The organism is Actinomycetota bacterium (assembly GCA_030019255.1).
Lineage (GTDB): Bacteria > Actinomycetota > Geothermincolia > Geothermincolales > RBG-13-55-18 > Solincola_A.
In genome coordinates this window covers 31237-84715 of the sequence record JASEFK010000011.1, presented here as the reverse complement: position 1 = coordinate 84715, position 53479 = coordinate 31237, and the positions used below count along the sequence as shown (strand labels likewise).

41 protein-coding genes and 1 tRNA gene are annotated in these 53479 nt (G+C 62.5%); 7 read left to right on the top strand and 35 right to left on the bottom strand.

The genetic code is table 11. The annotated features are described in order from the left end of the window. The 16 genes from QME84_10010 to QME84_09935 form a co-directional block, all read right to left on the bottom strand. Window positions 1–223 (bottom strand): hypothetical protein (locus QME84_10010; GenBank protein MDI6874598.1); only part of this gene is annotated, 223 nt, incomplete at its 3' end. Window positions 224–343: 120 nt separating this feature from the next. Beyond that, on the bottom strand, window positions 344–3157 hold the full coding sequence (locus QME84_10005) for a DUF499 domain-containing protein (protein MDI6874597.1): 2814 nt from the start codon (window positions 3155–3157) through the stop codon (window positions 344–346). 23 nt (window positions 3158–3180) lie between these two features. Then, window positions 3181–3771 carry a hypothetical protein gene (locus QME84_10000; protein MDI6874596.1) on the bottom strand — a complete coding sequence of 197 codons (591 nt, stop codon included), beginning with the start codon at window positions 3769–3771 and terminating at the stop codon, window positions 3181–3183. Continuing rightward, a complete protein-coding gene (locus QME84_09995) occupies window positions 3768–6695 on the bottom strand; it encodes a DUF1156 domain-containing protein (protein MDI6874595.1) in 2928 nt (975 codons plus the stop codon). The genes QME84_10000 and QME84_09995 overlap by 4 nt, the downstream gene beginning before the upstream one ends. Further along, the gene (locus tag QME84_09990) at window positions 6683–7528 is read right to left on the bottom strand and encodes a hypothetical protein (GenBank protein ID MDI6874594.1); all 846 of its coding nucleotides are present in this window, start codon (window positions 7526–7528) and stop codon (window positions 6683–6685) included. Before QME84_09990 ends, QME84_09995 begins: the two co-directional genes overlap by 13 nt. After that, entirely contained in the window at window positions 7525–7890 is a 366-nt protein-coding gene (locus QME84_09985) for a hypothetical protein (GenBank protein MDI6874593.1), read from the bottom strand. The genes QME84_09990 and QME84_09985 overlap by 4 nt, the downstream gene beginning before the upstream one ends. 11 nt (window positions 7891–7901) lie before the next feature. Next, a complete protein-coding gene (gene cmr4 / locus QME84_09980; protein ID MDI6874592.1) occupies window positions 7902–8930 on the bottom strand; it encodes a type III-B CRISPR module RAMP protein Cmr4 in 1029 nt (342 codons plus the stop codon). A 13-nt stretch (window positions 8931–8943) separates the two neighbouring features. Further along, window positions 8944–12021, bottom strand: coding sequence for a CRISPR-associated protein Csx11 (locus tag QME84_09975; GenBank protein MDI6874591.1), 3078 nt, complete (start codon window positions 12019–12021; stop codon window positions 8944–8946). Further along, window positions 12018–13028: an RAMP superfamily CRISPR-associated protein gene (locus tag QME84_09970; GenBank protein ID MDI6874590.1), complete on the bottom strand. Its 1011-nt coding sequence runs from the start codon at window positions 13026–13028 to the stop codon at window positions 12018–12020. Before QME84_09970 ends, QME84_09975 begins: the two co-directional genes overlap by 4 nt. Further along, complete coding sequence (gene cmr1 / locus QME84_09965) at window positions 13025–14014, bottom strand: type III-B CRISPR module RAMP protein Cmr1 (GenBank protein ID MDI6874589.1); 990 nt, start codon at window positions 14012–14014, stop codon at window positions 13025–13027. The genes QME84_09970 and cmr1 overlap by 4 nt, the downstream gene beginning before the upstream one ends. Window position 14015: 1 nt before the next feature. Beyond that, window positions 14016–17369: a DUF3883 domain-containing protein gene (locus QME84_09960; GenBank protein MDI6874588.1), complete on the bottom strand. Its 3354-nt coding sequence runs from the start codon at window positions 17367–17369 to the stop codon at window positions 14016–14018. A 159-nt stretch (window positions 17370–17528) separates the two neighbouring features. After that, window positions 17529–17687, bottom strand: a complete 159-nt coding sequence (locus QME84_09955) for a hypothetical protein (protein ID MDI6874587.1) — start codon at window positions 17685–17687, stop codon at window positions 17529–17531. Between the two features lie 1073 nt (window positions 17688–18760). Further along, window positions 18761–20455, bottom strand: a complete 1695-nt coding sequence (locus tag QME84_09950; protein ID MDI6874586.1) for an NERD domain-containing protein/DEAD/DEAH box helicase — start codon at window positions 20453–20455, stop codon at window positions 18761–18763. Between the two features lie 48 nt (window positions 20456–20503). Continuing rightward, window positions 20504–20767, bottom strand: a complete 264-nt coding sequence (locus tag QME84_09945) for a hypothetical protein (protein MDI6874585.1) — start codon at window positions 20765–20767, stop codon at window positions 20504–20506. Window positions 20768–21167: 400 nt separating this feature from the next. Continuing rightward, on the bottom strand, window positions 21168–21899 hold the full coding sequence (locus QME84_09940) for a phage Gp37/Gp68 family protein (GenBank protein MDI6874584.1): 732 nt from the start codon (window positions 21897–21899) through the stop codon (window positions 21168–21170). After that, on the bottom strand, window positions 21892–22770 hold the full coding sequence (locus tag QME84_09935) for a three-Cys-motif partner protein TcmP (GenBank protein ID MDI6874583.1): 879 nt from the start codon (window positions 22768–22770) through the stop codon (window positions 21892–21894). Before QME84_09935 ends, QME84_09940 begins: the two co-directional genes overlap by 8 nt. A gap of 461 nt (window positions 22771–23231) precedes the next feature. On the opposite strand from QME84_09935, the gene QME84_09930 reads away from it, so the two are divergent. Next, window positions 23232–24248 (top strand): alpha/beta hydrolase, encoded by a 1017-nt coding sequence (locus tag QME84_09930; GenBank protein MDI6874582.1) that lies wholly within the window; start codon window positions 23232–23234, stop codon window positions 24246–24248. Between the two features lie 43 nt (window positions 24249–24291). After that, complete coding sequence (locus QME84_09925) at window positions 24292–24540, top strand: hypothetical protein (protein MDI6874581.1); 249 nt, start codon at window positions 24292–24294, stop codon at window positions 24538–24540. A 354-nt stretch (window positions 24541–24894) separates the two neighbouring features. On the opposite strand, the gene QME84_09920 is transcribed toward QME84_09925, so the two are convergent. The 3 genes from QME84_09920 to QME84_09910 form a co-directional block, all read right to left on the bottom strand. Beyond that, a complete protein-coding gene (locus QME84_09920) occupies window positions 24895–26004 on the bottom strand; it encodes a hypothetical protein (GenBank protein ID MDI6874580.1) in 1110 nt (369 codons plus the stop codon). 1 nt (window position 26005) lies between these two features. Further along, window positions 26006–27304 carry an acyl-CoA dehydratase activase-related protein gene (locus tag QME84_09915; GenBank protein MDI6874579.1) on the bottom strand — a complete coding sequence of 433 codons (1299 nt, stop codon included), beginning with the start codon at window positions 27302–27304 and terminating at the stop codon, window positions 26006–26008. Between the two features lie 363 nt (window positions 27305–27667). Then, window positions 27668–28321, bottom strand: coding sequence for a hypothetical protein (locus QME84_09910; protein ID MDI6874578.1), 654 nt, complete (start codon window positions 28319–28321; stop codon window positions 27668–27670). 722 nt (window positions 28322–29043) lie between these two features. Between QME84_09910 and QME84_09905 the strand changes: the two genes are divergently transcribed. Continuing rightward, a complete protein-coding gene (locus QME84_09905; GenBank protein ID MDI6874577.1) occupies window positions 29044–29928 on the top strand; it encodes a GerMN domain-containing protein in 885 nt (294 codons plus the stop codon). Window positions 29929–30424: 496 nt separating this feature from the next. Next, a complete protein-coding gene (locus tag QME84_09900; protein MDI6874576.1) occupies window positions 30425–31495 on the top strand; it encodes a M20/M25/M40 family metallo-hydrolase in 1071 nt (356 codons plus the stop codon). 3 nt (window positions 31496–31498) lie between these two features. On the opposite strand, the gene QME84_09895 is transcribed toward QME84_09900, so the two are convergent. Beyond that, complete coding sequence (locus tag QME84_09895) at window positions 31499–32725, bottom strand: zinc-dependent metalloprotease (GenBank protein ID MDI6874575.1); 1227 nt, start codon at window positions 32723–32725, stop codon at window positions 31499–31501. 825 nt (window positions 32726–33550) lie between these two features. Here QME84_09895 and QME84_09890 point away from each other — a divergent pair. Further along, window positions 33551–34690 (top strand): hypothetical protein, encoded by a 1140-nt coding sequence (locus QME84_09890; protein ID MDI6874574.1) that lies wholly within the window; start codon window positions 33551–33553, stop codon window positions 34688–34690. A gap of 230 nt (window positions 34691–34920) precedes the next feature. Here the strand turns inward: QME84_09890 and QME84_09885 are convergent, their stop codons facing one another. From QME84_09885 to QME84_09870, 4 genes are all read right to left on the bottom strand, one after another. Then, a complete protein-coding gene (locus QME84_09885) occupies window positions 34921–35622 on the bottom strand; it encodes a response regulator transcription factor (protein MDI6874573.1) in 702 nt (233 codons plus the stop codon). Window position 35623: 1 nt separating this feature from the next. Then, window positions 35624–37258 (bottom strand): GAF domain-containing sensor histidine kinase, encoded by a 1635-nt coding sequence (locus QME84_09880; GenBank protein MDI6874572.1) that lies wholly within the window; start codon window positions 37256–37258, stop codon window positions 35624–35626. Beyond that, a complete protein-coding gene (locus QME84_09875; GenBank protein ID MDI6874571.1) occupies window positions 37255–38289 on the bottom strand; it encodes a hypothetical protein in 1035 nt (344 codons plus the stop codon). The genes QME84_09880 and QME84_09875 overlap by 4 nt, the downstream gene beginning before the upstream one ends. Before the next feature lie 185 nt (window positions 38290–38474). Beyond that, window positions 38475–38561 (bottom strand) — tRNA-Leu (locus QME84_09870). Window positions 38562–38854: 293 nt separating this feature from the next. Between QME84_09870 and QME84_09865 the strand changes: the two genes are divergently transcribed. After that, window positions 38855–39139: a MazG nucleotide pyrophosphohydrolase domain-containing protein gene (locus QME84_09865; protein MDI6874570.1), complete on the top strand. Its 285-nt coding sequence runs from the start codon at window positions 38855–38857 to the stop codon at window positions 39137–39139. A gap of 77 nt (window positions 39140–39216) precedes the next feature. Here the strand turns inward: QME84_09865 and QME84_09860 are convergent, their stop codons facing one another. From QME84_09860 to QME84_09810, 11 genes are all read right to left on the bottom strand, one after another. After that, a complete protein-coding gene (locus QME84_09860) occupies window positions 39217–40284 on the bottom strand; it encodes a hypothetical protein (GenBank protein MDI6874569.1) in 1068 nt (355 codons plus the stop codon). 253 nt (window positions 40285–40537) lie between these two features. Next, entirely contained in the window at window positions 40538–42007 is a 1470-nt protein-coding gene (locus QME84_09855; GenBank protein ID MDI6874568.1) for a radical SAM protein, read from the bottom strand. A gap of 370 nt (window positions 42008–42377) precedes the next feature. After that, window positions 42378–43559: a geranylgeranyl reductase family protein gene (locus QME84_09850; protein MDI6874567.1), complete on the bottom strand. Its 1182-nt coding sequence runs from the start codon at window positions 43557–43559 to the stop codon at window positions 42378–42380. Window positions 43560–43745: 186 nt separating this feature from the next. Beyond that, on the bottom strand, window positions 43746–45536 hold the full coding sequence (pknB, locus tag QME84_09845; protein MDI6874566.1) for a Stk1 family PASTA domain-containing Ser/Thr kinase: 1791 nt from the start codon (window positions 45534–45536) through the stop codon (window positions 43746–43748). A 248-nt stretch (window positions 45537–45784) separates the two neighbouring features. Continuing rightward, the gene (locus QME84_09840) at window positions 45785–47143 is read right to left on the bottom strand and encodes a PASTA domain-containing protein (GenBank protein MDI6874565.1); all 1359 of its coding nucleotides are present in this window, start codon (window positions 47141–47143) and stop codon (window positions 45785–45787) included. Between the two features lie 183 nt (window positions 47144–47326). Then, window positions 47327–48760, bottom strand: a complete 1434-nt coding sequence (locus QME84_09835; GenBank protein MDI6874564.1) for a penicillin-binding transpeptidase domain-containing protein — start codon at window positions 48758–48760, stop codon at window positions 47327–47329. Next, window positions 48744–50027 (bottom strand): FtsW/RodA/SpoVE family cell cycle protein, encoded by a 1284-nt coding sequence (locus QME84_09830; GenBank protein ID MDI6874563.1) that lies wholly within the window; start codon window positions 50025–50027, stop codon window positions 48744–48746. Before QME84_09830 ends, QME84_09835 begins: the two co-directional genes overlap by 17 nt. 80 nt (window positions 50028–50107) lie before the next feature. Next, complete coding sequence (locus QME84_09825) at window positions 50108–50908, bottom strand: Stp1/IreP family PP2C-type Ser/Thr phosphatase (protein MDI6874562.1); 801 nt, start codon at window positions 50906–50908, stop codon at window positions 50108–50110. A gap of 86 nt (window positions 50909–50994) precedes the next feature. After that, a complete protein-coding gene (locus QME84_09820; protein ID MDI6874561.1) occupies window positions 50995–51441 on the bottom strand; it encodes an FHA domain-containing protein in 447 nt (148 codons plus the stop codon). Window positions 51442–51566: 125 nt separating this feature from the next. Beyond that, a complete protein-coding gene (locus tag QME84_09815; GenBank protein MDI6874560.1) occupies window positions 51567–52286 on the bottom strand; it encodes a DUF3662 and FHA domain-containing protein in 720 nt (239 codons plus the stop codon). Further along, window positions 52286–52750: a hypothetical protein gene (locus QME84_09810; GenBank protein ID MDI6874559.1), complete on the bottom strand. Its 465-nt coding sequence runs from the start codon at window positions 52748–52750 to the stop codon at window positions 52286–52288. Before QME84_09810 ends, QME84_09815 begins: the two co-directional genes overlap by 1 nt. Before the next feature lie 239 nt (window positions 52751–52989). On the opposite strand from QME84_09810, the gene QME84_09805 reads away from it, so the two are divergent. Continuing rightward, the coding region (locus QME84_09805) for a B-box zinc finger protein (protein ID MDI6874558.1) at window positions 52990–53479 on the top strand (490 nt) is incomplete at its 3' end.

The window sequence follows — 53479 nt, the reverse complement described above, 5'->3', positions numbered from 1 at the left end:
TCTTTCCCCCGTGTCTCACCTCCTTGACCCGGAGGTTTTCGGCCACCTCCCGGAAGCGTCCCGCTCGGGAGAGGACCTCGGAGAGGGTCCTTTTCTCCAGGCGCATACACGCCCCCAGGATGTAGATAAAACCCAGCTTCTCGAGCTCCTTGGCGTTCTTTTTCCCCACCATGCCCCGGTCGGCGACGATGCAGACATCTCCCACCACGAAGCGCTCCCGCAAGCGAGTAGCCACGGGTATGATGGTGGCGGCGTCGGGTGGGTCCCACGCCTCCTGCGAGGCAGGGCGTTAAAGTCGAAGTGCGCGAGGGTATTAAGTTTGCGAGCAAAGTTGTGGACGCAGTCATTCCTGGCCCTCAACCTCCAGTCCCTCAACGCCGAGGCCGAGCTCCTGCAGAGCCGTTCTGATTTCTTCCAGCTGCGTCTGCGTAATCCCCGTCTCGGGGGCCACCTCAAAGCGTATGCGGAGACGAAGGCTGGGATCCGTGGCGAAGCGGGTCAGCACCTTCATGTAAAAGTTCGTCCATTTTTGAGGAGGGAGCTCCCCCTCCCATGACAGGCGCCGCTTGCTCGGCATCGGCGGTACGACCGATACTGGCTCCGGCGCGCCCGCCGGCTCTGCCTTAACCACAGGCTCCTCGGCCACCTGGGCACTGCGCTCCGGCTCCCCAGGCGGAGGGGGCGGCGCCCCCTTAAGCGCCGCAGCCTTGTCGCGCGGCAGGAGAACGACCTGGTCCGAAATCTCTACGTTTGCCGGCCCGAAGCTGGGGTCGTCAATAATCGGCGCGCCCTGGTAACCCCCAGATGCCTTGCCGGCGTAGCCGAACTTCCCCGCTTTCACGCCCTCCGCTATGGTGTCCCGCAGGATCTCGGGATCCAAGAGCCGGGGGAACTGGGGAGACGCGAAGAACGTGTCCCGCACGGCCTTCGTGGTCCATTCGGTCAGAGCAGGCGGCCAGTTCCGGACGAGGAAATCCGGGCTGACGCTCTCCTCCAGAAGCCCCTCTTGCTTGAGGCGCGCGACGATCAACCCTACCAAGGATTCGGCCGCACTGGAGTGGAGAAGGCCCAGGTCCACTTCCCGGATGCCACCGTCTTCTGCCAGAAGCAAAATTCGCCGGTAGACGCGCCAGACCAGTTCCTTCAGGCTCCGTTCAGCGCGCCGCTTCTTATCCCTGAGTTCTTGGACCTGCGAAGGTTCCAACTTGAGCCGCTCCTGCTCGGCGGGGTCTTCAAGGCTTTCCAGGGCGAGCAAGGTTTTGGCCTCGTCCGCAAGGGCCGCGCCGCCTTCGGCGACGGCAAAGAGGAGTCCGCTTTTGAACGTCCGTCCGCGTCCTCCGCACTCTTGGATCATGCCCGTGATGAGGCGCTGGGTGGCTTCGCGGTACGCGTTTTCCCAGCCGTGCTGCGGAGCGAGAACAACCAGGGTCAAGGAAGGCGTGTCAGGAATATCCCCTGATGTTTCGGGGAAGTACCGGCGATCCGGCACAGCAGGACCCGCTTTGAACACCTCGCGGATAGACTGCCTGACCTTCTCCCGGATGGCTTCGTCGGCCTCTGGTCCGGAAAGCGCCGCCCGGCGGTCAGCCAGGATCTTGTTGAGGGTCGGCCGGTGGCTGATCCAGTAGGCCGTCCCCTTGGCGTCCAGGTAGTAACAGCGGCGAACAAGATCCTCCAGCGCGGTTTCGACGTTCCCGATGTCCAGCCCGGGCTCGCCTGCGGCCAGGCGGATTTCCGGCAGACTGGCCTCATTGCGCACCTGGCCGCCGGAGGATTCAAAAAACACGGCCGTGGCTGTTTTTTGGTGAAGCCGAGCCCTCTTGATGGTTGCCGGCGCCTCGGCGTCCATCCGCACGGCATGGGCTTCCTCCCCGGCGATGTCGGAGAGGATGGCGGCCTCTAATCGCGGCTCGCCCAACTGCTCAAAGACTGCAGCCCGGAAAAGGCTGTCGGAAAGGGGCGCTGAGCCCAGCGTAATTAGTGCCTCTCGACTCCCTTCTCGAAAAGCTTGCTGGTAGACCTGGGAGACCCAAAGCGCCAGAAGGCGCAGTATCCCGCGGGTCCGCTGGAACTTCGGGAGCGACTGCCATTTGCGCTCGAACACCGAAATCACCGTGGGATGGAAGGGATACGTCGCCTCGAAGAGTTTTTCGGCCTGATCCGCTGGGAACCACTCGGGAAGCTGCTGCCGGTGGGATTTGACCCAATCGGCGTAGGCCTTCGCCGTGCGACGAACCTCCTTCGGATCCCCGATCTCCTCGAACAGGCGCCGCCGCACGATCTCGGCGATCTCTATCTTCTCGGACAAAAGCACCGCCTTGTTGAGCCGATCCAGCAGTTTGTCCAGCCGCTGGTAATCCGCCTCGTCCTCCTGGGTCATCTCGTACTCCGACATAGGAAGAGAAACCACAAGGACATCCTTAGAAGTGCCCGCCACCTCCCTGGTCAAAACATCCAGGAAGCTGTACATCTGTGACCCTAGCTTCGCATAGGGGCCGCCAGCCTCACGGGTGCGACGGATAAAATTCAGCACTTCGTCCATCAGAATAAGCGTGGGCTTCCCGGCAAACCACCGCTGGAGGATCTCGCCGCCCGGCACCACCCCTTCCCGGTCGTGCCGTTCAACCATCGAAAAAAGGGAGGGGTCGCCGCGGCTCTTTGCCAATTGCCATGCCAGGTCCCCCCAGGGGGTCTTCCGCTTGGGCTCGCCTTCGGCTCCGACGCCGACGACGAAGTCAAACCGGTTGCCGATGAACACCGCCACGTCGGCGCTGGGCACAGCGTCAAGGCCGGCCTGGTCGAGCAGTTCCTTGACGCCGGGCCAGTCCTTGGCCCTATCCCCTACGTTGAAGAGGTGGTAAAGAAGGGTGAGAAAGTGGGTCTTGCCGCCGCCGAACTGGGTGGTGAGGTTGACGCCGGGAGAGGTGCCCACCCTCTCGCCTGCCAGGCGCCGCATCACCTCTACCGTCATCTTTGAATAGGCGGCGGTAAGATAGGTCCGGGCGAAGAAGCGCTCCGGCTCCCGGTAATCCAGCGGGGCGCGCCCGTCGATAACTTGGTCAAGATGAATGGCAAACTCCGCCGCATCCAGAGGCACGCCCTTTCTCAAGTCTTCCCTGGGAACCGCAACCTGATGCCAAGGTTTCAATCCAGCCATGGCTTCCCCCTCCTGACGTTGGCTTACCACAAAGGTCGGAACTGCCCAAGCGCGCTGTCCCAAAGATAGGGTTTGAAAAACCCATCGGGGAAATCTTCGGCTTTGCTCCGGGTCCCGACAACCAGAAGGATCTTAGCCTCATGCCGTTCTGCAGGGGGATGCATCTCGGCCATCACCCCTTGCGTGAGGCCAACAAGCAGGTCCTTGATCCCTTCTGACTGCTGGCGGTAGCAGAACACCCCGCCAAAGAAGCACCGGACCACGCTCACTTTCCACACCGAATAAGAGATGGCTTCCGGGTCCAGTCGGTTCTCCAGTTCAAAAGCTGCAATGGGCCTTCTCCAGCCGGGACGGTCCGCACGGGGAAAAGCCATCACGTCAACGGCCAAGTACTCTTGCTTGGGCACGGGCAGCACTTCGGCCAGATACCCCCGGGCGACCGCCGCCCAGCCCAGGTTCTGGCAGGTTGCAACCACCACGCCCGTCAGGTGCTCCGTCCAGGCGCCTAAGCGGCCCTTCAGGGCGGAGTCCCGCAGAGGGTCTGCCCAACGGACATTCCGCATTTCGCGGCGGAACGCCTGGTACCATTCCGCAGGCCCGATAGCCCTGTTCATAATCCCAGCACCTTCTTCCGGGCCAGCACTCCATCCACCCAGCGCTTCTCCTGGGAGGCGGAAGGATATAGCTTTGACAGCGCGTCCGCCAGCCGCCAGAACCGCCCGTCGCGGCCGACACCCTCGTCCACCAGGAACCGGCGCAGGGCCTCGCTGCGCCCCTCGGCGAAGAGAAGCATCGCCTGATGGAGACGGTCCAACGTGGACTGGCCCGGCTCTACCGTCACGCCTTCTTCGGGCTCTGGTACCATCTCCTCAAAGAGGCGTCGCTGTCCCCTCCGCGAACGGCCGGAAGCGGGGAGGGCGGGACGGTCCCCGAGGAGGAAGCGCCGCCGCTCGGCCACCGGAAGGAGGCGAGCCGCGTCGCCCTTCACCTCCAGGATGCCGCCCGGGCGCTTGAGCCGATCCTCGTGGGCGCCCAACGCCTGGATGATGAGCCGGGCGTCGTCGTAGGGCAGGGCGTAGCCGGAGGGCTTCTTTTGAACCGCCTCCTCGGCTTCCTCTTCCTCCGGCATCTCTTCCTCCGCTTCTTCAGAGACGGCGCCGTTGGCCTTGGCGCGGAGGGTCCAGAGCCACACGGCGGTCAGGCGCGCATCCTCTTCAAATCCCGTGGGGTCGGCTTCGGCAAAGATGACCTTGAGCGCCTCCCGGGCCACCGCTTCCCACACATAGGAGAGATACCCCCGCTGGGCGACTTGGCCCTTGCCGTCGCGCACATCCCCCAGCGGGATCACCTGTCCGCCCGCCGTCTCCACCCGCTCGTAGCGGCTGTAGACCTCCAGGGCCGGCCCAATACAGGAGAAGATGGCGTCCGCCCCGTGAATCCCCTCTTGTTCCAGGCGGGGAAGCCACTCCGCGACGCGCCGGTTAAGTTCCATGAGCACCTGCCGCCATTCGCCTACGCCGGCGTTCTCGGGCCGGGGGCGGCAGACCAAAAAAACCGAGGAGGCCAGCACGGCGGAGTTCTTGGCCCGCATCCGGGCACCCCGCTCAGTTTCAATGGGCCAGGAGGCGGTGACCGTCCAGCCTGCCCGGACCAGGGCGTTCAGCAGGGCCTCCCAGCCGGCCGTGCCCTTGTGGGCAAAGAGCACCACCGCCACGCCGTCGGGCTGAAGCACCCGGCGGCATTCGGCCAGGGCCCGCTCCATGGTTGTTTCAAAGAACTCCTTGGTCTTCTCCGGCTCGCCCGGGGGTGGCGGGCCGGGATCCAGGATGCACTCTTCGGCTTTGGGCGTGAGCGGCAGGCGGAAGAGGTCTGGATGAAGGTCTCCTACCATCCGTTTGAGCCATACGTAGCAGAAATCCGAAAGAGACGCATAGGGCACCGCATCGTAGTAGGGCGGATCGGTAACCACGTAGGGCACCGACTGGTCAGGAAGGGGGATGGCGGTGGCCGATCCCTGCCGGACGGTGCCGGGCCGAAAGCCTTGAGAGACTTCCCGCTCCAGCACCTGGGCCACCTGCTCCATGGCATATTCAAATCCGCCCACCAGTTTGGGCGTCAGTAAATTACCTTCTGCAAAATCAGCTTTCATGGGGAATCCGTTCCCGCCGAACGATGAACGCATACCATAGAATGGATGGTAGTAAGAAAGACTAGCGCAATAGTGACTAACGTTACTCACCACCACCGCCAAACAGGTCGCCACGGCGCGGGCGAAGTCGGGGTCGCCGCTCTCCTGCAAGACCTTGCCGTGCGCCTCCCGCACCAGACGGACGAAGGTGGAAAGCGCCAGCGCCTGCCGCGGGGTGAAGAGGTCGCCCCAGGTCTTCATGCCGTAAAGGTTGACGCGAAAACCGAGCGCTCCCTCGGGGGGCAAAGGCTCATCCGGCACGAGGGGGAACGGTCCCGGGTGCTGGGCTTGGCGGCGGGCCAGTTCCTTGGCGGCTTTCTGGGCGACCTCCCGGTCGCGCTCGGTAGCCAACCGAAAGCCGCGGGAGCCGTCCGGGCGCAGGGTGATGACGGCAATGAGACGGGCATCGTATGTGCCGCCGCGCTGGGCGCGGATTTGCTCGCGCACCTGCTTATAAGGCGTAGTGTAGCCGCACACCGGGCAGGTGGCGGAAAAGCGCTTCACGATAGGCCTCTGCACTTCGCTTTCCGCCTTGGGCTCAAAGATTTCAAAGACGACCTGCTTTCGCTCTTTATCCCCCCGATAGCGCAGGGCCACCCGCTGCTTCTCCCTGCGGGAGAGCCACAGAAGCCCCACCAGGGGCACCTCGGCGCCGCAGCCCGGGCCTTCGCAGCGGATCGTCCGCGCCCAGAGATAGGCCAGAGGGATCGAGCCGTCGGGCTCCCTGGGGTAGAACTCGCCCAGTTCTTCGGTCGCCCGCTCCCGCACCCACTGGCCCCACTTGCGGACGGCTTCGGCCAGCCGCTGGCCGTAAGTAGGAAGATACTCCAGGGCCACTTTGTTGAGCAGCACCGCCACGGGGTTGAGATCGCCCGCAAAGGCGTCGGCCCCGATGCGCAGGGCCTCGAAGGGGATGGAGCCGATGCCGGCGAACGGGTCCACCACTAGGGGCGGGCCCTCCGGATGGGCCGCGCGGACCAACCGGCGGGTGGTCTCCACAAAGGTCCGGTTGGTGGAGTTCTCCCAGGCGGCGAAATGGCCGATGAAATCCAAGAGTGCTTGCCGCAGCGCCACTGGGTCGGAAAGATCCCGACCGGTGAACGGCCTCAAGGCTTCCCGGGCGTCCCGGCGGAACGCTTCCGGGCAGCGCTCGTCCGCGGGATCGGGCAGGAGCGTGGCCATTAGCACCGCCCTGCAGGCGGCCAGGGGCCGCGTGGCCCACCACACATGGAGGGTGTGCAAATGCCCCTTCTTCACGTTCTGGTCCTTGCGGGCGTGCTCGGAGATCACCCGGATGGGCATCTCATTAGTTTCTATAAGGCGGCGCACTACACGGGTTAGGTCTGCCATAGGCCATCCTCCCCAATGGTGCAGTTCCGTTCCTCGGGCCAGCGAGAACCCGGGGCCCAGGTCAATTTGGCCTCTTTGAGCCCACCCGTCACCATGTCCCAGCCGGCGATGCATTCCATGGCGCCGGTGACTTCAGAAAGACCATCCATCCTCGTGTGGGCCAGCGAAAACTCGATCTGAACCACCGGCTCCGACGCGCTGAGATCCACCGGTGCGCCCTTAAAAAAAGACGTGGTGCGAAAGCAATTTACTTGAATCACATGCCCCAACCCGTAGCGGGTATCGCCCCCGAGGAAGATTTCCTGAATAGCCTTGAGTTCCTCCTCCAGTGCGGCATCCTTGCAGAACAGGTAGCCCACCATGGCCACCGGTTTGTGCGGATCCCCTTTGTCGCGCCAGTAAGGGTGGATCACCTCAAACTCCCGCAGGGTGCCTTCTGCCGCCGTATCGGACTCGGGCGCGATGGCGGTGCCGGGCCGGGCGCTCAAGAGGCGCATCCGAAAAGGACAATCGTCTTCGGTTTTGCCATCTTCCCTTATCCAAACCAACCCCTTACCTTCCTGATAGCGGGGAAGCCATGCCTTCCACTCACCGGCCACCGGCTCGGCGAGGAAGAGGTAACTGAAGCGCGCATGCTCGAGGAGCCTCTGCCCTGTGGACTTGTAATCTGGGGAATCGGGGTTTTGGCGGCGGGCAAGTTCCGCCGTAAGCGCGCCCCACAGGGCGCGGGCGGGAACATACAGGCGGGTTCGGTTGAGGGCGCCGGCCGGTAGCCACCCGATGTGCAGGGGCGATTTCAGTTGCCAAACCCAGCGGTACATCGTCCAGCTCATGATGAACCACCCTCCTTAGCTTTGAGGTGGTAGCGGGCGTAGGACAGGGCGGTGCGGAGGAGGTCGCGGGCGAAGAGGAGGTCGTCGAGGTCCCGAAGGTCCTGAGCCAACTTTTTCACTACATCGAGCACATCCCCGGCATCGCCTGCTTTACTGCCGAATATCCTTTTTAAAAATCCGACACATTGTTCACTAAATTGCCTGGCTATCTTTTCGTGCTGTGCTTTCACGTAAAGGAACATCGCGTATGGCCCCTGCTCCTCAAGGACTGTAAGGGCTGCGTTAAGCACTTTCTCCTCCATGCCGTTGATTTGTGCCAACTGATGTCCCAATTCAGCGCATTGGATGTCCAGGTTGGTCATTTGGGTTCCATTCATGACTGCCCTCCCCCTTGGCTGATGGACGATGTCGTCTGTCCTGAACCGGGTTGGCGGTTACTTGGTGACTGCTCAGAGTAGACCACCCTCAAACGCCCCATCCCCCGCGTGCCCATTCCGCCAATACCCAGGTGTTCCAGGTAGAGATGGGCCTGGGCGGCGACCCCATGGACACTCTGAGGATCGGACACCGCCGTGATTTGCTGCCCGCTGATATTGAAGTGAGCAGGGTTTTTGGCGATGATTTCCCAAGCCAGCACCGTTGTGCGCGGCAGCGCTTCGTAGGAGAAAAGCGCCCTTTCCTCGGCTGCGCCGGTTGTCGGGTCGATGGAGACGGAGGTGCGCACCTCCAGGTTGCTGTTGACGATGTGGGCAAACAAGCGGTCCGGCACCAGGGCGAGGTGGTTGAGGATGTAATCGGGCACCTTCAAGCCCTGAAGGCGTTCCTTTATATTAGACATTTCAGCGCACTGACACACCGGCAGCAGCAGCCAGCCGAGGTTGAGCGGGTTGCCAGAGGCGTCTTGCCGGTAAACCGCGTCTTTTTCCACATCTTTGACCTCTAGCCCAACCCATTGGAGCACCATAGGACAGGTTACCCAATGGGGCCCCTGGCGGGTGGGCACGGGAAAGAGGAGCACGTGGGCATCCGTAAAGGCAGCCAGTCCGGCGAAGCCCCCGGCTTGATCTTTGCCCCGGGCGAAGCCGAAGACGGTGCAGACGGGGCAATCGGGTTGGCCACAGTGGCCGAGGTAATTATCTCGGGCCTGTCCCAGGCCAGCACAATGGGGATAATAGGGCCATGCTTTTCCATTCACCTGGCGGTTCGGGTTCGCCTCAGTTTCCGCCATCGCCACGTAGGTCCGGTACACCCCCGCCAAGCTGGAGCCTGGAATCTTGGGCAACTGGGTGACCGGGTCGCGGACGATGGTCAGGTCCACCCGGACGATGCGGGCGCCGCCGGTCCCCGCGTGGATGGGGTCCAGTGCCAAGCCAACCTGGAGAAACTTTTTGTAACTTGCCATCGCTCATCCCTCCTTACACGCTTTCTTTCAGTGCGGTGATATGCCAATCCAAAGCCCACTGAAGCAGGACATCAACGGCGGCTTCGGTTAGGGCATCCAACGCCGCTCCCTGCACTTCTAAATGATGGGCAAGCATAGCCCGGAGGGTATCCCGCCACACATCCGGTGGAGCAGCCAGACGGCCGTCTGTCGATTGCCAATCCCGCTCCAGCCGGGCCAGTTCGCCCCGCAAGCGCTGCACCGCCGTTTGGCTAGGCGCCACCCGTTGCAGAAGCACCCAAACCTCCCGCATCCACGTCCAGTCTTCCAAATAATGCACATCCAGCCTTTCAAACCGCTGGTCGGTGCTTTCCAGAAAGAGCGTGGCCACCCGCGCCGGCGTCACCCGAAGGCCATCCCCGAAGCGCAGGTCGGCCACGTGGCGGTAAACCTGGCCTTCGGGGTGGCGGAAATCGCGAGGAAAGCGCAGGGAGCGGTCCTCAACCGCAACATACGGATAGAACACATCCTCCCGGCCATCGGGCATCCTCACCGGAATGATCCGAAGGGTCTCCCGACCGTCCGGCCGGCGCAGGCGGAGGGCAACCACTCCGTCCCGCCGTTCCACTTCCTGCACCCACCAGGTCTTCTTTTCCTGCACCTGCCAGGTCTTCTCAGAGGCAGCCAGTTCGTCTTCCACGTTCCGCACGGCCTCTACCACGGCCTGATAGGGCACCAGGCGTGGAAAAGCAATCACCCCTACCCGCAAGGGCAGGCGGTCCCACACGCCGGCGAAGCGTTTCTGCCACCACTGGATGGCCAGGTCCACGCACTCGGATGCCACCTCCAAAGACACGATGACGCGGAAGCGCAGGGGTGAGAGCGCCAAGGGGATCACCGGCGCATAGATGCTCAAGTGAGCGTATGGCGCATCAAGCTCACGGACGTCTTTTACTTTCATCTCAACCCTGTGCCCAAAGCGGTCTTCCTCCTCGAGGAGAATGGCCTCCCCCTCTTCCTTCAACGTCTCTTTCGGTTGCTCCGGCCGAAGTAAGCGAGAGAGGTTCGAGGCCGTCACAACCCCGCCCAGACTTTCCACATAGACCAGGCTGATCTGCCTCCCCTGCCAGCGACCGTCGTAAAGGGTGAGGTCTTGCCATCCACTTTTGTCCTCAGGGATGAGCAGAAGACGGCGCACCCGCCATGGGTTGTCGCTGCGGGCCGCGATCTGGCGGAACTCCCGCAACAGGTCGGTGAAAAACTCCTCCGCCTCTCGCCAGAAACGGTAGACCCGGCCGGGAGAGGGGAGTTTGCGAAAGAGCTGATGGGCTAGCCAGGCAGCGCGCTGGTCGTCGTTCTGGATGTCCCACTCAGGGGCATCGGCGCGATCTTCAACGATCTTTTTGTAAAAATCCTCCCACTTGTTCTCATGCTGATAACCTTCGTGCAGGCTTTTGAGTACTGGGTCATTTTTATCGTAAGAATGTAGCTTATCGGTAATATAGCTTCGCAGCCATTCGAAGGGCCTTTGTAGATCGATCGGCTTGAGTTGACCGAATAAAACCGGGTTGAATCGTCGCCACTCTGGAATAGCCTGTGCCCTGAGGCTGTCCACCCGCTCGCCGTTCAGCCATGGTTCAACGTCCAGCTGGAAAGTGAGTAGTGCCAGGCGGCCGTTGGCGTCGGCTACCTCCTCAAACCAAATGGTGTCATTGCCCAGGTGACCTTGAAGCCAATCGTCGCGGCGGTGGTGGCGGCGTTCCCAACATACTTGGCAAGGTGTGCCCTTGTTGGTAGGGTCGCCGTTCAGGCGCACCCGACACACGGGGCAGACATGGCCCTTGGACTCAGCAGGGACCGTCCAGTTCACATTCCAGGCCTTATGCACGGGAACGGCAGTCCTGCGCAAGGCTTCCCTGCGTTCTTTCACCAGGGGCACCAGCGACCGGGTGGGTCCGCTCAAGCGCACAAAGGGCGGGGTTTCCAGGTTCAGATCGTGGGCGATCGCTTCGACCTGGTTTTGTAGCCAGTTTTTCCAGTCATCAAGCCATGAAGCGAAGTTTTTGTCATCAAATTTGAAGTTCTGTCTATTTGGTTTTTGACGTTCCTGCTCTTCCTCGTCAAACCGCTCGCCGGGGAACGAAAACACAGCTACGGAGTCGTCCCGGTAGAGCAGCGATCCCACGGCCAGATCCACCTCTACCAGCTGGGCCACGCGGCGGAAGAACCCCTCGATCGCGCCCTGCGCGCCCGTCCAGTCACCGATTTTCACCGCCCGCGCCTCGTAGTGCTCGGTGCCGATGGCCACGGTCAGCAGGCGCCAACGGGTTTTCTGCTTGATGCTTCCGTCTGTCCTCCATGGAAAACTACTATCCAGCAACGCCCCTGCCACTGCGCTCTTGAACAGCGCGGCAGCCACATAGGACTGGTCCCAGAGGGTCACATCGTTGTTGGGCAGGCGCGTCTCAGCGAGGGTGGCGAGAAAGGCACGGCGGATAAAGGAATCTGGACCGATGGCCTGCTCCCGCCAGCGGTGCCACAAGGCCACATCTTGCACGTGCTTCGTGCCAAGATCTTTCAGTTCCTCCAGTACGCGGCGAATCTCCGCCACAAGCTGACGCCACCCGTGAGGTGTCAGAATTTCCGGCGAATCGGCCAAAAGGTTTCGCTTGGGGTGGCCCCAGGGGGAGGAGAGCCACATGTGGGGGATGGTCTGGTTTAAGTAACGAATGGTGTGGTCAGGATAGGATTGCTTTTCTATCCCCGAGGCCATTGCGTGGCCAGCCTGCAGCAGGCCCAGTAGGCCGCGGTCCTGCGCCCCGCGGCCTCCGTGCTTTTCGGTAAACAAAACAAAGGACTCTGGCCAGGCGTCTTTGAGATTGCCGCCGCTAAAGCGCTGCTTTACCCACCCCAGCAGGTCATCCCAGGGAAAAGGTGGCGTTTCCAACGTGTGCCAGCAGCGCTCGTCGTAGCCGTTGTCTTCGCCGCCGTGGTGGCGTAGGAACTCAGCCCGCGCCTTGCCGGCCATGTGGAACCAGCCGATGGCTTCCATGGCCAGAAGCAGAGGACGATGCAGGCTCAGGGTTTCGGCTGGGGTGAATGTGCTGCTCATGGGGCACATCCCTCCTTAAGCAGAGGTAAAACCTTTCGCTCCCAGAAGAAGCGCCAAAATCCGCGTCCTTTTTCAGACGCTTCCCTTTCCCACTCTTCTCGAGTGGCCTCCTGAGGCTCCTTGCCTTTCCGATACACCCGCCACTTAAGAATCTTCGCCGTGCCCCAGCCCACGGTGCGCTTGGCCGAAATGCCGTAGGTGGTGAGCAGGGCCTCGATGGCCTCCAGCAATCTTGGCGGAACGTCTTTGGGATCGGCACCAGGTTTCATGCCGGGCCAGGGAGCATAGAGGAGATAAAGCGTGCCCTTTGCGCCGGGGGGCACCACCTCGTAGTAGACGGGCTGGGTGCCGGCGCGGCGCTCCCGGCTGTGGGGGTTGATAACCTCAAAGCCGATCTTGTCAAACCACGTAGGATAGAAAACCAGCGCGCCCTGGTGGAAATTCTCCTCTTCGTCCTTTTCGTTGCCGAAGAGGTGCAGGATCCAATCCGGGTCCCGCCAATCATCCAGTTTTCCGTTGTGTTGCTCCAGGTGCTCCCGCAAACCCGCTTGCACCCGACAGGCCCAGCGGAGCATGCCTTTCCAGGATGAACCCGCCATAAAGGGCACACCGAACACCCGATCTTTGCGCACCGGGTTGTCCATCACGTGAAACACGCGGTCGTCTTTGGAGTACCATGGGGTGAGGAGTTCGAAGTCTACCTGAAGGCCCAGCCATGCCCAAGAAGAGAGAGGCGCAAAGTCAATCTGGTGGAATTGTGGATACAATTTGATAGGAAATCTACACGACGCTTTCTGCATGTACATCTTGCGGAGAATGGTTTTCTTATCCTCGGCTTGTCTGCGTCTTTCTCTGTTATTTGCCTCTTCAGCTTCCAAACGTTCAATCTCTGCTTCCAGGAAACACTTGGAAAGATGGTCCACGAAGCCGCTGCTTAATGCCCACGCAGTTGGTGTTTCCTCGCCATGGCCACGACAGGTTAACCAAGCATAGTAATCCCAAGTCATACGTTTCCCCCCTGCGAAAAGAGTTCACTCAGGATTTGATCCTTTGTGATAAATTCCGCATCTGGATTAAAAGGCGACCACACCTGTCCGAGGCGGCGCTTCATCTCATCAAATTCCACTAAACCTGGTTTTACAAAACCGAACGTGCGCCGACCTTCTTCGGGATGTTTGAAACTGAAAACCTTCTTGCTTTCCTGCTGACGACCGGCAAGCCAGCGGTTTACAGGTGTCTCTTGCGCAAGTCGCTGAGATCGACCCTTTGCTTGTTCTCTGCCAATAATCTGGTTGAACGTGCTGTTATCAGGATCCTGTCTCGCCAGGTACCGTCCCTTCACGCACCAGAAGTTGTCAAGCGAAGCCCAAGCAAAGTCATCGTGATCTACACGGCGCCAATGTGAGTAGTCAACATACCGGCTGAGCTCATCCCCCGTATACGCACGAACCCCCGAAATAACTGGTTTAATCCGGATCAATCCAAAATCTCTATGATAGTCTTCACCCTGCCGATTGAGCTCATCGGTGGGCTTGAACACGGTGCGGCCTCCGAGGGCGCCGTAGTTGGCGATCAGGCGGAGGGTGGCGTCCAGGAGGCACCACTCCTCGTCGGAGATGGACCGCAAGGGGATGAAATGAAGGGTAAATGTACGGCCGGCTTTAATCTGTTTTTGGATGACCGGGCCTTCTTGGTCCAGAACCATCAGCCGAAATTTGCGCGCCCACCCGGTGCAGCCAAAAAGTTCGCACACCACGCAATGGTGACCGGGATCGTAAGGATTTTTAACATTCTTATCCGGACAGCGCACGCCATCCACCGTGGGATCGCATACCTTGCCGCCTAACCCCCGCACCAGCACTTCGAACCACCAGCGGATGGAACCTCTCAGCCCGGTTGGAATCAAGCGACCTGGCTTCCCTTGCGCATCGCCCGTCCATATGTCGGTCAATGCAGTAAGACGCCATTCTTTAGGTTCCATGTTGTTCCCCATCCTAGGCCCCTCCTTCCAACTGCTCGGGCAGAAGCTGATAATACTCAATCCGCACGATCGGTTCCCAGCCTAAGCGAACCGGGTCCTGAATCGGCAGAAGTCGCGGCGTGGTCGCACAATCAAAGACCACATAAAGCCAGTAGTCGCTTCGCAGCCGCTCGGCCGTTTTGTACTCATTGCGCGTCAACACCACAGGTCCTACTCCCGCCCGCCCCTTGACTTCAATGAAACGAACGCTGCCGCTTTCGGGGTGCCGCGATAAAATGTCAAAGCCGCGATCTTCGCCGGAAACGTCCTCTGGAATCCAACCCCTTTCCCGCTCGTAGCGCATGGCTTCCTCCATGGCGATGCGCTCAACTTCTTCGTTGCGGACCATCGGCGCGAAATTCTCCCGCTCCGGATGGGGGAGAACCAGAGCCGAGCCGATGTGGGTGAGATCGGCAATGGCCAATTGCCGCTCTCGTTGGATTTCCTGTCGCCGCCGTTCCAGCCGCGCGTTCAGCTCGTCCAGTCTCCGCTCGGCCTCGCCGAGCGCTAAAGCTACGTCCTCCCCTTGCTCTTTCCGCTGGAGGAGTTCCATTACTTGCCGTTGCTGGCGGTCAATGAGGGTGAGAAGGCTCACTTCCACATGCCGGGCGATGGTATCCAGCTCTTTCTGGCGTTCCTGCTGGACCTTCTGCAGGAAGGGCTGCAGCCCCCTCTCCTGCAAGAATCGCTCTACTTCTCCGCGGTCAGGGGTTATTGGCGGGTTTGCGGTGATTTTGGCCTCCGCGGGGATCAGGTCCAAAAAGACGGTAGGCTGGCGCAGCCGCATTTCGCCCGAATCGGCGACTTCTACCACGAAGAGCTGCCGGTGCAGCGTGTTTCCGTGCCCGTCGGCGATGGAGGCCGAGTAGACCTCAAGGCGGGAGGGCGCAGCGCGATTCAGGTCGTAGAATACTGCACCCCGACGAAGGTCTGCCTGGACTTTCTCCCAGACCTCCTCGCGGACGGCCTCAAATAGCGGATGGCCGGGGGTGACCCATTCCAGCGTGGGATCTTCGGCAAGACGCCGTTTGTCGAAGGTTATCCGCCGATACTCCCGCCCCAGCGGGCCGAAGCGGGGCTCCAGACGTTCCCCAACCCACTGAAGGTGCCTTGGGATGCGGCCTACCGCATAGACTCCGTTACGCCCCCTCGGGGTTGGGATTCCGGCTACCGGGGCTGCCTGGAGGAAGAACTCCTCTACCACTTCTGGGACCAGCCGCCGTTCCTTTGCCTCGGCCGTGCGGCCCAAGATAGCCGAAAGATTCAAATCCTTCTTGGCCAGCCCCTCCAAGGTCGACTGGCAGATCCTGGCAAAACGCTCCCGGTCGAAGTCTCGGATGACTCGATCCAGCACTGCCTGCTGGGTCATGCGTCCGGCGTAGAGTTCCCTGAACAGCCGCTCCAGGTAGTTGGCCGGAACGATCTCTCCGACCACGTCAAAGACCTGGTCGCTGCCGAGCTCGCGGCGGATCTCCCGCAGGCGTTCCAGGAGGCGTTCCAGGACCTGGCCTTCTCGCGTGTTGGCCGCGACGAAGTTGAAGATGAGACAGTCCCGCTCTTGCCCATAGCGGTGGATGCGGCCCATGCGTTGCTCCAGCCGCATGGGGTTCCACGGGATGTCAAAATTGACCATAAGCCAGCAGAACTGGAGGTTGATGCCTTCGCCCGCGGCCTCGGTGGCCACCAAGACCTGGGCCTCTTCGCGGAACTCCCGTTCGGCGTAGAGCCGGGTTCCCGGCGTGTCCCGGTCGCCGATCTTCATGCCGCCGTGGATCTGGGTGACCCGCAGCCCCCACCCCTGCAGCGTCGCCACCAGGTAATCCAGGGTCTCCTTGAACTCTGTGAAGATCAGCAGTTTCGTCTTGGGGTCGCCGAAGATGTTCTGGTCCGCGAGCACCTCGCGGAGCTTGGCGAGTTTGGAGGACATCTCCCGCTCTTCCAAGGCTCGGGCCTTCTGCACCAAAACCCTGAGTTCTTCGATTTCCCGCTGGATTGCTTGGCGCTCCGACGGCAGGGAGGCCTGCTCGACTTCCTCCTCCAGCCGGGCGACTTCGTCTTCCGGCAGCTCGTCTATCTCGTCCAGCCGAGACAGGTCGGCCACGGCTTCCGGTTGGGGGCGGCGCAGGCGGTCCTCCAGCTTCTGGAGGCGCCGCTCAAGGCTCCGGCGGACGGCGTGAATGCTGGAAGCAAACCGGCGCTGGTACATCGCCATGGTGAAGCCCAGGGCCCGACCGCGGGCCGAGGGGTCCGTGGCTGCGCGAATCGACTGATCCTGCACGTATCGGGTCAAGGCCTCATAAAACTCGAACTCTCGGCCATCTAATTCAAATCGGACCGTGCGTACCTCTCGGTTCGTGAACAACCTGCGGACCTTGCCCGTCTCGGGATCGGGAAAAGTCACAAGCGCCTCTTTGGTGCGCCGGAGATAGAAGGGGGCATGATTGCGTTTCATGGCTTCCTCAAGGCTGCGAACGTCGCCGTATACGTCTCGATCCAAGAGCTGTAAGAAGAGGCAGAAGTTTAGAGGGTCTCCCTTGTGGGGGGTGCCGGTGAGGAGTAAGAGATGATGCGTCTTCTGCGAAAGGAGTTCCCCAAGTCTGTAACGCTCCGTTTTGTGTTCCGGATCGCTCGCGCTCATCCGGTGAGCTTCGTCCACGATGACCAGATCCCAAGCCGTGCGGCCAAGGCTTTCCAGAACCTCTTCGCGCTTTGCCCAATCCATGGAAGTGATGACTTGAGGCTTATCCTGCCAAGGATTAACGCCGTAGGCATTTCTCAGATCCACACCGCGGATGATGTCGAACCGCTCGCGGAACCGGTCTCGCATCTCCCGTTGCCACTGGAAGGCGAGGTTGGCGGGCGCGACGATTAGGGTTCGGGCAACGAGTCCCCGGAGTTTCAGCTCTTTGAGGAGCAAACCCGCCATGATGGTCTTTCCGGCCCCGGCATCGTCGGCCAGCAGAAAGCGGATCCGGGGCAGGGGCAAGATGTAGTGGTACACTGCTTCAAGCTGATGGGGCAGCGGATCCACGCGGGCGATGGAAAGGGAAAAATATGGGTCATACTCGTAGGCCAAACCCAGGCGGGCCCCTTCGATCCCCAACCGGAACCGCAGCGCGTCGCCATCAAAGGGCGCCTCGGCAGGGATGATCTTCAGGGAATGGACCTGGTCCGGGCTCAGAAGTCGCTCGTGGTACCGCCTAGTGCGAAGCCCCTGTCCCCCGACCTTCAGGTTGGCTCCGATGGACTGCACCAGCACCACTCGGATCGGCTCCGGAAAAATCTCTCCCTCAAGGATTACACCGGGCTGAACTGGTAATTCCTCCAAAGATCTAACCCCCAAAAGTGAATCTTAGGTGACTGATTTATTTGTAATTAATTACCACTATTTTGACAAAGCCCACAACCCTATGTAAATCCTCGCCCTCCAAGACAAGGGGCTGCCTTGCGTCTCATGGAGATGGGAGATAAGCGACTGCTCTCCCTTTCAGTATACCAGCTCGAGAAAAGGAGGCAGGGCTTGGCACGGGGCGCGAGACCTCCTCCCCTCGAGGCGACTCCTTATTCCATTTTCAAGATTTTGCCAGGAGGCCATCCTGGCCACCCGCCTCCTCTCCTCAGGCTCTTCCTCCTCCAGCAGACTCATGTCGAGGTGAAGCCTCCCGGTCTCCCTTTCCTCCTGATGTTTCACGCAGAGAGCGGTGATGAGCCGCGGGGCGGATTTTCGAGTAGGAAGATTGCAACCGCCCGGGTCCCTTCCCTAATATTCCAGTTCAGTCTCTCCAAGCGGCCCGTGGCCCTAATCCCACTCCTATGGCGTGTGGGGAAGTGGAATTATAAGAGCACGTCGTCCTTGCCTTCTTGAGCCTTCCCAAAACCTCTGGGCGTATGTCCTCCCACTTGGCAAAGGTCTCGGAGAGGAAACGCCCGGATACCTGGAGATGGGGGCGCAAAGGATAGCTTAGAGCTCCTGGTGGAGGTCCCGCTTCCTGCCCTTGGGGGCCGTGGGGAGAAGGTTGCAGACGAGGTGGTATTGCCATTGCTTGAAGGAGGCGCCCTGGAGTGGAGAGAGCCCTCCACCCTGATGCCCCCATGGTCTCATAAGGCCACGGGCCTCACTCCTGGAAGTCCCCGCCTCTTCAGCGTGCGGATGGGGGAAGGCCAAATGGTCTGGGAGAAGGTATCCGCAATCTCAGAGCCACGATCTCCCATCTTCCGTCCCTCCGGATGCCCGCGCAGGGAAGGATCTCCAGGTGACGATCATGCCGCACACCTTCACCTTTCTTCGCACGGTAATACAGCCGCCTTCCTCTCTTCTCGGCCTCGATCAAACCAGCTCTCTCCAATCGTTTAGCTCTCTCTGGATGGAAAAAAGGGGCTTGCCGGTGAGGCTTTCTATCTGGCGCTGATAAAACTCCTGTTCGGGATGGAGAAAGAAGAGCTCGAGGAGGGCCACCATAGCGGGGGAGGAGAATATGACCCCTGCGGGATGAGCCGTGGTATCTTCCTTTTGACTAATTTTTTTAGTCATTTGACTAAATTTTTAGTCATCTTGATGGCCACCTTGGACCCGTATCAACTTATCCCAAGACCCAGCGGCGAAAAAACAGGCTTCAATCGAGCGGAAATCAAGCCGCATGACTCCTTTTATGCCCGCCATTGAATCCCATATGTTAATCCCACTTTTTCATATTACAATATCGCCCCTCCGCTTCCTATCTACCTCCGCTGGCCCGCAGGCGGGTTCCACCTACGGTCGTGGACCACGTATAAAAGGTGCTTGGCCCGGGTGACGGCCACGTACTGGTCCTTGCGGTCGTGGACGGGGAACCTCCCGTCCATGTCGCAGAAGATGACCACATCGGACTCCAGGCCCTTGAAGCGCTTCAGGGTGCAGAAGACCAGGTCGTTGGAGGAGAGGCCCGGGTCCTCGAAGTCCACCAGGCGGCACCCAGCGAGCTCCTCCACGCCGGAGAGGCAGCTCCTCTCCCGCACGTGAGGGGAGAGGATGGTTATCTGTCCCGGGCGGATGCCCTTCTTCAGCAGCCGGGAGACCACGTCCTCGATGATCCCCGGCTGTTCCTTGGGTTCCCGGTAGGGGAGGTAGCGCACCTCCTCCCCCTCCGGGTTGCGGTCGAAGCGGTAGTCCTCCTCGTCTATCTCCCCGATGCGGCAGGCCGCCTCGCATATCCTCCGCGTGTTGCGGCAGTTCTCGGTGAGCAGGAAGGGATCGCCCCGGACCGGGAACTGCGGCTCTTCCCCGTGGTAGAGGTTCTGCCTCTCGTCGAAGAAGATGTAGAGGTGGCTCTCCTCCCGGTCCCGCAGGAGCTTGAGGACGCTCTCCGACCACTCCCTCCGGAAGTCCTGGCCCTCGTCCACGACCACCGCGTCGTAGCGGAGGTCCAGGAGGTCCAGGGCCCTCCCCAGGAGGCGGGGGACCTCCTGGGCCCAGAAGCGCTGTCGCCTCTCCCGGTCCTCCTCCCCGGGCACCTGGCAGGGGAGCCCGGCCCTCTCGGCCAGGCGGATGCACAGGTCGTGGTAGTTGTAGACGTCGATCCTCCCCTCCTCGGGACGGATCTGCTTCCGGAGGTAGGCGGCCAGGGGGCGGTTGAAGCACAGGATGAGCACGGAGAGGCCCTCGGCGGCCAGGCGGCGGGCCTTCTCCACCGCCAGCTGGGTCTTGCCCGTCCCGGCGTAACCCTGGATGAGGGCCCGCCTCTGGTTCCTGAGGACGTCCAGGACGCGGCACTGCTCCTCGGTGAGGCGAAGTATCTCCGCCTCCTCGTCCTCCAGCCTCCGGGCGATGGAGGTGGTTAGGCGGAACTCGGGGAGGAGGAAGCGGTTGTAGAGGTCGTTGTACTCCCGCTCGGTCAGGGCCCTGCTCCCCGGGCGGCGCATGCGGTCCATGATCCCCTCCACCCTCTCCCCCACCTCGTCCAGGCCCTCGCGGTCGATGACCAGCTCCGGGAGGGCATGGGGAGGGAAATGCTTCGCCTGCACCGCGGCGTCGGGGAAGGCCACCGCGTACCCGTAGGCGCAGGGCAGGTCGTCCGCCCCGGGGAATACCCCTCGCTTGAGGATCTCCTCCTTCAGCCAGTGCATGTTGCTCCGCGCCTGGTCGAAGGGGTCCTTTATCTCGTGGCGCCGGTCGCCGGAGGCGGGGACGGAGAACCACTTCCTCTCCCGGGGGCGGTAGATCACCTCCTCCCCGCCCTTGACCTCGATGGTCAGGAGGCCCTTCTTGCGGTGGACGACGAGGAAGTCTATCTCGTGCTCGAAGATGCCCCTCTCCCCCGCGGAGAGATAGGGCAGGGAGTGGAAGACCGTGTATTCGTCGGGCAGCCCGTCCCGCAGGTATTGGTAGAACCGGAGCTCCCCGCGGGGGACGCCCTCCACCCTGGTCTGGGGAATCATCCTGGCCAACGCGTACCTCCCTGCCTACCTTTTCCGCCGCGGCCATCCTCATCCGTGCGCTGGCCGGTACGCCTTGTGCCCCGTATCCACTAACCAGCCGCCGTGGTCGTAGTTGTCCTCGTCGTTCTCGTCTTCCGGGTCGCCGGGGTACCCCTCCTCGAAACAGCGCGAGCAGAGGTGATCCTCGAAGCCCTCCTCGTCGAAGGCCACCTCCTCCCCGCAATGGCGGCACCTCCGAGTGTTGTCGGCGATGAACCCGATGACCTCCCCGGCCCAGAAGGCATCGTCCAGGGAATCGAAGGGTCTCGGCACGGCGACCACCCCTTGGACATAAAACCCGGAGTCGAACTCCGGGCCAACGACCTTGCCCGATCAAGTTTACGGAAGCACCCTTTTTGTTTTTTTATACCAGGTGGAGGTGACATTTTGACTAAGAGACCTTGCCGGGAAACATGTGCGTTGTGCCCTGGCCAGGGTCAGTGGGCCGTCCAAGTTGATTCCGCCCTTGGCAGCTCTAATCATTAGCAGGCAACTTCACAGTAGATTCAACAAGTTATTTTAGTTTATGGCAGTTTGCATCACGCAAATAGCTAAACATTATTGCAAACAATGAAAAAGCGTGAGCCATCTGCGTAGCAGACGCCCACACAACTCCTTTGGTGAAAAGATACTTCAAGAAAGCGTTGTTTGTCATTGATAATTAGCCCGAGCTTCATTTATTTATCTCGTTGGGAAGGATATAACTCGGCATCTGATTCCACAACATGCCATCCAGAAGGCGACCGTTTTTCTTCCTGCGGACTCCACCCCACTGCTTGAAGAAAAAAGGCACTTCCGCCTTTATACACTTGTCGCGGATCTCCCTCGCCCATTCCGGATCCATGGGCCGTGCTCGGGGTCCCGATTCGCCTCCCACAATCACCCAATCTATCCCTTCCAGATTAAGGTCACCAATTGGACCTAACAGGGGCTCGAAGGAAATGAATTTTACGCACGCACCTGTTTCTTTTAAATGATCGATGCGATACTTATGTACGGAGTCTTCCACGCTTACTCCCATCCACACGTTGGGTGGCCACGGTAGCATCGGGGCAATTTCCCTCAATCTTTCCGAGCGTTTTGTAAGGACTTGAAAGCAGTGCTGCGGGGCTTTAGTCATAACATTGAACATCCTGAAAATGAATTCCAGGGGAACTTCCTCATGAAAGAGGTCGCTCATGGAATTGACAAAGATGATCTGTGGATGCTTCCAGCGCAGCGGTATTTCAAGCATATTCTCATGTATGGTTGGTTTGAATCCATTCGCATAGTTAGGATGGCCCATGGCCTTCAAGCGCCTTGACATGCGCTCGGCGTAGCAATGACTACACCCCGGGCTTATTTTCGTGCATCCCGTAACTGGATTCCAGGTTGATTCCGTCCACTCTATGGCTGACCTACCCATGTTGCGCACTCCTGCTCTCATATTTCCGGAATATATCCTTTATTATTCTCTCTGCCACCTGCTTTTGACTTGCAAAATATAGATAATACACAATGGAGCCTTTTGAATTACGCATGGGCATTGGTTTCGGTACATGCTTGAATCCCGCTTTTTCACATAACCTTTTTCGAAAAGCTTCTGCAACTTCCTCGTTACTCCTCTTAATTTCCTTGTCATAACCGAAGAGTGTAGCTCTTTTTTCATAGGCTATATCACGCCAGGACTCGTCGCCCCAGAAAGCATTCATGCGTTCAATGGCATACTCCTGCACTCCCTCTGGGTTTCGCCATAAAGCGTTTCGGTTTATGTCCATTACCGGGAAATTCAAGAACAAGTCTATCGTGCCCATTTTTCCAGCGCACTCTATCACTTTCCATTGGAGATGTAATCCATAGGGATCAAGCAAACACAGGGCGCGCTTACAACTTTCGTAACTGATTTTCGGAAAAACATCTCTTAACAGTATCTCGTTGCAATCACCATGAAATATATGTACGTCGGATCGATTTCCAACCATTGCCTTCAGGGCACTTACCTTATCGCCATCTAAATCTATAAGATAATACTCATCAAATTTGGGTTCTATATTTAAAGCATTTAGTGGGCTTCCGGGTATCCATTCACCCGTACTCCTGGATATATTGACGCCTGAACCTGCAAATCCGTCTATATAGGCGTGGGAAAACCTGCTGTTTTCCGATTTTTTCCTTGTGAGGATAACAGAATAAGCTCGTGCGTATTTTCTCACGATGTCGAGCTTGATTTCCGACCAATAACCTATTTCATCAAACCTTACTTCTCCAGAGGCCAACCTGCTCCACCCCCTTTCCAACCCAATCCCCCGAGTACATTCACAATTTAAATGATAGGAGTGACAATACTCCGCTCGCTTCAGAGACCAGCCAATAAATCTTCCTCAAATACAATGGGCAGTCTCCTTTCCGGAAAAGGAACCTGGTAGAAAAAGGTATCTCCAGGCAAGGTCCCAGAACACGGAAGGAGAAAAAGCCTTTGAAACCATGGGGAATTCATTAAAAAGACTCAAACTGGGACTGACGAAATGTCGATTTGTAATCCAAAACGCTCAAGAAACTGCCGGAATAGGGACTCACCAATTTATTTGCAGCCTGTTGGTAAAAATGGAAGAGTCGTCTTTTTCAAGCGTTTCAACTATGGATGAGCTGTTTTCCAGGCAGGGCAATCTTGTCTCCCCGCTTTCGGATAATATATAGGGTGGATCGCGCGGGGGTTTCGGAAGGCTCGACAACGGACTACTCACGGGGGTGACTTCGCATGGGAAAGGCAGCCGGTAAACTGCTCAAGTGGTCGCTTGTGGGCGGGGCGGGGATGTACGCCGCCGCGGCGGCGGTGAGGTTTGCCGACCACCGGCGCTCCGAGGGGCTGGCGCGGCCGACGGCCCTGCCGGACGGGGAGCCCGTGGAGGGCATCCGCTCCGCCGACGGGACCCCTCTCTACGTGGAAGCCATCGGGGAGGGCCCCACCGTCTTCCTGATCCACGGGCTGGCCTGCAACCACACCATCTGGCGCTACCAGCGGGCCTATCTCAAGGACCGGTACCGGGTGGTCTCCCTGGACCTGCGGGGGCACGGGAGATCGGGCACCCCGGCGAGCCGGGACCAGAGCACGGAGCGGTTGGCCGAGGATCTCCAGGCGGTGATCGAGCATTTCGACCCTCCGGAGTTCGTGGTCTGCGGCCACAGCATGGGCGGCTTCACCACCCTGAAGTGGCACGAGCGCTTCGCGGACGGCTACCGCGGCCGCCTGAAGGGCCTGGTCCTGGTGGATTCCTCCGGGGTGGACGTGGTGGAGGGGATAATCCTGGGCGGGCTGGTGAAGAGCCTCTACCCCGTTCCCCTTTCCACCCTCCTGGACCTCATGGCCGTTGATCTACCCCCGGCGCAGAGGGCATGGGAGCTTTACGGCAGGACGGCCCCGGCCTACCTCTTCGCGCGCTTCACGGCCTTCGGGAAGAGGCCTCCTGCGCCGGAGGTGGAATTCCAGCGGGAGCTCATCTTCTCCACCCCCCTGCCCAACTTCGTCCGGGCCATGAAGGCCTGCCTGGACTACCACGTGGAGCCGGAGAGCCTTTCCAGGATCGAGGTACCCGTGCTCATCCTGGTGGGAAGCCTGGACCGGCTCACGTCTCGCAGGGTCAACGAGCGGACCAGCATGATGATTCCCGGCTCCAGGCTCCGAGTCTACGAGGACCGGGGCCACGACACCATGCTGGAGTGCCCAGAGGAGGTCAACCGCGAGCTGGGTTCCTTCCTCGAGGAATGCTTCCGCTGAGGCAGGCAGGAGCGGCCATGAAAAGGACCGGGATGGAGTCTACGTGGACCTCTCCAGCCCCTACCTCAGCCCGGGACTGGTGCGCTGGGCGGTGGACTTCCTGGGCCCCGGAAAGTGCCTCTACGGGACGGACGGACCCTACGGGGAGCAGGCCCCGGGGGAGGACTACGACTACGGGTGGATAAAGGGCTGGGTGGAGGCCCTCCCCCTCTCCGCGGGCGAGAAGGAGATGATCTTCTCCGGAAATTTTCTGAGCATCATCCAGGGCGGGGCGGCCGTCCCTGCAAAATAACCCGTTGATGTGAGCCGGTGCCTTGCTTGACACGGACCGAGGCTCGTGGGGGCAGCTGTGTCCATGTGCGCAACGGCAGCTCCCGGACATGGGTTTTTCCAGGACCATGGACAGGGCACAGGGCAGTGGCGGCGACAAGGGTTGAATGCTTACCAAGATTCAATGGCTCTGGATGAGACCATGGCCCGATCACGGGGTAATGGCGGCGGTGAAAGGACTTTCTCAGGATGAAGGGAGGGAGCCATGTATCCGGAGCTTACCGAGGCCTCGCAGAAAGCGCTGCAGGGACTGCGCGACCTGCACACCCTGAAGTGGTACGCCGCGCCCCTCCTGGCCCTGGTGGAATGAACCCGTTCAGGCTGCGCTTCGGCCGGCGTCGCCGGACACCGCCCTCCGGGAACGGACCAGGTCCAGGAAGGCCTCCAGCCGGATCTCCATTCCCGCCGCCGAGGTGTGCTCGTCCAGGCACAGTCCCAGGTAGGGCAGGCGCTTCTCCGCCGGGAGGCCGGGGATTATGGTCCGGCAGATGTTTTCCGGCATGCAGGTGAGGGGATAGGCGTGGATCACCCCGTGGAAACCGTCCCGAGCAGCGGTAAGAATTCCGCTCAAGGTCATATGTTCCTCCCCGCCCAGCACGTAGGGGAGGTAGGGGCGTACGCGCCGCCGCGCCAGGTACCCCGTGAGCTGGATGCGCGGGTCCAGCCACAGGGGGCCCAGGAGCCAGCGGTAGGTGGAGAGCACGGGCTGGACCTCCACCCGGTGCACGCTGCCCAGCCTTCTCACCAGGTCGTAGTTCAGGGCCGGCTCGAGGAGGACGTAGAGCTCACCCACCAGTCTGATGCGATCCGGTTCCCTCTCCAGGTCAAGCGGGAGGCAGCGGGTTTCTTCCCGGAAGAGGTGGCGCAGTTCCCGGACTCCTCGCAGGGAGTCGACGCCATCCAGCTCCTGAAGGGTCCGGGAACATAAAGCGTCGACACTTCCTTCCTCTTCCTCCCGGGGGCGCGCCCAGCGGGCCCACCTCTCCACCTCCTCCACCGCCGCCGCCTTGGCCCGGAACATGGCCAGCGCGGCGGGGACCTTGCGGAAGGCGCCGGGGCCCAGGAAACGCCGGAGGGCTTCCATCACCTCGCCCACGTTTTCCCGGCTGATGATCAGGGAATGGAAATGATAACCAAGGTCCCTCAGGATCATGTGCTGCACCCGGCCGTAATGCCCGAAGCGGCAGGCCCACATGCCGCTAACCATGGCCAGGACCTCCGCCCCCTTGTCCAGGGCATCCAGGCAGTCCCCCAGGGTAACCTTGAAGGGAAGGCAGGCGAACTCCGGTGCGTGGCGCACGCCCCTGGAGACGGTCCGCGCGCTGGGCCTCGCAGGCACCACCGCTTCGGCGCCTAAAGTCTCCAATAGGGCCCGTAGGGGTATGTACGCGTTACCCATGTGGGGAAAGGCCACCTTGACGCTCACTTCAAACCCTGCCTCCCTTCACGGGCATCCGCCTGTCGAGCATGTCCACGAAGGCCTCCGCCCGCGTGCGCACGGCGACATCTGCGCTGTGTTCATCGAGAACCACCTCCAGGAACGGCTTCCCAAAGCGGGAGATTATCTCCCTCCTGGCCATCTCCATAACCATGGAGTCGGGACCGCACCCGAAGCTGGTGAGGTAAACGATGCCTTGCACTTCCGGACAGCGGGCGAAAAAAGACGTAGCGGCCAGCAGCTCCCTCTCATAACTCCAGGACATGTCCGGGAGGCGGGAAAATTCCTCCTTGAGTTCCTGCGGGGAAAGCATGGTGCATGGCACCACGAAGGCCCCCGACTTCTCCAGCCAGCGGATGAGGTCCTTGTTCACCAGGCGATCTCCCAGGAGGTAGGGGTGTCCCACCACTCCCACAACCGTTCGGCCGCTGTTCCCACCGACCGTCCGATCTCTCACAGAGGTAAGATGATAATCTACGCCATTATAGGAAATGTGCGCCATGTCCTTTCGCTTCCCGCGGGGAAGAGGTACGTGCGCCAGCTTCTCAGAGAAACGAGGCAGGCACATCGCCTTTTCAAGGCGAAGCCGGGTGCGTCCCATCCCTTCATCCACTGGCGGACGGCCCGCGGCCGGGAAACGCGAGATTAACGGAATAGGACCACCATCCTCACCTCCGGGCCGAATCCTCATGGACGGCTCCCCGGCATCAATACCCCGTCCCATCCTCCTTACAGGCGGAACCTTAGCCTCCCGGCGTTCATATACCAGATCTTCCCATATCTCCACCGCCTCGTCAGGAAGCCATCCCCGGGAAAGAAGGGACTCGAAACGGCGCTGCGCGCGGCAGGCGGCGCGGTAGGCCTTCCGTGCCTTCCCCGGCGGGACCCTTAGCCGAGCTGCCAAGCGCAGGCAACCCCACCACCAGGGGACCTTCCTGGCGTCCAGCACCCATTCCAGGAGGACGGGCGGCCGTTTGCGGTAGAAGCGGGCCATGTCCGGGGCGGCGATGAGCTTGGGGCAGGTGAAGGTGTCATGAGGTCCCTTTTCCACGCTCACCGGGCGCGGCACCAGCAGCGCATCCGCGACGCCCTCCAGGTAGCGCACGTGGCCGTAGAAGACCTTCACCGCCACGCAGACGTCGTCCACGCAGCTCTCCACGCCCCCCTCCAGAATGCGCAGGTCAGTGGGAGGAGAGGAAACCACCTCGTGCCCACAGCCCTCCAGGAAAATCTTAAGAAAAGGGTAGTAACGGTAGAACATCAGGGCGCGCGGGATACCGATTCTCATCCGGTCCGCACCTCCCCCGCTCGGCCCGGAAACCTTCACCCGATAGGGTATCCGGTAATTCCAGCATGGTTTGATTTTCTACGCCGTCGATCATATTTGAAGTCTACGCGGTCGATCACACTTGAAGATCGACCCACATGGTGACTGGTGACTGGGGACCCGCGGTCATTTCTTCATGACGACCTGCTTGTTCCTTCGCCATGTCCTCCTTCGTCCCGACGATGGTGGGAGCCCGCAGTCGTTTGTTCATGACGACCTGCAGGGTCATACCCGCCGGTGCCCTCACCTCCCTTCGGGCTGAAAAAGTTACCGCGTCTGGAAACTTTCGGGTTTCATGCGCCTCACTTCCTGATCTCATGCGCCTCACTTCCAGATATCCAGAATGATGCGCAATGGAGCGGTGGCATAGGTGAGGCGGAAGGGCCTCTTCGTCCTGGTACTGACGAATAGATTAACCGGATCCACGCCATCCAGCGAACCGTAGGTGGACATCATTACCTGGTAGCATTCGGGGTCCCCGGTCAGCAGTCCCTCGCCGACCCTTAAGGTGCTGAGGTGGATATCCTCGGGCCTTATCCCCCGGATATACAGGCAGATCTCCGTCCCGTATTCTATGGTGGGGTCGTCAGAATAAGCGGCGAAGCACCAGGGCACGTTCGTGGCGTCGGTGCCGTCCAGGCGCTTGAGCTCGGCCACCACGCGAAAGTAATCCCCGTGGCTGCTCCAGCGCACGTCCACCAGCTGCAGGTACTCGAGGGGCGTCTTGTTTCCAATCTTCTGCCTCTTGTAAAGGAAGTCCGCGGGAGGTCCGGTCTCGGCGTCTTCCCCGCCTCCCGGAACCGTCCCGGCGCTTTCCCCCTCTTCCTCGGCGGGAGCCTCATCCACCACCGCTTCCTCTTCCGCCGCCGTCTCCTTTTCCTTCTCTGCCTCCTTGCCCCCGCACCCGGCAAACGGTGTCACGGAGAAGATTAAGAGGATCAGGAGGAGAACGACGTACACGGTCACCGTCTTCTTCATGCTTCTTCCTTTTTACCATGCCCCGCTCGGGAGCCGGCTGCCTTCCGGCCTGTCAAAAGGAAAGGTCTCCCACAACGAATGAACGTCTTTAATTCTATCCATCTCCGGCCTTTTTATTCCTGGTTCCCGGAAAACGGGGATGCCGGTTCCCGATCCGGGATGAAGAGGAGCAGATTGATAATTATCCGTCACGCCACGTCGATGCGCGGGCTTGCGAGTTCCGTACTCAGATGGTGCGGAGTCCCAGGTATTCGCCGTACCGCCTTGACGATCCGAGGAATTTTCTAACCCCGGGTCAGTATGATGCGCAGCTACTGACGCTTTTACGACGGCGGTGATCTTTTGATAAGCGAGGTTTCATGAACGGATGGAGAGAGTCAATAAGAGTTCGTTAGGCATCCATGGAGATCCGTGACCACGCTGGACCCGGGTCCGCATGAAGTGGGTTTCCTACGGGCTATTGACGGCGGGGGAATCCCTCCACGCACGCTTGCCCCGGAAACCGCGTTCTCAATACAATTGGTCAAGAACCTTTCGCCTGTGACCGGACGTGGACAAGAAATGCCGGCAAGGCTGAAGTGCGTCCAGCCACGCATGCGTGGGACGATTGCCGGTAGCTGGATCATTTGAATGAGCTGGTCCTACGAAGCCGACCGGTCATCGATCCTGGAATGGGAGTGGCTGCCGGTCGTAAGATCACCTGGATGAACCGGAGGTCAAGGATGACGAAGATTAAAAAAGTATCCCTCGGGCCCGTGAGAGGGAGATCGTTCCTGAACGGCGGGGTTGCCGTGCTGATAATCACCGCAACGGCCTGCCTGTGCCTTCTCCTCGCCCTGCCCCTGGGGGTGAGGGGAGCTCGCGCCCAGGGGGAGACCCCTCCCATCCCCGAAACCCCCGGGGAGGGGGTCTCCCAGACCGGGCAAGTCTATTTCTACCTGAATGGAGAGCTAGCCCCCGTGTCGAGGGATGTGGCCGGAGGACCGCAGGCCGTGGAGTTCACCGTCATGGAGCTGCTCAACGGCCCCAAGGAGGAGGAGAAGGCGCAGGGCTACGTCACCTACATCCCCGAGGGGGTCAAGCTCCAGTACACCACGGTCAAGCAGGACCGCAGCGAGTACAGCGTCAATCTCTCCCGGGAGCTGCTGGAGCTGGCCCGCGACCGGGAGCGTGCCCTGAAGGCCCTGGCCCAGCTGGTGAAGACCATAAGGGATGCCTCGCAGATAGAGAAGATAGGGGTCACCGTGGCCCCGGAGGAGGGGGTGGAGCCCGAGGACGCCTTCCAGGCCCTGGGAGTGAGCCCGCGGGAGGTGGACGCTGAGATCTCGGGACAACCGCTTTCCGGGGGCAGCCGGTGGTGGCTCATCCTCCTGCTGGCCCTGGGCATCCCGGCCCTTGTCCTGCTCGTGGTGCTGGCGCTTATCTTCCGGAGCAGAGCGTCCAACCCCAAGAAGGTCAAGCCGGTGGTGGGGACCGCGTCCCGGCCCACCCTGCGGGTGAAGAGGCGCCGCGGAGCCTCCCCGCCCCCGCCCGCCCCCTGGAAAGAGCCCCGCGCGGCGAGGAAAAAGAGGAAGAAGAAAGGGAAGCAGGAGGAGAAGGAAGGGTGAATACGGCCCCTCCTGGAAAACCCGACCAGTTTCCAGGTGCCCGGCCGAAGACCCACAGTACATCACCGGAAGGTCGGAGAAGGAGAAGGGGCCACTATCGTGAATCGCAAGCCTCCATTGTGAATCGCAAAAAGGGTGGGGTCAGCAGGATCGAACGCTCACCATCCGGGATGGTTTCGGAAGGTTAAGGACCTTCCGGGAAAGCGGATGCACGGAAGATTTGGGGTCGACACCGATACCGGCCGGCGAGCCTGGGAGCGTGGCGGATGGTGATTACGGTAAAGGGTTCAAGGGCGCGAAGAGGAGGAAGATCCGACTGCCGAACACGGAGAGGGATAGGGGACGGCGGGAAATGACCCAAGGGCGTGAAGATGGGGAGGGTGGCACCGGCGAACATGGAGCGGAGAAGGGGTTCAGGGAAGTGAATAGGAAGGGGTCTCCCCTGGCCACGGGGCGGGAAGGGGACGGCGGAAAGGGTTCAAGAAGGGTTCAAGATATGATCCTTGAAGGTTCTGGACTCGGAAGGACGCGCAGCGAATCCCCCTGCGGGAGGTCACGCCGTCGCCTTCTCCGGCTGAGGGCGGTGGTCTCTTTCCTGCTCCTTGCCTCCCTTGTCCTCGGTGCGGGATGCGGGGACGTTCCCTCTCCCCAGAATGGGGAGATAAGCGACGGGCTCGCGGAGCAGATCGCGGGCGGGGTGAACCTGGAGCGCATGATGGAGACCATCCGGTTCCTGGCCGGGGAGGAGCTGGCCGGGCGGGCCACGGGTTCCTCCCAGAGCGCCGTCCTCGAGGAATACCTCCGCGACCGCCTCCAGGACCTGGGCCTGGAACCCGTGGACCTGCTGGGTCTCTCGGATTTCCGCCAGCCCTTCCAGGTACCCGCCGACCGCTGCTACCTGGACCGGGAAGCGCGGCCCGATGAGCTGGTGGAGGCGGCCAACCTCCTGGGCATGATGCGGGGGGAGACGGAGGACATGGTCATCCTCACCGCCAACTACGACGGACTGGGTCGCGACCCACAGAGCGGGGAAGTCTATCCAGGGGCCGACTACAACGCCTCCGGGGTGAGCGCCGTGCTGGAGGCCGCTGCCGTCCTCTCTTCCCTGGAAGAAACTCCCAGAAAGACTCTGGTCTTCGCCCTGCTGGGAGGAGAGGAGTGCGGCGGCTTCGGGGCCTCCGCCCTGGCCGAGACGCTGGAGGAGAAGGGCTTCCGGGGACGCGTGAGGATAATAAACCTGGAGGGCCTGGGGGCTGGGGACGGCAACTACATGGACGTATGGGACCTTAACTACCGTCCCAACCGGGAGACGGTGCGGGCGCTGGAGGAAGCGGCGGAGGCCCTCGGGGTGACCCTGGAGCTGGGCGGGGCGGACCCCGGGACCTCGGCGGGCACCTTCTTCATGTACCACTTCCCCGCCGTAACCTGCGACTGGTCGTGGTTCGAGCGTACCGAGCACCCGGATTTCCACCGCGTGACCGACACCCCGGAGAGGATAAACCGCGAGGGCCTGCTCCAGGTGACCCGCGTGGCGGCCCTGGCCGCCTGGCTCCTGGCCACGGAATGAAGATCAGATGCTGCGGTAGATGACCCTGCGGCCCTCTTGGCCCTCGATGCGCTCTATCCACAGGTAGGGATGCCGAATCTCCTCCGCCCCCGGGAGGTTGTCCTCCCGCTTCCAGGCCAGGTTGAGGAAATCCAGGCCCTTCTTCTCCACCACCTCCCGGCAGAAGAGCTCCCCTACCTGGTACTGCTGGAGCTTGAGGTCGAACCCCAGCATCCTCTCCACCAGGCGCTCCGCCCCGGACTTGGAATCGCGACGGTGACGGAAGGCGATGCTCATCTGCTTGTAGGTGGGGATGATCTCCCGGCCCACCATGTCCATGACCAGGTTGCTGTACCCCTCCACCAGGGACATGAAGGCCTGGATGCGGTCGAGGATCTCCCGCTGCTCCGGGGTGTGGATTATGGACATCAAGCCTCCCCGGCTGATGATCTCGTTGAGGCGCCGCACGTCCCGCAGCTCCTCGGGTCTCAGGCGCAGGCTCATGTCCTCCAGGCGCAGGGAGACGCTGCGGAAATAGCGCTCCATGAGTGACCTCAGGTAGTCCCTCAGCCAGGGATGGGCGGCGAACTCGAAGCCGTGGGTCACCTCATGGAGGGTGATCCACAAGCGGAAATCGGCGGGGTTGAGGCGCATCTTGTTCTCCGCCTTGAGGAGGTTGGGATACACGATGTACAGTTTCCCGCTGTCCTCCAGCCTTGGAAGACCGAGGTCGAACTGGCCCAGAACGCTGCGCGCCAGGTAGCCCATGACCATCCCCAGCTGGGCGGTGAGCAGCCCCCTGGTGAGCTTGCGCCCCAGGCGGTATTCCCTGTCCCGCTGCTCCTCCAGGTTCCGGAGGGTCTTGGCGTAGCTCTCCGCCAGGGGCTCGAAGATGAGCTTGAAGCTGGAGAGGTTGGCCTCGATCCACTGGGGACGGTCGAAGACGAAGAGCGGTCCCACCTCCTCGCGCGGCCGGAGCCTGGTGTACTCCCTGACCAGCTCCTCGCTACGCCCGCGCATGGCCTCGAACTGCTCCCGGACCTCGGGGCCGGGGACCGGGGAGGCGCCTTCCGATTGCGCCACCAGGGCCGCTATCTCCCTGGCCTGCTCCCAGTTGATGAAGCCGTCCCCCTCCCCGGTGAAGGCCTCCCGCAGGGAACGGATGATGGGTATATTCCGGGCCACCGCCTCCATGAAGCGGTTGACCTCGCGAAGGCTGCGGTCCCAAGGGTTATCCGTCTCGTAGAACAACTCGTTCACCTCGCTCGGCGGCGCTTCCCGGGGCGCCGCCCCCCGTCATGGTCATCTCGAGAACGCGGTCCGCTTGTCCGGCGGGCTCCCGGCCGGAACCCTCCGAGGTCCTTTCCCGGGAGGATCCGCATCAACCTCCCTTCCCTGGCTTGTTCGTACCCTCTATGGTACCAGAATGGCCGCCGCGTTCTACCGCCTGCATGCGGGTTCCTGCGGTCCCCACGGGACCACATTTTCACCTTTACGACCTCTTCCGTTCCCACCATTAACTAATACTGGGGTATTATTTTCGGCCCTTTTAAATTAATACCTTCGTGGAATGGTCTTTCTTCCGGGTCTTTCGTATGTTGTTAATCGATAAAAGAACCTTGAAAAAGGCCCCAAGCGGACCCCGGGGATATAGTGCCAGAGTAGAAGCTTGAACGTCATGGGCGAGCGGATCATGCTACAGTCGCAGCCCCCTTAAAAACGCAGTAGCATTCCCCTAGCACCATCCGAAGCCGACTAGCCGAGACAGCCATCTACCCCATTACATCGAATGCAGCCCAGACGGACTACTTGAAACCCTCGCCCATGACGCAAAGATCGGAGCACCGAAGCAGCCCAGTCGCAGCAAGGTACGCAGCAACGATCGCAGCACAATCGCAGCTCAGCCGATCATCCCTGAGGTATCCCCTGAATCCCCAATGGAGTCCGCATCAGCGGAAGGCCCCGTTCCCCCTGCGGGGCCTTTTCCGTTTTTCAAGCTTACCCCGGCCCTGACCGCCGTCTCCACGGTTGCGCCCCACATCCTCCTCGAGTAACCTTTTGGCAAGGAGGTGGGAGATGGGCGATACCGATCGCTGTCCCTCTTGCGGGCTTCCCCTGTCACTCGGCCGGAAACTGGTCTGGACCGAGGACGGCGGGATATATTTCCGGGACAAGCGTTCGGACCGGCTCATCTTCCTGGAACACGAGGATGTATCCCTCATCGTCGCGGAGGGGGTGAAGCTCCGCGGCGAGGAGCTGCTCAAGACCCTCCGCGAGAAGCGCCGCGCATTCACCCGCGGGGAGGTGGTCCTTCAGTTGGGCGGGGTGCGCCGCCGGCTGCTGGGACGCCGCCCGCTGGCCGGGAGGGTGATCCGCGAGGCCTTCCGGGAGGCGGCCTTCTACGGGAGCGGCAACCTCTCCCTCTCCGAGCTGAAGCCGGGGCGGGAGATGAAGGTAAAAGTGCGGCACCCCTATCACCCCCATCTCATGGCCGGGGACCTTTGGGGGTTCTGGGAGGGCCTCTTCGGGGTGGAGGCCCTGGCCTCATTGGCCACCGTCTCGGAGGTGGAATACGAGGTCACGGTGAAAACCGTGGGCAGGCGTCGCTGGCCGCCCGGGGGAGAACCCCATCCCAGGCGTCCCAAGCGCGACTACGAACTGGAGGTCTGCGAGCGTTGCCGGCTGCCCGCCTTCCCCGTGGAGATGAGGTGGGATCCCGACCTGGGCACCATATACCTCCCGGCCGACCACCGGCGCCTGGTGATAACCTCGGTGCGGGGATGGCGGGAGATCCTGCAGGAGATAAACGGGTCCCGCCGGGAGGAGCTCCCTTCCTCCCTGGCGGACGCCGTGACCGCCAGGACCGCCGCGGTCCACGCCTCGCCCTCCGGGGGCAACTACAAGACCGCCTACCGCAACTTCTTCATGGGCCTTCCCGTCCTGGGATGGGGAAAGCCCAGGAGGGTGACCCGCAAGCCGTTCCTCATCGACGCCCTCATCGAGGGGGTGCCCTTCCCGCAGCTCCTGTCCTGGAAGCTGGGGGGCGTCTTCCAAGCCCTGGAAAGGGAGGTCCCGGAGGTGGAATACCGGAACCGGGGGGATTCCACCTGGAACTACCTGGTAGGACCCCGGCTCGAGGGGACCTTCCTGCCCGTCTCCAGCCTGGCCGTCCCGGCGGACCTCCCCGCCTCCCTGCGGGTCATCCTGCCCTTCTGACGGCCGCCTCGTGCCTTGGCCGCCTTGTGCCCGGCAACTTCGAGGTTTGCTTACCCACGCGTGACAGCACGGAGCCGCGGCAGGTTTTTAAATAGACCCTCAATGGGCTGCACGGTTCGTTCCGCGGGATGGACGCGCCCCATGAATCGAGGAGGGGAAGGGGCCGGCGACGCCGAGCGGATCGTCCGGATTCCACTACCTTGACAAGGTGGTGCCCGGGGTCAGGTTCCTCAAACGGGAGGTTTGTCCGGCCTGACGGTCTCCCTGGCCTTGAGGACCAGCCCCCTCTCGATGGCCCAGAGCACAGCGTTGGTGCGGTCCGTCACCCCGATCTTGCGGAATATGTTGCGGATGTGCACCTTGACCGTATGCTCGCTGATGAAGAGGATGTCGGCTATCTGCCGGTTGTTGTAACCGCGGGCCATGAGCTTGATGACGTCCAGCTCACGCTGGGAGAGCCCCTCGTACTCCTCCTCCTTTTTCTTCTTCCCGGCGGGCTCGCTGATTTCCTCGATGAGCTTGCGGGCCACGGAGGTGGAGATCAGCGACTCCCCCTTGGCCGCCGCCCGTACCGCCTTGACCAGCTCCTCCTTGGCGGCGTCCTTTATAACGTAGCCGATGGCCCCCGCCTTGATGGCCTGCTTGGCGAACTGCTCGTCGTCGAAGACGGTGAGGGTGATGGCCTCGATGTCGGGGTACTGGGACTTGATGCGCCTGATGAGCTCTATGCCGTTCATGCCCGGGAGCTGGATGTCCACGATGACCACGTCGGGTGGGAACCTGCCTATTTTTTCCAGGGCCTCCTCCGCGCTGCGGGCCACGCTGACTATCTTTATCCCGCCCTGCTTCTCCAGGATGCGGATGAGGCCTTCCAGGACCACCTCGTGGTCGTCCACCAGCATGACGTTCACCGATTCGCCCCTGCCGGCCATCTCACTCTCCCGCCACCATCATGGGTATGCGCACGACAATGCGCGTGCCCCGGCCTGGTTCCGAATCGATGGTCATCTCCCCGCCCAGGAGTTCCGCCCGCTCCCGGATGGCCACCAGGCCCAGGTGCTTGCCGCTTTCCTGTTCCGCCGCCAGGGCCTGGGGGTCGAAGCCGATGCCGTCGTCCTCCACCACCAGGTAGAGGTCGTCGCCCCTTCTCTCCGTCTTTATCCTCACCGAGTCGGCGTTGGAGTGCTTGCGGACGTTGGTCAGCTCCTCCTGGAGGATGCGGAAGACGGCCAGCTCCACGGAGGGGGAGAGGGATTCCAGCCCCTGCAGGTCCACGGTGGTGGTGATGGCGTACTCCTCCTCGAACTGCTCGGCGTAGCGCTGGATGGTCTCCCGGAGCCCCAGGATGTCCAGGGAGGTGGGCCTCAGGTTGGACATTATGGCCCGCAGTTCCCGCAGGCAGTCCTTGGCTCTCTGCTGGACCTCCTCGATCTCCTCCACCGCCAGTCGCGGGTCTTCCTTGAGGAAATCCAGGGCAAAACCCGCGGTGTAGATTATCTTCAGCAAGGACTGGGCCACCGAATCGTGCAGCTCCCTGGCGATGCGGGCCCTCTCCTCCTCGTGGGCGGTGTTCACCCTCGAGAGGAGGTGGTCCATCATCTTGCGGCGGGCGAGGAGCTCCTGGTAGAGGCGGGCGTTCTCCAGGGACAGGCCCACCGTGTCCGCGAAGGAGTTCAGCATCTCCAGGTCCCTGTCGGTTATCGGAAACCCGGCCTCCGCTTCCACGTAAAGGAGCCCCTTCGACGAGCCGTGCGGGTTCACGGGGACCAGGAAATAGCGCGAACCCGGCAGGGGATCCAGGAAAGCCGTCCTCGCCTGGTCGCCCTCGCGGCCCTCCCTCACCGTCCCGGCGAAGAAGGCCTGCGCCTCGGGGCTGTCTGAGAGGGGATTGATGGGGTAGGCCTTCTTCTCCCGCAACATCCCTTCTCCCCAGGAGGGGTCACGCCGGTCCCGGGCGGCCACGGGAACGAGCATCTCGTGCTCGTAGCGGAAGAACACGGCGCGGCGGAAGCCGAGCACCTCGCAGGCCCCCTCCACGATCTGCTCCACGAGGTAATCGACGTCCTGCCCCGCCCGGAGGCGGTTGAGGAAACGGTTGAACTCCCTCACCAGGGCCTGGCGGTGGCGCAGATACTCGTCGGCCACGGAGTTGGCAGCCCGGAAATAGGCGTTCCAGATAGTCTCCGCCACCCCCACCAGCTCGCGGTCCGGGAACCCCTCCGCCTCCCATAGTCGCTTGGCCCAGCTCCAGACCACCTCGCTGCCCACCTGGAAGGCACGCAGCACGTCCACCAGCTCGAAACCGCGAAGCTCCCCCACCTCCATGCTCCAGTCCGGGGGAAGGGAACCGTCCATACCCCTGAAGAGGGTGATGCAGGCCTTGCGCCCCACTTCCCGGAGCATGGGGAGGAAAGATTCCGGGAGGTCCGCGAAGGCGGGGACCTCCTTCCTGACCCTGCCCACGATCTCTTCGCTTATGGAATCCAGGTGCTCGCGGAGGAGGTCCACAGCCGGAGAGTGGCGGGGGGCCGCAAGGTCTTCGCCGCGCAGGATTCTCCATTCTTTCATCCTAAGGTGAAGTATATCAACTTCTGGTTGTTGTCGAGAAAGGTCTCCTTGGGGACCGGATCGACCTTGATCTCCAAGATGTTGCGCACACCCCTCTTGGTGGGCCGCAGCCCGCTGAACACCAGTTGCGCCTTCTCCCCGGGCCCGAGCTCCTCGATGGTCTTCTTCTGGCGGACGGGAGTAGTGTTCACCTTGGAGTAGAGGCTCAGGGTCACGGTAACTCCGCTCTCGGGGCGGTTGCCCTGATTCTCCACCACCACGGTCACACTGATCTCGTCCACAGCCGGAAGCCGGTGCACGTCGTCCTTGCCCTCCCGCACCACCATTCCCGCGGGGTCAAAGGTTATTTTTCCCAGCGCCACTCCGTGCACCTCGGTCCCCTTCAAGGCTTGCAGGAAAGAACGCACCCTGTTAACGGAGGCACTTTCCCAGTCCTCAAGCCACATGGAATCGGGAAGGCTCAGGTTCTGGAGGTTGTTGGCCGCCAGGAAGTCCTCCAGGGCGCGGCGGAAGAAAAGGTAGTTCCCGTCGGAATAGACGAGCTCCCGCAGATCCTGGCTTATGCTCTCCGCGTAGACGTCTACCTCCATGGCGGATACGGCGTTGATGATGTCGGGGCGGTAATTCTTGAGGGCCCGGTAACGCTGTTCGAAGCAGATGACCAGGGCCTGGTGGGCGCTCTCCAGGCTCCGGGGAGGAACCACCGCCTTCACCTGGCCGAGGAGGTCCAGGGCCTGGCCCTCCAGCTCCTCCAGCCTTGCCCCCAGGTTCTCGGTGTCGGCTATGAGGTCCGCCAGGGAGGCCCGCAGGGAGGCGAAGGATCCGCCGATGCCGTTGGAGGCCTCCACTAGGGCCTTCACCCGGTTGGCGTACTCGCTCAGGGAGGAGGCGTCTTCCTTCTTCCCCCTTCCGCAGGTGAGGTTGAAAAGCCAGCAACCTAAAATGAGCAGGGCAACGGCGATGACGATGGCCGGCGCCGGGCTCTTCCTGCGCCGCCTGCTGAACCTCGGTGTCCTGGTCTGCGCGTACAAGGACCTGCTTCCCGCTCCATGAAATTCCAGTGGTCACTGCCACTATACAAAGGGCAACTGACGGTATCAAGCTCAGGTCGAAGGTTGGAACACCCGCCCTTCTCCCCGTGCGAAGAGACATGCCTGCCCTGCCCGTCGCCAGGGCATAACTATTCGAGGGCGGCTCGCGGCCGCCCTCTTTTGCCTGGTGGGCGAGGCGGGACTCGAACCCGCATGCCCCTACGAGCACTGGACCCTGAACCCAGCGCGTCTACCAATTCCGCCACTCGCCCGCATGCCCGTTTTTCCCGGGCACAGAAGATTACAGAAGATATTATAGCAGATGGAAGTAGGATTGGGGGTTGGAGGGAGACAGGAGCGACGTTGTGGATCCCTTAATCCGAGAGCGGAAGGTGGGAGGTGGAAGAGATCGATCATTGGCCGTTAAAGGCCGTTCCCGCAGTGGGAGCGGGCCTATGGAAGGGGAGCCGGTGGATCCCCGCAAAAGGAAGAGGCAGGAACGTGCCGATCCTCGGGATGTGGAGCGGAGCGCATTTCCGGGACCTTCGAGCGGAAGGGAGCAGGGATGGAGATAAGGGATTTCCAGGAGATCATCGGGAGGACGTTCCTCGAGAAAGACCGGCGGCGGGGCCTCCCGGGCACCTTCGCCTGGCTGGTGGAGGAGGTGGGCGAGCTTTCCCGGGCCCTGCGCAGCGGTGACCGCGAGGACCTGGACGAGGAGTTCGCGGACGTACTGGCCTGGCTGGCCAGCCTGGCCAACCTCTGCGGCGTGGACCTGGAGGACGCCGCGGGCAAGTACGTCTCCGGCTGCCCGCGCTGCGGCTCCATCCCCTGCGCCTGCCGGGAGTGAGTGCCGCGGGTATCGCGCCCTGGAGGAAAGCAATAATCCCCCCTAAATGATCGGGAAACCCGTGGCACCGGGAAGGATCAGGAAACGGAGTTAACCTCCACCACCAGGTCGCCGTCGGGGCGGAGCTCCCATTCCGCGCGGCCTTCCTTGCCGGTGGCCAGCTCGAAGACCCCCAGCACCAGTCCCACCATGGGGAGGAAGAGGCAGGGGTTTTCCAAGCGGAAGCGAAGCCGGTCGGCGCCCCAGTCCATCTCCCTCAGGTTTCCCAGCCCGCGCAGGGCCAGGGCGCGGCGGAGATCCTCGAAGGTGCGGGCCTCGTCCAGGGAATAGAACTCGTTCCTAACGAAGCGCCTCTGGGCCTCGATGACCACCTCGGGGATGCTCTCCCCCAGTTCGTTCTGGAGCTCCTCGATGATGGTGTCCACGGTGGAGGGCCCCAGGATGACCATGCGCCTCCCGGTCTCCCGGTGGAGGATCATGCCCCGCTCCGTGTCCCACCGGTAGTTGGCCAGCGCCTTCGGGCCCCCGCACTTCGGGCATCTCTCCAGCTCGATGTCCCCCGGCTTGTGGGTGTAGGGAATGGGCTTCAGGCGGTCCATGAGCTCCATGGGATGCACGGAGATGAAACCGGTAATCTCGTGCTCCTCGGGACCCAGCTCCCGGTGGCTTACCGCCACCTCCCGGCGGTCGATGGCGTTGAAGGAACCCGCAAGGTCACCGCAGAAGAGGGGGAGGGAATAGATGCCCTGCGTGTGGATGGTAACGTAATCCCCCTCGTCGTGTACCCGCCTCAGGTTGGCCAGCTCGATGTTCCCGTAGCCCATCACCTTTCCCAGGGCGGTGATGTTGCGTATCACCGGCCTCATGCCCACCCTCTGCACCACCGCCTTGACCACCCCGGGGAGGATGTGGTCCACGAAGTCGAAGGTAGCCCTGCGCTTGGCCTCTACGATGATGCGGTCGATGGGCATGGAAAGGATTTCCTCGATGTTGCGGAAGATGCCGTTGATGTTCTCATTCTCGATAAAGACCATGCGATGGTCCGGGTTCTTGGTCTGCACGATGGTGCCGTCGCTCAGCCACCTGTGCTCCCGGACTATGCGCCGGGAAGCCCCGCACTCCGGGCACAATCTCACCTTAGGCATCGGAACCCCCCTTCTCCGCTGGCCGGAATCACCGTCCCACGAAGCGGCTCGCAAACCGGATTATGGCCATAGATTGATTATCAATTATATCGTTTTTCCGGCCGGGGGGCTTGAAACCCGCGGAAAATGGGAACCTGTTCATACTTACCAGTATCTTACTGTTGCCAGCCGGGTAACGATTAACGACATATGCATGGGAACAAAACCCTGGCCCGGGCTCCACCGGCGATGCCGAACCCGACGCCCTGGGCGGTCAATAATATATCCACTCGAAGCGGGAGTGACGGTCCGCCCAGTCCACCAGGCGGGAGATGAGGCGGTGCCGCCACTTCCAGGGAATCCTTCCCGAGGTGAACAGCAGGTCCAGCCAGCGCGCGGCCACCTCCCCGGGCAGCCCGGCCTCGAAGAGGCGGGAATAGAGCTCCGCCAGGGGGTAGAATTTCTCCTTGGCGTAGGCGTAGGCCGGGTCGCGGAAGGCGGGGACGTCCAGGGCGCTGCGCCCGTCGAAGATGGTGTCCACGTGCCTGCCGGTGAGGTAGCCCCGCTCCCGGCAGTACTCGTAGAGGCGGGTGTTGGGATAGGGATGGTAGGTGGACACCTGCAGGCAGTTGGGGCGGGCCCGGGCGTTCAGCTTCACCGTGTCCAGGAGGGCCGGTAGGTCCTCGTCGGGCAGGCCGGTCATGTTGGTGGACACGGTCTTGATGCCGTATTCCCGGCACAGGCGGAAGGCCCTAACGATGTCCCGGTCGGACATGTGCCTCCCCAGCACCCTGCGCCGCAGCTCCTCGTTCCCGCTCTCGATGCCCATGCAGATCACCGAGCATCCGGCCTCGGCGAAGGACTTCACCGTCTCCTCGTCCAGCACGTTGACCCGGGAATTGCAGATAAAGGGGAGGTTCACCTCCCGCCGGTAGCGGGAGGTGAGCTCCCGGAACCACTCGCGGTCCAGGGTGAGGATGTCGTCGTCGAAGCGTATGTATCGCAGGCGCCCCTCCACGTCCGCTTCCAGGATCTGTCTGATCTCCCGCATCACGTTGTCCACGCTCCGGAAGCGGACGTACCTGCGCTTGTTGGGGTAGATGCTCCGCTGGGCGTGGTTGGAACAGTAGGTGCAGGAATAGGGACAGCCCCGGGAGGCCATGAGGGTCCCCCGCTCGTGCTGCTGGGGACAGAAGTCGGCGGGGTCGAAGATATCCCGGTCCGGGAAGGGCAGGGTGTCCAGGTCCTCCACCAGCGGCCGCACCGGGTTCCGGCGCACCTCCCCGTCAACGCGGATCCACAGGGACCGGATACCTGTGGGATCCCTCCCCTCCTCCAGGGCCGCGCACAGCTCGGCCAGCGCCTCCTCGCCCTCCCCCAGGCACACGGCGTCCAGGGGAGCCTCCCGCAGGGCCCCCTCCGGGTCCAGGGTGGGGTGGGCCCCCCCACATATGGCAAAAATATCCATGTCCTCCTTTATCCATCCCACCCACCGGCGCACGTGGGGGAACATGTGGGTGGTGCTGGAGAAGGCCAGGACGTCCGGGGCTTCCGCGCGCACCCGCTCCAGGAGCTCCTCCCTTCCCACCGGGCGTACCAGGTGGATGAGGGAGGTGCGGTGCCCCTCCCGCTTCAGGTAGGCGGAAAGGTAGCCTATGCCCAGGTAGATACGCCCCTCCGGGAGGTAACGCTCCTCGTCGTACTGGAAGAAATCGGGATACACGAAGGTTACCTTCAATCCCATGGCCTACCCCGCCTCCGGGTCTTCATCCTCCTCCGCCTTTCCGCAAGCCCAAGCCCGACTCCCACCGCCATCTCCTCTTCCCGGCCGCGGACCCTGCGGCCCGGCCGGCATCCAGGTTCACGTTCGGCGACTTCCTTCCCTGCCCGCGGGCCGCCGGGGGGGCGGTTTCCTTTCCCGATTCGCTCCAGGGCCGCCGCCCTCATGATATCACCATGAAAGCCATTCTCCCCATTATCGGTGTCCACGGCGCAACGCGACACAAAGCGGCGGTCATGCCGCACGCACTGTTTCCGATTCCGGGAAGGCGTACCGAGGAAGGCACGGACCCGGAACGCATCGGACTCCGCGAACCGCCTCCGCTTCGCGGTCCTCACAGGGGGTGGTCGGAGCGCCGGCAGTTCATGAGGAAGCGCCCCATCTTGTCCCCCAGGCGTGGGATGCGGGAAGTAACCGCCAGCAGGGGGTTGACGCAAGCCGGCCGGTTCCCGTAGCGGATGGCCATGGTCCCGTAATGGAAATATCTTCCATAATACCATCGCAGTATCCCAGGGTACAGGGCAAGGATCTCCGGGTCGCCCCGGTGCAGGGCCGCGGCCAGGGTCTCCGCCGCCCAGCGGCCGCTTTCCAAGGCGTAGGTGATCCCCTCCCCGCTGATGGGATTGGTCATGGAGGCCGCGTCGCCTGCCAAAAGGACGTTGGCCAGGCGGGGAAAGGCGCCCCCCAGGCCCACCCGCAGGAGCGCCCCGCGCGGCTTTCCCAGAGGCTCGGCGGAAGCCAGCTTCCGCGCCGCGTGCCTGGTATTCCGCAGAAAGGCCTTCCAGAGCCGGTTCAGGTTCAGGTCCCTGGTCTCACGAGCATAGAGCATGAAGCCCACCCCCACATTGGCCCTATCCCCGGAGACCGGGAAAATCCAGCCGCATCCCGGCGATATGGCGTCCTCAGGATAGATCTCCAGGAAGTCAGCCAGGTCCCGGACCCCGCGCATGTAACAGCGCACCGACACCCCCAGGTAAAGGGGGTCCTTCCGGAGGAGGCCCGCCTCCCTTCCCACCACAGAGGAAGGTCCGTCGGCTCCCAGAATGTACCCGGCCCTAAGCTCCAGCCGCTCGCCGTCCATCTCTGCCCGCACCCCCGGGATTCTCCCGCCGTCCGGGGCCAGGAGCCCGGTCACCCGGCATCCCTCGAGTACCTCCGCGCCCCTCTCCTTCGCCCGGCGCAGGAGGATAGCGTCCAGCTCGCGGCGAGGCACCACGTAGCCGTGGTCCGGGTAGCGGCTACCCATGGGGTAGCGGACCTCGGTCACCCCGTCCCGGGTGGCATAGAAGCGGATGCCGCGGGTGCGCTGGAACCTGCCCTCCAGCTCCTCCTCCACCCCCAAGACCTGCAGGGAGTGCACCGCGCGGGGGGCGATGCCGTCGCCGCATACCTTGTCGCGGGGAAAGCGGTCCTTGTCCACCACCAGGACGCGAAAGCCGCGCCCGGCAAGGAGCATGGCGGCCGTGGAACCAGCCGGGCCGGCGCCCACTACCAGCACGTCGTATTCTTCACCCATGGGGTCGATTATACCAGCAACCTCTTTCTCCAAGAGCGAGGCTGTACATGGAATTATTTGGTTGGACTATCGTGCCGGAGCTCCGGTCGATAAGCGTGGATGCGGGCCGGCAGCGAATGGTATTCGCACGATGAAAAGATCTATCGCCTCCCGTTGGGTGGGGCCAGGACCCGCTTCGGGCCGTGCTCAGGGCATCTTCCCCACCACGATCTTCACCGTGCTCCCCTCCTCCACCTCGGTGCCGGCGGCCGGGTCCTGGTCCACCACCTTACCCATGTGCACCGGGTCGATGACGTAGGAGACATTGGGCACCAGGCCCAGGCCGTTGAGCGTGCTCTCGGCCTCCTCCTTGGTCTTTCCCACCAGGTTGGGGACGGTGACCGTAGCCGGCCCGGTGCTCACCACGATGGTCACCGTGCTCCCCTCGGCCACCTTCTGGTTGGCCAGGGGGCTTTGCCTGATGACCCTCCCCTTTTCCACATCGGTGCTGGCCTCCTCGGTCACCGTTACCTGGAAACCGGCGTTCCTCAGGGTCCTCTCGGCGTCATCCTTGAGCATGCCCACCACGTTGGGCACGGCCACCTTCTTTATCTCCGCCCCCACCTCCAGGCGCACGTTGGTGCGGGGGCTGATGAGCCTTCCCGCTGGGGGATCCTGGGAGACGACCTTGCCCACTTTGTCCTCGTCATCCACTGGCTTGTTGACGATCTCGATGATCGTGACCCCCGCATCGCGCAGCTTCTCCTCGGCGGCCTCCCTGCTCATGCCGACAACGCCGGGCATCTTCATCTCCCGGGAGATGGTTACGTTCACCTTCTCTCCCTTGCGCAGCAGCGTGCCCCATTCCGGGTCCTGGGCCACCACCACTCCCACCTTCTCGGAGGGGTCCTCGATGTAATAATCTTCCACCTGGCCCAGCTTGAGCCCCAGTCCCTCCAGGGTCTGGCGGGCTTGCTCCTCGGTCATGCCCTGCAGGTTGGGGACCTCCACCTTGGCCCCCCTTCCGGTCAGCACCAGGGACAGCACCACGCCCAGGATGACCAGGAAGGCCGCCACGCCCGCCGCTATCCATCCCCAGGGAACTCCCCTCCGAGGCTCCGTGCCCGCGGCGGCGGCAGGTGCCGGGGTCCCGGGGAGGACCGGGGTGGCGGTCACCGGCATACCCTCGAGGAAGCGCAGCAGGTCTGCCTTCATCTCCTGGGCGGTCTGGTAGCGGTTGGCCGGGTTCTTGGCCATGGCCTTCATGACCACCGCCTCCAGGGCGGGCGGTATCTCGGGGTCGATAACCGAGGGGGGGATGGGGTCCTCGCGAACCTGTCGGTAGGCCACGGTGACCGGGTTGGGGTCGTCGAAGGGGACCCGCCCGGTGAGCATCTCGTAAAGGACCACGCCCAGGGAATAGATGTCCGAGCGCCCGTCAACCGGGCCTCCCTGCGCCTGTTCGGGGGAGATGTACTGGGGCGTACCCATCACCACCCCCGTCTGCGTGAAGCCGCTGCCGTTGCCCTCCCGGGCGATGCCGAAATCCATAACCTTTACCTGGCCGATGCTGGTGAGGAAGATGTTGTGGGGCTTTATGTCCCGGTGAACGAGGTTGTGCCGGTGGGCGAACTGCAGGGCGGCGCATACCTCGGCGGTTATCTCCGCCGCCCGCTCCGGCAGAATGCGCCCCTCGTTGCGCAGTACCTCCTTGAGGTCACGGCCCTCCACGTACTCCATGACGATGTAGTAGAGATCACCCTCGTTTCCCCAATCGTAGATGTTCACGATGTTGGGATGGTTGAGGTTAGCAGCCGCCTGGGCCTCGTGCCGGAACCTCTGGATGTAGGCCGGGTCCGCGGCGTACTGGGGATGCAGGACCTTGACCGCCACCTCCCTCTCGAGGAGCAGGTCGTCGGCGAGATAAACGTCGGCCATCCCCCCGCTCCCCAGCTTCTCCTTCAGGCGGTAGCGTTGGTTGAATATCCTTCCCAGCATAGGACCTCCCGGCTGTCGAAGTTTCCGCGGATTTCCGAATCCCGCCGCTCCCGAACCGCCGTGCCCTTTCACAAGCCTTCGATGCGGTGCACGTTTCTAAGAGATAATTTCCATCGCCCCGCCCCAAATCCCTCCATGGCGGGAGAATTCGGGGCTTTCGCGCTCTCCGGCTTCGCCAGGAGAACGCCACGCCTACGTCATCCGTGGCTAAATATTTTGACGGCGTAGTGCACCTGCAGTTCCCTCCCTCACTGCGCCTTGCGATTGACCACCAGGTTCACCGCGTCGCCGCTGGAAAGCTTGGAACCATAGGGGGGATCGGTTTCCACTACGCGGTTCTCGCTGTACCCGGCGACTTCCTTGTAGGCGATCTCCCCCACCCGAAAGCCGCGGCTCTCCAGCACCGCGCGCGCGTCCTCCAGGGACAAGCCCACCAGGTTGGGAACGGTCAGAGGACCCAGGCTCTGGAGGACCTTGATCACCGTCTTTTTTTTGACCATTTCGCCCGGCTTGGGATCCTGGGAGATGACGTAATCCGCCTTGACCCGAGCGTCATAGTCCTTTCCCACCACCAGGAGCCCGAGGTCCCTTTCCGCGGCCATCCTGGCTGCATCCTCCACGCTCGCGTTGACCAGGTTGGGGACCTCCACCTTGGTGCCCCCGATGAAGAGAGAGAGAAGCCAGAGAACCAGGAGTGCCGCGGCCACCGTCAGCAGGCCGCCGCCCACCCATACCTGCCAGCGGCGCAGCCGGGGCAGCGGGATGGGAAGGGGCGTGGTCGGGGCGGCGGTTTCCTCCTCCGCCCTTTCCTCCTCTGGTTCCTCCGGGGGCAGGGGAGCCATGGGGAGCTCCTCCCTCAGGGAGGAGACGACGTCCCTGAGGGCATCTTCGGCGGTGGCAAAACCCTTGCCCTCCGCGCTCTTGAGACACACTTCCACGAACCTTTGGAGGCGCGGGGGAATCTCCCGGTCCCATCTCAACTTTCCCTTCCGGGCGTCCTCCAGCGCCTCCTGTTTGCTCCTGCTGGTCACGGAGCGGTAGATGAGATATCCCAGGTCCCGTATATCCCGCTTTATGTTCAGGAAAACGGGGAAGGGGCTTTCGCCCGCCCCCATGACCACCGGGAAACCGGGATCGGAGATCTTGGCCTTGCGGCCGGGGAAGATGAAGATGTGCCTCTCGTCCAGCGAACCGTGTGCCACCCCCTGTTTCTCCAGGTAGGCCAGGGTCCTGGAGATCTCCAGGGCGAAATACAGGGCCCCGAGGGGCTTCATCCTCTTCCCCGTCTCCAGTATCTCGTGAAGGGTACGGACTTCCACCAGCTCCTCGACCACGAAGGGGCGGTCCTCCTCCAGGCCGTAGTCCAGTACCCTCACCAGGCCGGGATGCCGGAGCCGGGTTGCCCGGTGAGCGGCGGCGCGGAATTGGTCGCAGAACTCGCGGTCGGAAAGAAGGTGGGGGAGGGGAAGCTTCACCGCCACCTCCCTTTCCTCGAGGAGATCGTAACCTCGGAAGACCTCCACGGTCCTTCCCAGAGCGATCCTCTCGTCCAGGCGGTAGCGCTTCCGGAGCACCCTGCCCCTCCAATCCGGGTATTTCTCGCTCATGAGCCCTTGCCCTCCATGTCCCGGAGGCATTCGTCATTCTCCCCGGTGGAGCCGGTATGGTCCCTTCTCATTAGCGTTCCGGGGGCACCCCACGGGTATTGTAATCCAGGAAACGGCTTCCGGCATATCGGCCCTATCGCCGCCCATTTTGTCGACCATGTATTGCGGATTGCACGTCCCTCCCTACTTCAAGGCGGCCCTGATGACCTCCCGGGCGATGGGAGCGGCCACCGAACCGCCCGCGCCGCCGCTGTTCTCCACCACCACCGCCACCACCACGCTGGGATTCTCCGCCGGAGCAATTCCCAGGAACCAGGCATGGGGGAGCTTGCCCTCCACCTCCGCGGTGCCCGTCTTCCCAGCCACGGTAACTCCCGAGATGGCCGCCAACGTCCCGGTCCCCTTCTCCACCACCGAGATCATCATCCCCAGTACCTCCGCCGCCGTATCGGCGGAGATGGGGGTCCTCCAAACCGAGGCGTCGTAGCGCTCGAGGATGGCCTCCCCCTTCCGGACTTCCTTGAGCAGGTGGGGGGTCATGATTTTCCCGCCGTTAGCCACCGCGCAACCCACCAGGCAGAGCTGAAGCGGGGTGAGGAGAATCTCTCCCTGGCCCGCCCCCGACCAGGCCAACTGCACGGCGTCCATTCGGCCGGAGGGTGGTATGCGCGAGGCAGACACGCCGGGAAGGTCAAGGGGAGGCACGGAGTTCAAACCGAAGGCCTCCGCGTATTTTACCAGGGTGGAGGCTCCCATCTTTACCGCCAGCTGGGCGAAGTAGGTGTTCACGGAGTAGGTCAGTGCCGTCTCCATGTCGATGCTCCCGAAGCTGCGCGGCGGACTCCCATAATTGGTGACCCGTGAGCCGCCCACCTCCCATACTCCCGGGCAGTCGAAGGCCGTTGAGGCGGAAAATCCCGCCTCCAGCCCGGCCGAGGCGGTAACCACCTTAAAGACCGACCCCGGGGTGTAAAGGCCGGCCGCCGCCCGGTTGAGGAGGGGGCTGTTGGTATCCCGGCTGTAGTTTTGCATGGCCTTCTCCGCGAGCGGCGTCCCGTCGGCGTCCCCCTCCTGGGTGACCAGGGCCTGGGGTTCGTAGGTAGGCCAGGAGTACATGGCCAGGACGGCGCCCGTCTTGGGGTTCATCGCCACCACCGCTCCCTTGCGTGAACCCAGGGCCTTGGCCGCCGCGGACTGGACCCCCGCGTCCAGGGTCAGGTAAACGTCGTTCCCCTCCCGCACGTCCGAGGTCATCTCCTCTACCCAGGAGCGGGGCGGTTTTCTTCCCAGCAGCTGCTCGTTGTACGCTTCCTCCAGGCCGGACCTCCCGAACTGGGGACTGTCGTAGCCCAGAATATGCGAGAAGAGGGAGCCCTGGTGATACCGGCGGCGGTAGGCGAAGGGCCCCTGGGCGGGCTCGCTCTCCGCCAGGACCAGGCCGTCGGAGGTGATTATCCTCCCCCGGGCTATCCCGTATTCCTCCACCAGGCGCCTCGTATTGGCAGGATTTTCCATAAGGTCCTTCTGCCCCCAGACCTGGAGGTAGCTCAAATTCACCACCAGGACCAGGGTAAGGGCGATGAAGAAGACCCCCAGGCGCCTAATCCCCTTCTGCAAGCTCCCCACCTCCCTCGGAAACGCATAGCAGCAGCCCAAGGAGCAGGAAGTTGCTCACCAGGGAGCTCCCCCCGTAACTCACGAAGGGCAGGGTTATTCCGGTGAGGGGCATGAGCCTGGTGACGCCGGCCATGATGATGAAGGACTGCAACCCCAGGACGGCGGTCAGTCCAACCGCCAGGAGCTTGCCGAAATCGTCCGCGCAGCGCAGGGCCAGGTGAAGCCCCCGCCCACAGAGCACCAGGTAGAGCAGGGCCAGGGCCGCCGCCCCCAGCAGCCCCAGCTCCTCCCCGATCGCGGCGTAGATGAAATCGGTCTCCGCGAAGGGTATGAGCCCTGGACTTCCCCGGGCCAGCCCGGCCCCCGAAAGGCCTCCCTCGGCGAAGGCGAAGAGGGACTGGGCTATCTGGTAGCTCTCGTCGCCTATGGTCTCCGGGTTCAGGGGATCCATCCAGGTCTCCACCCGGGTCCGCACGTGCCCGAAGAGGAAAAAGGTGAGGGTGGCCCCGGCCAGGAAGAGAAGCAGGCCGGCAACCACGAAGGCCGCCCTCCCGGTGGCTACGTAGATGACCGCCAGGAAGATGCCGAAGAAGAGGAGGGAGGACCCCAGGTCGCGCTGGAAGATGAGCAGAAGGAGGGAGAGGGCCCACATGGTCAGGAGCGGTCCCAGGTCCCGTGGGCGGGGCAGGTGCACCCCGGCCACCACCCGGCCCGCCCCGGCGATGAGCTCCTTCCTCTCCGCCAGGTAAGCGGCGAAAAACACGGCCAGGAGGATCTTGGCCAGCTCCGAGGGCTGGAAGCGCAGGGGCCCCAGGATCAACCACAGCCTGGCCCCGTTGACCTCGCGACCGAAGAAGATCGTGGACAGGAGCAGCGCCAGTCCCAGGACGGCCAGGGTGTAGCGGTAATTCTTCAAGGACCGGTAATCGCGCAGCAGGGCCACCATAAGGAGCATGAGGGCCGCTCCCACCCCCAGCCAGATGAGCTGCAGGCGGGCCATGTGCGGGTTGAGGCGCAGGAGCATGATCAGGCCCACGCAAGTCAGGGCGGCGACCAGCGGGAGGAGCAGCGGGTCGGCCTGGGGGCGGAGGAAGCGCAAAACCAGGTGGGCCAGGAGGAAGACCGCCGTACAGACGAGGGGATAGACCAGGTGACCGGGGACCGGAGCACCGTCGCGGGTCAGGTCCAGGGAAACCCACCCCAGGAAGGGAAGGGGCAGGATAACGGCCAGGAGAAGCGCTTCCTTCCACCTCGGACTCAAACCCATCTCTCACCCTTCCTCGCTGCTCCGCTCGGAGCCCTTGCCTTTCGGCCTCACCTCGCCGTCATGTGCCGCCGGCATATGGTTCAACCTCCCCTCCCGAAGAGGCGCCGCCGCCACCGCGCCGCCGGGCTCTCCTTCCCCCGCTGCGGCCCCGCGTCCTCCGGGGTGAAGAGAGACCCGTCGCCCTCCTCCAGGTCCACGAGGACCACGGTCACGTTATCCTCACCGCCCCTTGCGTTGGCCTCCTCGATAAGCCTCCGGGCGCACTCCTCCGGGTCCTCTTCCTGGAGCAGGCGGGCCAACTCGTCGTCCTCCAACTGGGAGGTCAGGCCGTCCGTGCATAAAAGGATGCGATCACCGGGCCGCACGTCCACCCTGACCAGGTCCGCGGCCAGGTTCACCGACAATCCCAGGGCCCGCAATATCACGTTGCGCCTGGGATGCCGCCTGGCCTCGCGCGGGGTGAGAAAGCCCTCCCTGACCATCTTCTCTACCAGGGAATGGTCGCGGGTGAGGGGATTGAGGCCTCCCTCCCTGAGGAGGTAAGCGCGGCTGTCGCCCACGTGCCCCAGGTAGGCGCCGTTTTCCAGCAGCAGCACGGTAAAGGTGGTGCCCATCCCCCTGAGCTCCGGGTCACCCTCGGCCATCTTCAGGACGACGCGGTTGGCGGCCTGCAGGCAGCAACGCAGCCGCCGCAGGGGATCCGCGCCGCGGTTCTCCCTTTCGCAGCGCAGGAATTCCTCCACCGCCGCGAGGCTGGCCACTTCCCCCGCCCGATGGCCTCCCATGCCGTCGGCCACGACGAACAGGCGCCCGTCGGCGTGGAAAAAATCCTCGTTCCTGTCCCGCACTCTTCCCACATCGCTAAGGGCGGCGTAACGCATGGCGCCCTCCCTCGTTTCCCGGTCCGAAATCAGCAGGCCCGGCCGGCCTCCTTCACCATTCCGCGGGCGCGCCCGCCGGACGAGAATCAGGCCCTGAACTCCATCAGGGTGCGACCCACCTTTATCCGGTCGCCGACGCGCAGCTCGATGGGATAATTGATGCGCCTTCCGTTCACGTAGGTTCCGTTTGTGCTTCCCAGGTCCTCCACGTAGTAGCGGTCCTGCAAGGCGTAGATCCTGGCGTGAAGGTTGGAAGCGAACTCGTCCTCCAGGCAGACGGCGCACTCCGGGGATCGCCCTATCACCAGTTCTTCCTTTATTTCCCATTCCCTGCGTCCCCGCCGACCTTCCCCGCCCAGGAGGACCAAGGCGGCGCGGCGCCCTTTCCTGCGGGGCAGGGAGCGTTCCCGCGCCGGGAGCCTCGGGGCCACGGGGTTGAGTTCCCGGTAGATGACCCTGATCACCAGGACGAGGAAGAGGTAGAGCAGGGCCAGGAAAAGATACCTCAGCGAGATGTAGACTATTTCCGGCAAGGCCATCCCCTTCCCGAAAATACCTTCTTTCCTGCCGGGGCGGTCTTCCGCCCCACTTCCGGAGCGCGGGCCGTCACGTCCTCGCCGCCGCCGGCGATCAGCGAACCCAGCCCCTCATGGCGGTTCTATTCCAGGCTGAACTCCATCCTTACCCCGCCCATGGATATGACGTCCCCGTCCTCGAGCAGCCTCTCTTTTATCCGCCGTTCGCCGACCAGAGTGCCGTTGGTGCTTCCCAGGTCCCGCAGCACGTATCCCTGCGGACCCCTCTTGATCTCCGCGTGGAATCGCGAAACCCGTGGATCCGACAGGACGAGGTCGTTCTCCTCCGCCCTGCCGATGCGCAGGCGCGGCCTTTCCAGCCGGATGGTGGAACCGGCGTGCCCGCCGGAAAGTATCCTCAGCACGCCCGTACCCTTCTCGGGGCGGGGCGCAGCCGTAAATCCCGGCGCCGCCCTCCGTTCCTCCGGAGCCGCTCCCTCCTCGAAGGAGGCCTCCACCCGAAGTTCGCCCATCCCCAGGGCCTCGTCCCGCGCGAAGCTCAGGCGGGGCCTGGTGGCGAAATGATAGTCCCTGCGGTTGGCATAGTCGATGACCAGGCTCTCCATCTCCTTGCCCAGGGTCTCCAGTACCCCTTCCAGGTGATCGTAATCCACGGGGCCCAGGCGGACCAGGAAACGGTTGGGAGCCAGGGTTTCGTTCACCCCGAGCACCCTTTCCTCGTCCATCTCCCGGAGAACGCGGCGCGCTATCTCCAGGGGATGCACCCTTCCCTTGAAGATCCTGGTAAAAGGCTCCTCGAAGGCCCTTTCCAGGCTTTTCTCGAAGCGCCTCAGAAGACCCATCACTCCACGCCCTTCAGGAGATCCTCCACCTCCGCGGCGCGCAGGGGAAATCTCGCCGTTTCCACCGCGGCCAGGAGCAGCGACAGGGAGGCGAGGATGACGGCGCGCCAGAACCCACCCCCGAAGAGGTAGAGAAATATCCCCAGCACCGAGGACATGCTCGCCCCCACTCCCTGCAGCCCGAACACCCCCTCGGCGTAGGTCCAGGCCTTCTCGCCCCGTCCAACATATGGAAAAACTTTCCACAGCCGGCGGTAAAGGTAGAGGGTGAAAAAGGCCCAGGCGGCCAGCCCCGCCGCCGCCAGCCCCGCCGCCGCCAGGTTGAGGGTGAGCCGATTCACGTGGGCGCCTTCCGCCTTCCATGGGGAAAATTCCATGAACGCCATGAAGGCCAGGAGCACTACCGGGATGCCCCAGGCAATAAGGCACATCCTCGTGAAGACCCTTTTCTTCCCGTTTTCCATGGACCAATCACCGACCGTCGCCCAATTTCCCCGCGGCCAAGTGCATTATACCAGCCGTCCACAGCGGCTTAAAAACGAGCCGTGCACTGCCGATAAGTTATGCGGCGGAGTTAGCGGTGCCGCAAATTACCGTCTTCGGTGTTGCGGGGAACGCGCCCGGGCTGCGGCGCGAAAGGTCATCCCGCTGGGTGATAGAATTATTTTATAAGGTGGGACGTTAAGCCCTGGAGGTGGCGGCCATGGAATGTCCTTTCCACGCCGGAAGCGAGGCGATAACCTCTTGTGCGCAGTGCGACACGCCCATTTGCCCGCTCTGCGCCTCGGAGACCAACCAGGTACTGCTCTGCCTGAACTGCTATCGCTCCCGGGTCGAGGAGCTCAGCGTCGCCCTTAGCAGTACCCCGGTACGCCTGGCCAAGGAAAGGAAGAAGGAAAAAGCCAGGATGTTCTCCAAGCGCGTCAAAGCGGCTACCGCCGTCGAGGTACCTCCAGCCGAGGTGGAGGCCGCGGAGGTCGCCGCCGCCCCGGCGGAGGTTCCCCTGAGCAAGAAGGAGCTGGCCCGCCTGCGCAAGGAGGAGGCCAAGCGCCTGAAGATGGAGAAGAAGCTGGCCAGGCGGGCCAAGCGGGCCAAGGCGGAGGTCGAGGCGGAGGTCGAGGCGGAGGTCGAGGTGGAGGCCGCCGCCCCGGCGGAGGTTCCCCTGAGCAAGAAGGAGCTGGCCCGCCTGCGCA

Coding starts and splice junctions, on each gene's coding strand:
- QME84_09940 (MDI6874584.1), bottom strand. CDS start 21,899: ATGGGTAGGTCAGCCATAGAGTGGACGGAATCAACCTGGAATCCAGTT.
- QME84_09855 (MDI6874568.1), bottom strand. CDS start 42,007: ATGGGATTGAAGGTAACCTTCGTGTATCCCGATTTCTTCCAGTACGAC.
- QME84_09880 (MDI6874572.1), bottom strand. CDS start 37,258: ATGAAAGAATGGAGAATCCTGCGCGGCGAAGACCTTGCGGCCCCCCGC.
- QME84_09825 (MDI6874562.1), bottom strand. CDS start 50,908: ATGCGTTACGCCGCCCTTAGCGATGTGGGAAGAGTGCGGGACAGGAAC.
- QME84_09885 (MDI6874573.1), bottom strand. CDS start 35,622: ATGGCCGGCAGGGGCGAATCGGTGAACGTCATGCTGGTGGACGACCAC.
- QME84_09990 (MDI6874594.1), bottom strand. CDS start 7,528: ATGAGCTGGACGATGTACCGCTGGGTTTGGCAACTGAAATCGCCCCTG.
- QME84_09865 (MDI6874570.1), top strand. CDS start 38,855: ATGGAGATAAGGGATTTCCAGGAGATCATCGGGAGGACGTTCCTCGAG.
- QME84_09930 (MDI6874582.1), top strand. CDS start 23,232: ATGGGAAAGGCAGCCGGTAAACTGCTCAAGTGGTCGCTTGTGGGCGGG.
- QME84_09995 (MDI6874595.1), bottom strand. CDS start 6,695: ATGGCAGACCTAACCCGTGTAGTGCGCCGCCTTATAGAAACTAATGAG.
- QME84_09970 (MDI6874590.1), bottom strand. CDS start 13,028: ATGACTTGGGATTACTATGCTTGGTTAACCTGTCGTGGCCATGGCGAG.
- QME84_09840 (MDI6874565.1), bottom strand. CDS start 47,143: ATGAGCGAGAAATACCCGGATTGGAGGGGCAGGGTGCTCCGGAAGCGC.
- QME84_09830 (MDI6874563.1), bottom strand. CDS start 50,027: ATGGGTTTGAGTCCGAGGTGGAAGGAAGCGCTTCTCCTGGCCGTTATC.
- pknB (MDI6874566.1), bottom strand. CDS start 45,536: ATGCTGGGAAGGATATTCAACCAACGCTACCGCCTGAAGGAGAAGCTG.
- QME84_09985 (MDI6874593.1), bottom strand. CDS start 7,890: ATGACCAACCTGGACATCCAATGCGCTGAATTGGGACATCAGTTGGCA.
- QME84_09860 (MDI6874569.1), bottom strand. CDS start 40,284: ATGCCTAAGGTGAGATTGTGCCCGGAGTGCGGGGCTTCCCGGCGCATA.
- QME84_09815 (MDI6874560.1), bottom strand. CDS start 52,286: ATGGGTCTTCTGAGGCGCTTCGAGAAAAGCCTGGAAAGGGCCTTCGAG.
- QME84_09900 (MDI6874576.1), top strand. CDS start 30,425: ATGATCCTTGAAGGTTCTGGACTCGGAAGGACGCGCAGCGAATCCCCC.
- QME84_09910 (MDI6874578.1), bottom strand. CDS start 28,321: ATGAAGAAGACGGTGACCGTGTACGTCGTTCTCCTCCTGATCCTCTTA.
- QME84_09975 (MDI6874591.1), bottom strand. CDS start 12,021: ATGAGCAGCACATTCACCCCAGCCGAAACCCTGAGCCTGCATCGTCCT.
- QME84_09890 (MDI6874574.1), top strand. CDS start 33,551: ATGGGCGATACCGATCGCTGTCCCTCTTGCGGGCTTCCCCTGTCACTC.
- QME84_10000 (MDI6874596.1), bottom strand. CDS start 3,771: ATGAACAGGGCTATCGGGCCTGCGGAATGGTACCAGGCGTTCCGCCGC.
- QME84_09950 (MDI6874586.1), bottom strand. CDS start 20,455: ATGATTCCCCAGACCAGGGTGGAGGGCGTCCCCCGCGGGGAGCTCCGG.
- QME84_09810 (MDI6874559.1), bottom strand. CDS start 52,750: ATGGAAAACGGGAAGAAAAGGGTCTTCACGAGGATGTGCCTTATTGCC.
- QME84_09905 (MDI6874577.1), top strand. CDS start 29,044: ATGACGAAGATTAAAAAAGTATCCCTCGGGCCCGTGAGAGGGAGATCG.
- QME84_09955 (MDI6874587.1), bottom strand. CDS start 17,687: ATGAGTCTGCTGGAGGAGGAAGAGCCTGAGGAGAGGAGGCGGGTGGCC.
- QME84_10005 (MDI6874597.1), bottom strand. CDS start 3,157: ATGGCTGGATTGAAACCTTGGCATCAGGTTGCGGTTCCCAGGGAAGAC.
- QME84_09850 (MDI6874567.1), bottom strand. CDS start 43,559: ATGGGTGAAGAATACGACGTGCTGGTAGTGGGCGCCGGCCCGGCTGGT.
- cmr1 (MDI6874589.1), bottom strand. CDS start 14,014: ATGGGGAACAACATGGAACCTAAAGAATGGCGTCTTACTGCATTGACC.
- cmr4 (MDI6874592.1), bottom strand. CDS start 8,930: ATGGCAAGTTACAAAAAGTTTCTCCAGGTTGGCTTGGCACTGGACCCC.
- QME84_09915 (MDI6874579.1), bottom strand. CDS start 27,304: ATGAGAATCGGTATCCCGCGCGCCCTGATGTTCTACCGTTACTACCCT.